Annotated in this window: 49 protein-coding genes, 1 tRNA gene and 1 pseudogene (1 of these 51 only partly in view); 26 read left to right on the forward strand and 25 right to left on the reverse strand. The window is 70.1% G+C overall.

What is annotated here, in order from left to right; genetic code table 11:
- Positions 1-233: pseudogene (locus ACFV6H_RS29430) on the reverse strand (hypothetical protein); the annotation flags it as partial.
- 128 nt (positions 234-361) lie between these two features.
- Positions 362-1432, reverse strand: coding sequence for a ParA family protein (locus ACFV6H_RS29435; RefSeq protein WP_385548104.1), 1071 nt, complete (start codon positions 1430-1432; stop codon positions 362-364).
- A 2048-nt stretch (positions 1433-3480) separates the two neighbouring features.
- Here ACFV6H_RS29435 and ACFV6H_RS29440 point away from each other — a divergent pair.
- The 3 genes from ACFV6H_RS29440 (at position 3481) to ACFV6H_RS29450 (ending at position 8310) form a co-directional block, all read left to right on the forward strand.
- On the forward strand, positions 3481-3855 hold the full coding sequence (locus ACFV6H_RS29440) for a hypothetical protein (protein ID WP_385548107.1): 375 nt from the start codon (positions 3481-3483) through the stop codon (positions 3853-3855).
- Positions 3856-6442: 2587 nt separating this feature from the next.
- Positions 6443-6808, forward strand: a complete 366-nt coding sequence (locus tag ACFV6H_RS29445; protein WP_385548110.1) for an SH3 domain-containing protein — start codon at positions 6443-6445, stop codon at positions 6806-6808.
- A 596-nt stretch (positions 6809-7404) separates the two neighbouring features.
- Positions 7405-8310, forward strand: a complete 906-nt coding sequence (locus ACFV6H_RS29450) for a hypothetical protein (protein ID WP_385548113.1) — start codon at positions 7405-7407, stop codon at positions 8308-8310.
- Positions 8311-8367: 57 nt separating this feature from the next.
- Here ACFV6H_RS29450 and ACFV6H_RS29455 read toward each other — a convergent pair whose 3' ends face one another.
- The 6 genes from ACFV6H_RS29455 to ACFV6H_RS29480 form a co-directional block, all read right to left on the reverse strand.
- Positions 8368-9387, reverse strand: a complete 1020-nt coding sequence (locus tag ACFV6H_RS29455) for a hypothetical protein (protein WP_385548116.1) — start codon at positions 9385-9387, stop codon at positions 8368-8370.
- Between the two features lie 38 nt (positions 9388-9425).
- The gene (locus ACFV6H_RS29460; RefSeq protein WP_385548119.1) at positions 9426-9962 is read right to left on the reverse strand and encodes a hypothetical protein; all 537 of its coding nucleotides are present in this window, start codon (positions 9960-9962) and stop codon (positions 9426-9428) included.
- Positions 9963-10026: 64 nt separating this feature from the next.
- A complete protein-coding gene (locus ACFV6H_RS29465; protein ID WP_385548122.1) occupies positions 10027-10683 on the reverse strand; it encodes a hypothetical protein in 657 nt (218 codons plus the stop codon).
- A 78-nt stretch (positions 10684-10761) separates the two neighbouring features.
- On the reverse strand, positions 10762-11205 hold the full coding sequence (locus tag ACFV6H_RS29470) for a hypothetical protein (RefSeq protein ID WP_385548124.1): 444 nt from the start codon (positions 11203-11205) through the stop codon (positions 10762-10764).
- Positions 11206-11246: 41 nt separating this feature from the next.
- Positions 11247-11672 carry a hypothetical protein gene (locus ACFV6H_RS29475; RefSeq protein WP_385548127.1) on the reverse strand — a complete coding sequence of 142 codons (426 nt, stop codon included), beginning with the start codon at positions 11670-11672 and terminating at the stop codon, positions 11247-11249.
- A gap of 176 nt (positions 11673-11848) precedes the next feature.
- On the reverse strand, positions 11849-12433 hold the full coding sequence (locus tag ACFV6H_RS29480; RefSeq protein ID WP_385548130.1) for a hypothetical protein: 585 nt from the start codon (positions 12431-12433) through the stop codon (positions 11849-11851).
- Positions 12434-12710: 277 nt separating this feature from the next.
- Between ACFV6H_RS29480 and ACFV6H_RS29485 the strand changes: the two genes are divergently transcribed.
- Positions 12711-13928 (forward strand): MFS transporter, encoded by a 1218-nt coding sequence (locus ACFV6H_RS29485; RefSeq protein WP_385548133.1) that lies wholly within the window; start codon positions 12711-12713, stop codon positions 13926-13928.
- A 91-nt stretch (positions 13929-14019) separates the two neighbouring features.
- Positions 14020-15246 (forward strand): ATP-grasp domain-containing protein, encoded by a 1227-nt coding sequence (locus ACFV6H_RS29490; protein WP_385548136.1) that lies wholly within the window; start codon positions 14020-14022, stop codon positions 15244-15246.
- Positions 15247-15365: 119 nt separating this feature from the next.
- Here the strand turns inward: ACFV6H_RS29490 and ACFV6H_RS29495 are convergent, their stop codons facing one another.
- The 4 genes from ACFV6H_RS29495 to ACFV6H_RS29510 all read right to left on the reverse strand — a co-directional run bounded on the left by ACFV6H_RS29495 (position 15366) and on the right by ACFV6H_RS29510 (position 17757).
- Positions 15366-15755, reverse strand: a complete 390-nt coding sequence (locus tag ACFV6H_RS29495) for a DUF6354 family protein (protein WP_385548139.1) — start codon at positions 15753-15755, stop codon at positions 15366-15368.
- A gap of 79 nt (positions 15756-15834) precedes the next feature.
- Entirely contained in the window at positions 15835-16491 is a 657-nt protein-coding gene (locus ACFV6H_RS29500; RefSeq protein ID WP_385548142.1) for a hypothetical protein, read from the reverse strand.
- A 62-nt stretch (positions 16492-16553) separates the two neighbouring features.
- Complete coding sequence (locus ACFV6H_RS29505) at positions 16554-17048, reverse strand: hypothetical protein (protein WP_385548145.1); 495 nt, start codon at positions 17046-17048, stop codon at positions 16554-16556.
- Positions 17049-17133: 85 nt separating this feature from the next.
- A complete protein-coding gene (locus ACFV6H_RS29510) occupies positions 17134-17757 on the reverse strand; it encodes a hypothetical protein (protein WP_385548148.1) in 624 nt (207 codons plus the stop codon).
- A gap of 173 nt (positions 17758-17930) precedes the next feature.
- Between ACFV6H_RS29510 and tap the strand changes: the two genes are divergently transcribed.
- The 6 genes from tap (at position 17931) to ACFV6H_RS29540 (ending at position 24541) form a co-directional block, all read left to right on the forward strand.
- Complete coding sequence (gene tap, locus ACFV6H_RS29515) at positions 17931-20429, forward strand: telomere-associated protein Tap (protein WP_385548151.1); 2499 nt, start codon at positions 17931-17933, stop codon at positions 20427-20429.
- An 18-nt stretch (positions 20430-20447) separates the two neighbouring features.
- Complete coding sequence (gene tpg, locus ACFV6H_RS29520; protein ID WP_385548154.1) at positions 20448-21023, forward strand: telomere-protecting terminal protein Tpg; 576 nt, start codon at positions 20448-20450, stop codon at positions 21021-21023.
- 32 nt (positions 21024-21055) lie between these two features.
- Entirely contained in the window at positions 21056-23452 is a 2397-nt protein-coding gene (locus tag ACFV6H_RS29525) for a Helicase associated domain protein (protein WP_385548157.1), read from the forward strand.
- Between the two features lie 285 nt (positions 23453-23737).
- Positions 23738-24019, forward strand: coding sequence for an HU family DNA-binding protein (locus ACFV6H_RS29530; protein WP_385548160.1), 282 nt, complete (start codon positions 23738-23740; stop codon positions 24017-24019).
- 186 nt (positions 24020-24205) lie between these two features.
- Positions 24206-24415: a cold-shock protein gene (locus tag ACFV6H_RS29535; RefSeq protein ID WP_385548163.1), complete on the forward strand. Its 210-nt coding sequence runs from the start codon at positions 24206-24208 to the stop codon at positions 24413-24415.
- A 52-nt stretch (positions 24416-24467) separates the two neighbouring features.
- A tRNA-Met gene (locus tag ACFV6H_RS29540) sits at positions 24468-24541 on the forward strand.
- A gap of 82 nt (positions 24542-24623) precedes the next feature.
- Here the strand turns inward: ACFV6H_RS29540 and ACFV6H_RS29545 are convergent.
- Positions 24624-25073 carry a hypothetical protein gene (locus ACFV6H_RS29545; protein WP_385548166.1) on the reverse strand — a complete coding sequence of 150 codons (450 nt, stop codon included), beginning with the start codon at positions 25071-25073 and terminating at the stop codon, positions 24624-24626.
- A gap of 308 nt (positions 25074-25381) precedes the next feature.
- Between ACFV6H_RS29545 and ACFV6H_RS29550 the strand changes: the two genes are divergently transcribed.
- Positions 25382-26908 carry a protein kinase gene (locus tag ACFV6H_RS29550; RefSeq protein ID WP_385548169.1) on the forward strand — a complete coding sequence of 509 codons (1527 nt, stop codon included), beginning with the start codon at positions 25382-25384 and terminating at the stop codon, positions 26906-26908.
- A gap of 55 nt (positions 26909-26963) precedes the next feature.
- On the opposite strand, the gene ACFV6H_RS29555 is transcribed toward ACFV6H_RS29550, so the two are convergent.
- Positions 26964-27698: a hypothetical protein gene (locus tag ACFV6H_RS29555; RefSeq protein WP_385548172.1), complete on the reverse strand. Its 735-nt coding sequence runs from the start codon at positions 27696-27698 to the stop codon at positions 26964-26966.
- Between the two features lie 232 nt (positions 27699-27930).
- On the opposite strand from ACFV6H_RS29555, the gene ACFV6H_RS29560 reads away from it, so the two are divergent.
- The 3 genes from ACFV6H_RS29560 to ACFV6H_RS29570 all read left to right on the forward strand — a co-directional run bounded on the left by ACFV6H_RS29560 (position 27931) and on the right by ACFV6H_RS29570 (position 31215).
- Positions 27931-28485 carry a hypothetical protein gene (locus tag ACFV6H_RS29560; RefSeq protein ID WP_385548175.1) on the forward strand — a complete coding sequence of 185 codons (555 nt, stop codon included), beginning with the start codon at positions 27931-27933 and terminating at the stop codon, positions 28483-28485.
- Between the two features lie 127 nt (positions 28486-28612).
- Complete coding sequence (locus ACFV6H_RS29565; RefSeq protein ID WP_385548178.1) at positions 28613-28888, forward strand: hypothetical protein; 276 nt, start codon at positions 28613-28615, stop codon at positions 28886-28888.
- 266 nt (positions 28889-29154) lie between these two features.
- Positions 29155-31215 (forward strand): hypothetical protein, encoded by a 2061-nt coding sequence (locus tag ACFV6H_RS29570; protein WP_385548180.1) that lies wholly within the window; start codon positions 29155-29157, stop codon positions 31213-31215.
- Positions 31216-31799: 584 nt separating this feature from the next.
- Here the strand turns inward: ACFV6H_RS29570 and ACFV6H_RS29575 are convergent.
- The 5 genes from ACFV6H_RS29575 to ACFV6H_RS29595 form a co-directional block, all read right to left on the reverse strand.
- Positions 31800-32210, reverse strand: a complete 411-nt coding sequence (locus ACFV6H_RS29575; protein WP_385548183.1) for a hypothetical protein — start codon at positions 32208-32210, stop codon at positions 31800-31802.
- Positions 32210-32335 (reverse strand): hypothetical protein, encoded by a 126-nt coding sequence (locus ACFV6H_RS29580; RefSeq protein WP_385548186.1) that lies wholly within the window; start codon positions 32333-32335, stop codon positions 32210-32212. Before ACFV6H_RS29580 ends, ACFV6H_RS29575 begins: the two co-directional genes overlap by 1 nt.
- 334 nt (positions 32336-32669) lie before the next feature.
- Positions 32670-33287: a hypothetical protein gene (locus ACFV6H_RS29585; RefSeq protein WP_359769113.1), complete on the reverse strand. Its 618-nt coding sequence runs from the start codon at positions 33285-33287 to the stop codon at positions 32670-32672.
- A gap of 108 nt (positions 33288-33395) precedes the next feature.
- Entirely contained in the window at positions 33396-34025 is a 630-nt protein-coding gene (locus tag ACFV6H_RS29590; protein WP_385548189.1) for a GNAT family N-acetyltransferase, read from the reverse strand.
- Between the two features lie 79 nt (positions 34026-34104).
- Complete coding sequence (locus ACFV6H_RS29595; protein ID WP_385548192.1) at positions 34105-34494, reverse strand: hypothetical protein; 390 nt, start codon at positions 34492-34494, stop codon at positions 34105-34107.
- Between the two features lie 337 nt (positions 34495-34831).
- On the opposite strand from ACFV6H_RS29595, the gene ACFV6H_RS29600 reads away from it, so the two are divergent.
- The 4 genes from ACFV6H_RS29600 to ACFV6H_RS29615 all read left to right on the forward strand — a co-directional run bounded on the left by ACFV6H_RS29600 (position 34832) and on the right by ACFV6H_RS29615 (position 41808).
- Positions 34832-36031, forward strand: coding sequence for a competence protein CoiA family protein (locus tag ACFV6H_RS29600; protein WP_385548195.1), 1200 nt, complete (start codon positions 34832-34834; stop codon positions 36029-36031).
- A 176-nt stretch (positions 36032-36207) separates the two neighbouring features.
- Positions 36208-40089 (forward strand): SNF2-related protein, encoded by a 3882-nt coding sequence (locus ACFV6H_RS29605; RefSeq protein WP_385548198.1) that lies wholly within the window; start codon positions 36208-36210, stop codon positions 40087-40089.
- Complete coding sequence (locus ACFV6H_RS29610) at positions 40086-41291, forward strand: hypothetical protein (RefSeq protein WP_385548201.1); 1206 nt, start codon at positions 40086-40088, stop codon at positions 41289-41291. Before ACFV6H_RS29605 ends, ACFV6H_RS29610 begins: the two co-directional genes overlap by 4 nt.
- Positions 41292-41514: 223 nt before the next feature.
- A complete protein-coding gene (locus tag ACFV6H_RS29615) occupies positions 41515-41808 on the forward strand; it encodes a hypothetical protein (RefSeq protein ID WP_385548204.1) in 294 nt (97 codons plus the stop codon).
- A 102-nt stretch (positions 41809-41910) separates the two neighbouring features.
- On the opposite strand, the gene ACFV6H_RS29620 is transcribed toward ACFV6H_RS29615, so the two are convergent.
- Entirely contained in the window at positions 41911-42609 is a 699-nt protein-coding gene (locus tag ACFV6H_RS29620; protein WP_385548207.1) for a hypothetical protein, read from the reverse strand.
- A gap of 328 nt (positions 42610-42937) precedes the next feature.
- Here ACFV6H_RS29620 and ACFV6H_RS29625 point away from each other — a divergent pair, with 328 nt between their 5' ends.
- Positions 42938-43999: a hypothetical protein gene (locus ACFV6H_RS29625; protein ID WP_385548210.1), complete on the forward strand. Its 1062-nt coding sequence runs from the start codon at positions 42938-42940 to the stop codon at positions 43997-43999.
- 34 nt (positions 44000-44033) lie between these two features.
- On the opposite strand, the gene ACFV6H_RS29630 is transcribed toward ACFV6H_RS29625, so the two are convergent.
- The gene (locus ACFV6H_RS29630; RefSeq protein ID WP_385548213.1) at positions 44034-44279 is read right to left on the reverse strand and encodes a hypothetical protein; all 246 of its coding nucleotides are present in this window, start codon (positions 44277-44279) and stop codon (positions 44034-44036) included.
- Complete coding sequence (locus ACFV6H_RS29635) at positions 44276-44566, reverse strand: hypothetical protein (RefSeq protein ID WP_385548216.1); 291 nt, start codon at positions 44564-44566, stop codon at positions 44276-44278. Before ACFV6H_RS29635 ends, ACFV6H_RS29630 begins: the two co-directional genes overlap by 4 nt.
- A 320-nt stretch (positions 44567-44886) precedes the next feature.
- Here ACFV6H_RS29635 and ACFV6H_RS29640 point away from each other — a divergent pair, with 320 nt between their 5' ends.
- Both ACFV6H_RS29640 and ACFV6H_RS29645 read left to right on the forward strand, forming a co-directional pair.
- Positions 44887-48345: a DNA polymerase III subunit alpha gene (locus tag ACFV6H_RS29640; protein ID WP_385548219.1), complete on the forward strand. Its 3459-nt coding sequence runs from the start codon at positions 44887-44889 to the stop codon at positions 48343-48345.
- Between the two features lie 11 nt (positions 48346-48356).
- Positions 48357-49370, forward strand: a complete 1014-nt coding sequence (locus tag ACFV6H_RS29645; protein WP_385548222.1) for a hypothetical protein — start codon at positions 48357-48359, stop codon at positions 49368-49370.
- 112 nt (positions 49371-49482) lie between these two features.
- Here ACFV6H_RS29645 and lexA read toward each other — a convergent pair whose 3' ends face one another.
- Complete coding sequence (gene lexA, locus ACFV6H_RS29650) at positions 49483-50157, reverse strand: transcriptional repressor LexA (RefSeq protein WP_385548224.1); 675 nt, start codon at positions 50155-50157, stop codon at positions 49483-49485.
- Positions 50158-50680: 523 nt separating this feature from the next.
- Between lexA and ACFV6H_RS29655 the strand changes: the two genes are divergently transcribed.
- From ACFV6H_RS29655 to ACFV6H_RS29665, 3 genes are all read left to right on the forward strand, one after another.
- The gene (locus tag ACFV6H_RS29655; RefSeq protein WP_385548227.1) at positions 50681-51688 is read left to right on the forward strand and encodes a hypothetical protein; all 1008 of its coding nucleotides are present in this window, start codon (positions 50681-50683) and stop codon (positions 51686-51688) included.
- Positions 51689-51827: 139 nt separating this feature from the next.
- The gene (locus tag ACFV6H_RS29660) at positions 51828-53660 is read left to right on the forward strand and encodes a hypothetical protein (protein ID WP_385548230.1); all 1833 of its coding nucleotides are present in this window, start codon (positions 51828-51830) and stop codon (positions 53658-53660) included.
- A gap of 169 nt (positions 53661-53829) precedes the next feature.
- Entirely contained in the window at positions 53830-54147 is a 318-nt protein-coding gene (locus ACFV6H_RS29665; protein ID WP_385548233.1) for a WhiB family transcriptional regulator, read from the forward strand.
- Between the two features lie 53 nt (positions 54148-54200).
- Here ACFV6H_RS29665 and ACFV6H_RS29670 read toward each other — a convergent pair whose 3' ends face one another.
- Positions 54201-54482, reverse strand: a complete 282-nt coding sequence (locus ACFV6H_RS29670) for a hypothetical protein (RefSeq protein ID WP_385548236.1) — start codon at positions 54480-54482, stop codon at positions 54201-54203.
- 132 nt (positions 54483-54614) lie between these two features.
- Positions 54615-56429: an RNA-binding domain-containing protein gene (locus ACFV6H_RS29675; protein ID WP_385548239.1), complete on the reverse strand. Its 1815-nt coding sequence runs from the start codon at positions 56427-56429 to the stop codon at positions 54615-54617.
- Between the two features lie 520 nt (positions 56430-56949).
- Here ACFV6H_RS29675 and ACFV6H_RS29680 point away from each other — a divergent pair.
- Positions 56950-57671: the 5' end (the start) of a hypothetical protein gene (locus ACFV6H_RS29680; RefSeq protein ID WP_385548242.1), read on the forward strand. Its footprint extends 919 nt past the window's final position; the window shows 722 of its 1641 coding nt (coding positions 1-722); it begins with the start codon at positions 56950-56952; its stop codon lies off the right edge, out of view.

Raw genomic sequence — 57671 nt, forward strand, 5'->3', positions numbered from 1 at the left:
TCGGCGGCGAGACGCTCCTCCTCCGCCTTCTTCCGATCAGCTTCCTCGGCGGCGAGACGCTCCTCCTCCGCCTTCTTCCGATCAGCTTCCTCGGCGGCGAGACGCTCCTCCTCCGCCTTCTTCCGATCAGCTTCCTCGGCGGCGAGACGCTCCTCCTCCGCCTTCTTCCGATCAGCTTCCTCGGCGGCGAGACGCTCCTCCTGCCCACCAGAGCCGACGAACGTGGCTGGCACCGGGCCCGTCGGCGCGGCGGAGGGAGCTCCGGCTGCGGCAACGCGGCTACCGCGGCGGCGCCTGCCCAACCCACTTACGTCTGGCTGCGGCGGAGCCACCGGGCTACCAGGCTGTGGGACAGTCTCCGTCATGCTGTGAGAGCCTCCTCCGCCTCAACCTGGAGAATGCGCTCCACGACCTCTACGACGAGGTCTTCGTAGTCGCGACCAACCTCTTCGGCCCGCTCGGTCGGGAGGACCTTGCCCGTCTCCCCCTTCTTCTTCTGCCACCACTTGATGCCGTCAGTTGATTCAGCAATCTCGTACGCCAACTGCCCGCGGTCGCGACAGTTGACAGCCACGTTTTCGGCATCTCGAATAACCGAGTTGAATACCGGGGCGTCAGATTCAGCGTCCGCCAGAAGCTTTTGAAGGCGTTCACGCGTCTGGACCCAAAGGCCGACAGGTCGACGATCCTTAGTCTTCCTGTCGGTGTAGTACCGGTGTGCGAAGCCGAACAGGACGGCGCCAAGAAGCTCCAGGTCAGGGTTCAGGTGAGCGGTGTCGTCAAAGCGATGCGATACCCCACCCAAGCCGTTGATCGAGGACACATCGCCGGTGGACACTGGGCTCAGCACCCACCTCGCAGCGGTCAGAGCAAGGATCTGCGGCTCCTTCGTAACAGGGGGGCAGTCAATGATGATCCAGCGATACTCGGGTGCCATCTTGGCGAGCATGACCGCGAGGCTGAGGTTCGCGGACTGCCCGTGCTTGCTCTGCATCGTCACCATCTGGAAGGGAATCTGCTCCAGCTGCCTCCCGCTCGGAACAACGTCGAGCCGGGGACGGACATCTCGGATCACCTTAGGTAGGTCACCGAACTGAAGAGCGATGGCAAGCGACTTGCCCTCATCCATCTCTTCACGACCCTTGATCCCCAGGTCCTCATGGCTGTTGCCTTGAGCATCGACCTCCACCAGGAGCACGCGGCCGGCATCGCCGCCCTCCTCAGCCTTGGCCGCCTCACCTTCGGCCAAGAGACCAGCCATGTGAGAGGCGATGCTCGTCTTCCCCTGACCGCCCTTGCCGTTGAAGACCGCAATCACGCGGGACAGGTACGGCCGGAGGGACCGCACGAACTCGTCCAAGACGTGTTGCGGGGTGGCGGGGGTGAACGGCTCCAGAGAGAGATTTGGGACCTTGAGCTCTGCCGTAGTCATCAGTTGCGGTTCCCCTCCGAACGGTAGGTAGGTGCCGGTAGACACCCGCTGACGGACTCTCACCCGGCCCGACGAGCGGTCCGTCTCACCGGTGCGGAGACGGGACCGGAGCATACCCCAGCGCGCCATGCCTTGTCGGGCGCCTCGCCGGGTCGAGTGGTGAAGCCCTACCCGCACCCAGGGTTACCTCGCTCCCCCGTTCCGAAGACTCACCGGCACTTTGGGCTTTTGTCGGACCCGTGGTCAGAGCTGCCGATGAATCCACAGTGAGCCCCGTAGCGAGGCATTACATTTCACTTCTCGCTAGTTCGCTCTTTAGACCCGCAGCTTGAACAACTGTCGATCTCGCAGGGAGGTCTAAAAGTTGTTCATTCACTGGTTCGCCAGTATGCCCTTGCCGCAGATCCCAAGCTAGACCCCGAGCGGGTTTGCTAGGTGGTCCGATAGCTAGCGCAGAGTTACGCACTATCCTGAGCCCTAAAACTAGACCCTTCATGCAGCCATGTCTAAGTGCTAAACATAGGGGAGTGTTGCAACCTTTAGCTAGATCCTTATCTAAGCCGCAACATAGACCGTACACGTGGCCCTGAAAAAGAGCTGAGCATAGACCGTAGCTACAGACTGGTTAGAAACTTTGCTTCGACTAGATTAACGACTTGGTATCAGCTCTCTTAGAGACCCAATACAGCCTGTATCAACGACAGCAGGTAAGACTGTCTTGCCACTCTGTTCCAGACTGCTCAAGAGCCTAGATTCAGACTAGGTCAGAGACTTGTTCAAGCCTGTGACCTGCACAGATGACCAATCCATCCGACCGGTAACTCAAGAATAATCAACCAGCCTAGTTTCCAAAATTTGACATCTTTTGCTCCCCAACAGATGAAAAAATGTATCAGCTTATTGCTATCAATTTTAGCTTTGGAGAGATGTGTTTGCTCGACACATCTCGTTCGTATTAGTCATTGAATTGCGTCGCTGATAGGAGAGTTCATACCCTCTAGTTCTAACGTCTTCTAACTCATCGCACACTTTTAGGCTAGAGCTTGCACAAACAAGTGCGCGGATACTTAGAAGTAAAAGGAAGCATTGGAACGCTGCCGCTCAAGTTATTGACAATATATTTTCCAACATAGTCCAGCTATATATGTAAAACATGGCAGACGTTTTCACCGGATGAAGCAATTGATTTCCTCATTTCTAGGTATCTTGGCCCACGTTTTAGGCATTTGATCAACTACTAGTGCAGATCAGCAAGCCTTCATTTGAACCATCATGAGGGTGTGTCTAATCCCGCTGAGGTGGTAGAAGCGCAACCGAACTGCCACTCAGTCTTGACTAACTTGGGCCGCCGCGCATTCATCAAATGCGTTGCCTGGAGATATTTCCAAGATGGACAAGTGGTGATCCTGCTCTAACGACCATCCTCCAGCTAGGGCATGACGGACTTGCGTTCCTCCAGCAGTCAGCACCGGGGACTTGCCGCGAAAATCGGTGCCGCTGCGGCCGACTAGCCCTCGAAGGTTGAGCAGGGTGGGAATGATCCAAGGGAATGCGTCGTACACGACGTGTACGTTTGGTCCGACCGGGTGCAAGGGGCCGATGCCGTTCTCGACTCCGCTTAGGGGCTGGCTTGCACACCTCAACGGGTGGAAGCACGGCGTTGTCGCATGTGGCTATTAGTCGACATAGCTGCCCAACGCGTGACGACCGTGCCCGCGTCTTCCCCCTGCTCAGGCCCCAAGGAGCGCGCCGCTCCCGCCGGCGCCGGCCAACGCCCCCTGATGAGTCCGTTGAGCAGCGATACGCATTCGTGATCGTGCGTCAGGTCCACTCAGACAGACACACCGTGTGTACGGCTTCGTCGAAGAGTAGCTAACACGTCGTGTATGTTCATGGCCAGGTAGGGCAGAGCCGCAGCACCGCCGGCTCTGAAATGCGCCTTCGGTGTGGCCGAAGCTAGGACCGTTGTGGGGGTTTAGATGAGTAGGCCCGCATCTCGCCGCCTCTTGTCGGGGACGCGTGTCAGTGAACTCACCGGACTACACGGGGTGACCCTCGGCAAGCTCGTCAGCGAGGGGTTTTTGCTGCGCGACCGCCGCTCGCTCAAGTACACCGGCACCGAGCTGGTCGTTGCACGAGCACTGGCCCAGCTTCAGACCCGAGCCTCCAAGCCCGAGGCCGACCGGGATCGGAAAGTTGTCCAGGAGATCCGGGACGCCTTGGGCGCCGGGAGGGTGGCTGACGCTACGGACGTCGTGGTGGCCGGCAACTTCATTCAACTCACCCACACACCAGGGGAGAGGCTCGATGCCACATCGGGCCTGCGCGATTTCCGCGTTCTAGGGATCGGCGCATGGGTCACCGAGTTCAGACAGCGTGAGCCTGATGCTTTCGATGCGGAGGCCCTGATAGCTGCGGCGTAGGACACCTGGATCTCGCACGGCCACTCCCGAGGCCGGAGCGGGATTGATCCATATGCAGTAGTTGATGCAGTTGGCTGGGGCGGGCCCTCCCAAGGCCCGCCCCTACACCCAGAGGGGTTACCCCCAGAAAGGAGCAACCGAGAGACGGCACCGATCTCACAACCGCCGGCCACCGAGACTCGCCAGTCCGGCCGCGCGGTCAGTTCAGTACGCCCTCATGCTCCAGGAGCTACCTTAACCGTGACAGCCACGATTTCACTAGCTGACGCCAGGAGCGTCACTCGTGCAGGACCCCCAAACGCAACGATCACGCCACCCGAAGGTCCCTTCCTCGGAAGCAACTGGATCGAGGCCTTCGCTCTCACGCTGTCCCGCACAGAGCGCGGATTCCGCATTAATCAGGACAATAGGTCCGGTGGATGGGCGCCGATCAAGGAGCTCGTCTCCCTCGGAGTTGCGTTCGCCGTCTACCCTGACCGCAGGTACCTAGTAGTCGACCTCGATGTCGAGGGCCTGCCCCCGGAAGCAGCACATCTCAGAACCGCAGCCTTCGAACGGCTCCGCTGGGCGGCCTCTGCCGCCGGGGTGGCTACCGCGGCCATGCTGTCAGGACGCCAGGGACACAAGCATCTGATCCTGGTGCTGGGTTCGGCCGCCCCGTCCGCACGAGAAGCTATCGAGCGCCAGTGCAGATCATTCGGACTTGACGTCCGAACTAAAGGCGTTCGACCACCGCTCTCGCCACACCGGCTCGGGGGCTCCTCGACCGTCGTTGGTGATCTGACGGAGGCTTACTCAGCACTCAACTCCCCAACTCCGCCCAGATCACACGTAGTCGACCTCGCCAAGCGGCTTGGCATCGCATCCCTATCCAGGCGTATGGACCGCGTATTGCGCGAAGGCCATGCGGTTGGAGGTTACGAGAGCGCCTCGAACGGTCGCATGGCCTTCGCCTTGGCTGCAGTAGCAACTGGCCATGGACGCGAGTACATCCGAGCAGCCCTTAAGAATCCCAATAATGCCCTCGGGGAAACCTTTAGAGCGAAGAGGCCCCATTGGCAAGATGCGGAAGTGGAGCGCCTCTGGTCGCTTGCCCTCACTCGCCAAGGTGGATGGGATGCGCCTCGCATCGGAAGTCGCGAGGAGGCACTTCGCCGGGTCACCGAATGGAACTCAAGCCTTGATCTTGACTCATGGGGCGGAACTTCCGGCGGAACCGACAGAGGGGTCTGCGAAGCACTGGCGAAACTGGCCCATCGACAGGGAGGTATCGATTTCTCCGCAGCACTGTCGGTCATCGCTGTAGGCTCCGGAGCTTGCGAAACAACGGTCCGAACGTCCCTAAAAAGGATTCATGAGCGCGGTTGGGTCAAGTTGATCGAGGCACACACCGCGACAACTGCCGCGCGCTACCGGCTTGTGATTCCGTCCCGGTTTCGCAACGAACACCTACCGAAACCTTCAGCCATCCAGCCGATTGACGCATCAACAGGATTGCCAGAAGGAGCTCCCGAACCACTTGACCTGGGAAGCGACGCATCTCGCTGGGGAGCAGTCGGTAAGTCGGCCATGCTCGCTTGGCGGTCGCTGGACGATGCAGGTCCGATGTCTGTCGATGCTGTCGCAACGAAGCTGCACATCTCGCAGACAGCCGCCCGCCTGCGACTACGCAAGCTGGAGAAGCACGGCCTGGCCGTTCGTCGCGATCGCTCGTGGATCCGCTGTCACATGGACCTCGACACCCTCGCAGCACGACTCGGAACATCCGGTAAGCGTGAAACTCAAGTAAGGAAGCTACTTGCACGGAGGGAAGCTCGTCGAAGTACTCGGCAGTTGTGGAGTTCAGCATTTAGATGCTTTTCCGACTGGGCGAAACAGGGTGATTCAGCCGGAGTCGACTTGCCCGATTGGATTCACGCAACGATCCCGGAAAGGATTCTTTCCTCCTGGCATAGGAGGTGCCAAAAGGTGTTCTAAAGTAGCTTAGACATCACTTGTTCCGTAGAAAGTCACTACATCCCCTTCAGTGCCATATACACGTGCATGTTCAGCCCGGCGCAGACTGCGATCGGGCTGAAAGTCATGCCTTTTACTGAGTGGTTTGCCTCTAGTTCCGTGATTTCCAGTAGCCGCAAAGCATCCAAGGGCCTGATGGGTAGACCCTCCTACAGTCCGAAGTGCATGAAGTGGGCGGTGATGAGCAACGAACTGTTCCAACCCGTACCCCACCAGTAGCCCCGCGGGGCGGGGGGAGTGAATGAGGGCTTCAAGTTGAAACGGGCTGGAGTTTTGACGGGGCTAGGGGGAGAGCCACGAAGAACCGGAAGCCGAACTGTCGGAAGTCGAGTTTCCGGAAAAAGCTGGGCCTGGCTGGACGACGTGGATGCTGGTGGGGTTCTGGTTGAGACCGATGCGTGTTGAGGGGGATTCCAGGGCCTGGCTGTTTCCCAGAGATGTGGTTGGTCTGAGCGGGGCGAGCTTGGGGACTGCCGTGGCGACTCGGTTCGTTCCTGTAGCCGCGCAGCCCATCGGCTGCGCCGGTGTGGCGTCGTCTCTCCGTACTGTCGAAGAGAACGGATAGAGAACCATGCCCATACGCATGAGATTTGGCCGGTTCGCGGCCGTTGGCGCGCTTGGTGCGTCTCTGGTGGCCTCCGGCGTGCTGCTGGCTCCTGGGGCGCAGGCCGCTGACACGGGGCACGGCAAGATCAGCTGCTCGGCGGTGAAGGTGCGCAAGTCGCCGGCAAACAACTCGACGGCCGTGGGGGTGGCGTACAAGGGTGACTCGATCGCGTACGACCAGTTCGCGTACAAACGTTCCGAGAAGACGTGGTACACGAGGGGCTCGATCGTGCGGAAGTCGGACGGCGCGAAGCTCCGGGGTTACGTGTTCTACAAGTGCGCGAACCCCTACGGGACGAACCCGGCGCCCACCCCGCCGATTCCCAAGTAGCAGCGGTCGTTGGCTTCCTTCTCAGGCGGTGTGCTGCGCTGGCCGGGTTATCCCCGGCCAGCGCAGCCAAGGGCGATAGGGGTTCGGCTTATGGAACAGGCTCGTCCTGGTGCGGCTCGTCGGGCTCGCTCGTGCGGCGGTTCAGACCGGGACTGTCCGGGGGCGGTGCCGGTGATGTTCCGGTCAGCTGAGAACACCACCGAGCCGCTCGACCGACGACCGGAGCCAACGGGCGACCAGAGGTGGCTGCTCCACCCGTTCTCCCACCTGACGTAGCTGAACTCGACCCGGCCGCCGCCCGCGACCGTCTCCTGGACGCTGGGCAGGCATCGGGAGCCTTCACCCCCTGCGACCGGGACTACCGCCTGGCGGTCTGACGCGGTCCAAGGAAGGGCCCGGCGGGTGGGACGGCGGCCTCTTACCCCTGAGACGGGGTTCTTCTCCCTACGGAGGCGAGGGCCGGCGACGTCGCCACGGGGGGCGCTTCGAAAAAGGCGGGCTGTGGGTGTCACACCGCAGCCGGGATCGGCACCTGTAGCAGGCGAAGGGGCCAACGCCGCTTCGCCTGCTACCAGATCTGACCCAGGAGCGTCTCGATGACCGTCGTTGTGCCGACCTCGCTCACCCTGCCCGGCGACGTCCTCGCCTTCGTCCGCCATCCGCCGGCGGCCCGTCCCGCCCGGCTCGCCCAGGCGCGCCGGCTGCTGAGCGAGCCGGGCGTACAGCCCTTGCTGGAAGAAGCCGTCCACCTTCGGCAGCTGCGTCCCGGCGTTCTGACGCTGGCCCAGGTCGACGTCTGCGATGCTCCCGACACCGTGTTCACGGCACGGGCCGAGCACTGGATGCGCGTCGCCCAGACCACCTGGCAGGAGTCGGCGGCGTTCCTCGCCGACGTGGCCTGGCAGGCGCGGCGAGACGGCCGCCGGCTGGCCGAGGAGATTCCCGGCGGTGCCGCCTTCACCAGCGATGCGCTGACCGCCCGCACCCGCATCCACCTTCTGGGGCTCGCGCTGCGCTACGACTTCCGCCGGGCCGCGCTGGAAGAGGTACTGCGCGCGCACCGGGGGCCGTGGGACGTCTTCACCCGCGCGCTGCTGGCGTTCGCGCTGCTCGGCCAGTCCAAGCCTCAGGGACTGCAGGTGATGGACGACGTCCTGGCCGACGCCGGCGACGACGTGAAGGTGCTCCACACGCTGCTGCACGGGCTGTGGCTCGGCGACGGCTTGCCCCAGCGCCACCAGCACATGCTCAGCGTGCTGTCGCGTCCGCCGTTTCGCGGGCGCACCGACGCCGTGGCGCTGTTCCGGGAGGCCGGCGTCCTGCGGGAGATGCGGTGCTTCGGTGAGGCCCTGGCCACCATCGACCGGGCGATGGAGCTGCTGCCGCCCGGTGACCCCGGCGTCCACGACGACCTCGTCCGGGAACGAGCGCTGGTCATCGTGGCCCGCGACGCTTACGCGATGGCGCGCTCGGCCTCCGCGGGCGCGCCGGCGGGCAGGTGACAGGGCACCGGCCGGCCGGCGGCCTCGCAGACTGCCGGCGGCCGGTTCCTCCGGGGCTCAGTCCGGCGATGCCGCGTAGGCGAGGTGGGCCAGCAGCAGCACCGCCGCGCGGTCCAGGAGATCGTCGGGGTCCCCGTGGGCACGGAAGAGGGCCAGCGCGGTGTCGGCGAGGGTGAGCAACTCGCCCCGGGTGAAGACGACATCGAGGTCCAGGGCGTGGGGACGGCCCTCGTCGAGGTCGTCCAGGACGAGCGCGAGGCGCTCGCGCAGCGGCCCCGCTTCCGGTGGCAGCGGCGTACGGGCGCGGGCCGGGTGGTGCTGGCGGCCGAGGGTGTCACAGGCGCGGGCCAGGCTCACCAGGTCCGCCCCGGTCAGGTCGTCGCGTGTGACGGGCCGGACGGCGGAGTCGGCCAGCCCGAGCACCTTCCACAACCCGGTTGGAGCGCGGCCGGCGGAGACGGGTCCGGCGGCACATCGCGTGCAGTGCCCGGAATCGGAGAGGAACTCCGCGCAGCCGGGCGCTTCGCACAGGTCGGTCTCGGCGACAGCGCCCGGCACGAAGCGCAGCCACAGTCGGCCGTCTGCGGTGCGGAGGTTCAGCGCCTCGGACGGCGTGCACCACACGCTGCCTGCGGGCTGGGCGCGCAGCACCCGCCGGGTGGCCAGCAGGCCGTCCAGGCCGGGCAGGTCGCGCTGGCCGGGATCGCCGGGTGCCGCCCAGCCGGTTGCGGTGCGCACGTGGACGACGTAGTCGGCGTCCGGATCGACCGCCTGGCGGGCGGCGGTGTAGGCGGGGGACAGGGGCATGCCGAAGCTCCATGGGGTCAGGGGGCGGGGGTGCTCGTGTTCGCCGCTGTTGTCCACTTCGACCAGCAGCAGGCCGGGCCCGTCGTTCTGGTCCTCGATATGGACGTACGGCACGTCGGTGGCGTCGCCCCAGCGGGCGCGCCGGCGGATGAGGACGCTGATGCCGAAGACGGCGAACTCGTAGACGTCGCTGGGGGTGTTGTCCTCGGGGCTGGCGTCGACGACGGTGATCGAGGCGTCGCGGACGCGGAAGAGGTGGGGGTCGGACACGTCGTGCTCCAGAAAGGGCGGGGAAGAGCGGGTCCCGGTCAGGAATGAGGGGCGGGAGGAAGGTCGTCCGGGCTGGCGATGCCGAGGTCGACGCGGACCTGCAGGCCCTCGACGAGGAGGTGGGCTTCGGCGCGCACGATCCGGCCGACCGCGTCGGGCTCGTCCAGGTCGTCGGCCAGGCGCAGCGTCCCGTCGCCGGCGGCGGTGAAGCCGACCTCGGTGAGGACGGCGTGCGCCCGCTGCCCGGCCGCGGTGGCGGACACCGTGCTGCCGCGCACCGTGATGTGCGCGTCGTCTGGGGCCTTTGCGGCCTGCGGCAGGCGGGCGGTCCAGGCGAGTTCGACGATGTCCAGGGTGTGGGGCAGGAGCTGGCCGATCGCGTCGCCGGTCCGCGCGGCCGTGCCGCGGATGCCTGGGGGCAGGAGGTAGACGGTGCGGCCCAGGTGTTCGCGGGGGCCGAAGCCGGCCGAGGTAAGGATGCCGGGGCCGGCGGCGACCGGCCGGTTCAGGAGGGCGAACGTCCAGCCGTTGTCGGTGGAGCCGAAGAAGACGTCGTTGTGGTCGGTGAGGGCCATCGGAAAGGGGGCCTTTCTGCCGGAGGACGGATGAGGAACGAGGAGGCGCAAAGGCGGGGGACGGCTACGCGCCCGCCCCGCCCAGGTAGGTGCGCAGCCGGCGCAGCGCGGTGAAGATGTGCCGTTCCCGCCCGTCCGGGTCCTGCTCGGCGAAGTCCCGCTCCTCGCTGGTCCAGCAGTAGGAGACGAGGTCGGTGAGGCTGGCGCGGATCACCGGCGGCAGCAGCGCGGCGGGAGCGCCGACCGCGTCCGCGTCGGTCGTGGCGTCGTCGACCGCCGTGTCGCCGATCTGGTCCAGGCGGACGGTGTCCGGCTCGATGGTCAACGCGCTGACGCGTACGCCGGCCGGGCGCGGACCGGCCGGGTCGATCTCCCCACCCGTGGCTGCCTCCACCCGGGCACGGGCCTCGGGCACGGTCGGGCCGGTGGCGCGCACCATCACCGTGGCCAGGGCGAGAAACGCCACGTCCTGCCCGGCACTGGGCGGCGGGGACGTGTAGGCGGCGGGGTCCAGCGCGGTCAGCGCCTCGGCGATCGCGTCGCACAGCCGGGAGGGAACGAGGTTGGAGTTCTGCAGCAGCGCCAGCTTGTCGCCGGGGCTCTCGGCCGCGTCAATCGCGTCGAGGACCTGCTGGTCCTCGACGTCGTCGCAGGCCCATTCGGATGCCTCGGCGAGCAGCGCCTCCAGGAGCGCGTCGGCCGCAGCCGTGCTGGTGGTCATGGGGACGTCCTTGTGTTCGGGGCGGGGCCGGGCCCGCGCGGGGCGGGCCCGGCCGGACGGGGGAGTGGGGAGAGGGCGTCAGGCCGGGCCGGGGATGGGGTGGGCCAGGCTCAGGCGGGTGTGGGGCTGGCTCTCGTTCCACCGGTCGATGCAGTCGGGACAGGTGGCCAGCCGGGGATCGGCGGCGACGGGCTGGGTGACGCTTCCGCACAGGGCCGGCGCGGGATCGGTGGGGGCCAGCGGGATGCTCAGCGGCCCCGGCCGCCAGCGCCGGGGGTCGGTCCGTTCCAGGATGCACGCGTCGGCGAAAGGCACCGGCGGGGCCTCGTGGACGGCGAGGGCGAGCTGGAGCAGCCGGTCGCGCAGCTGCTCTCTCGGGCCGTGGAGGGCGATGCCGTTGCTGCCGGTCCACACGGCCACAGCGATCTCGCCCGGCTCGACGACTGCTCCGTCGACGTCTTCGCCGGGGAAGAGGAGTTGGGCTCCGCTGGTGGCGTGTGCCCATTCGAGGCGGTCGCTCATGACAAGACGTCCTTTCCGAAGGAGGGGAGGAGAAGGGCGGGCTACGGGCGGTGGGCGGTCTCCCAGCGGACGGGCACGCGCTCATCCACGACCAGGCGGGAGCGCGCGCGGTCCTTGCGCCAGATCCGCTGTTTGATCCACTCGTGGGCCTTCAGCCGGCCGTCGAGGCTGCGGGTGGGCCCGTAGGCGATGGGGGAGTGGGCGGGGAGGTGGTCGCCGTCGATGCGCAGCCCAGCGGTGATGACGGCGGTCTTCATGTGGCCGCTGCGGCTGTCGGAGGAGCAGCGCACCCGGACTTCCGGGCTGCCCTCGCCCCGTTCGACCCGGATCAGGAGAACCGTCAGTTCGCGGATCTCCGGGTCGTCGCAGCCCCGTTCGGCTTCGGCCCGGATCAGCCAGGCGGCGTGGTGGGCGAGGACGCGGCTGCGGATGGCTTCGGGGGTGACAGGCATGTCGGTTCCGCGCATGCGAAAGCTCCCTGGGGCGGCGGTGATGAGGTGCCGGGGCCCGATGCGTGTGCAGCACCGCTGCGGGGCCCTGGATGCCGGGGGAGAGGCCCACCCGGCGAGAACTACACTACAACCTAATATCGAGATATGCAACGCAAGGTTGAGGGGTTCATCTCGCGCGGCGCGAACTCTGCCTAGTACGAGCGGACGACCGCGATACGGACGGTCCGGCCGCCGGGAAGCCGGCCCGTGCCGTCCACCCCGCTGTCCGAGCGCCACAGCCGGAGCCGCTCCAGCCCCCGGCCGACTGCCGCGCCCAGTTCGTCCAGGTCATCGCCCTCGGCGGCCGCGAGCAGGAGCCTGACCGTGAGGGCGCTGCCCTGGTCGTTCACCCACAACTCTGGTGCGCCCAAGTGCTGTTCGTCCAGATTGCGGAGCCACGGCAGCGCGGCGCGCAGCAGGTCCGCTGTCTGCTGGGTGGACGTCGCGCGATCCTCGCAGCCGCCCGGGGAAGCAGAAGCGCCGGCAACCAGGACGGGGCCCTCGGCGAGATCTGCCGTGAGCGAGCACATCGTCGCCGCGTCCGGCGGCGACTGAATCAGGTCCGCACCCGTTACGGCGGCGAGGCGGTCCAGGCTCTCCCGGGCGGCCGGGCCGGGCCCGCCCATCTCGACCTGCACGTCTTGCGCGCTCAGGCCCAACTGCAGCGGCACCAGGGGCCCGCATGCATCCAGCAGCCGGGCGGTGGCCTGCACGCAGCAGGCCAGGGAGAACGACATGGCGGCCATCGTCGCCCCCCGGCTCGTCCGCCCGGACCGGTCCGGGGAAACCTGCTCGGCGTCCCGCCGCCTGAACGGCATATTCAGGTAATTCCGGTGACGGAAAAATCCTCGCCTGGTGGCGCGGTCACGGGCACAGAGAAGATCTGTGTCTGCACCAACACCGTTGATCCCGAACTCGGGCACGTGCCCGGTTCCCGCGTCACGGCGTGCTGCTCACCAGCCCGGTGAGAAGTGCTGTGGCCGCCGCCCACCATCACCAGGCAGGCACCTCGACATGACGGTCACCGCCGCGCAACCCGCGGCCACACGTTCCCTTTCCTCCGCGCCGTCCGCCCGGACGATCATCACCGCGCTCCTGGCCACCACTCTCCTGATCAAGGCATGCGGGTTCGCCTACGACTTCCTGGGCTACTACATCGGTGACGCCCACGGCACGACGGCGGCCGGCGCCGCACTGACGGTGTTCGGCATCGGCTGGTGCGTCGGGCAGCTGGCCAGCGGCGCGGTCACCGACCGGCTGGGCGCCAGGACGGCCTGCTCGATCGGTCTGCTGCTCGCCGCGGCCGCCTGCGCCGGCCTGGCCGCCGCTGGCACCCTGCGAGCGCTGCTGCTGCTCGCGTTCTGCCTCGGCTGCACGATGGATGTATCGCGGCCCGCTCTGTCTGCGGAGATCAACGAACGGGTGACGAGCGAGGGCGCCCGTACCCGCGCCCAGGGCTGGATGTACTGGGTGTCGAACGTGGGCGTCTCCCTCAGCGGTGGCGTGGGCGGCTATCTGGCCCACGAGCACGGCTACCGGACGCTGTTCGTCGCCAACGCCGTCGCCTGCGTGGCGGCGGCCGTGTTCGCACGCCGCGTCCTGAGCGGCCGCCCCGCAGCCCGCGACGGACGAGAAGAGCGCTCCTACCGGAAGATGCTGGCCGACGCCCCCCTGCGGTGGATGGTCATCGCCTCGATCGCCACGATGGTGTGCGCCTACGGCCTGGTCAGCGTGCTCCCGCTGGTGATGAACGCGGATGGCCTCCCGCCGTCCGCATACGGCACCGCCATGATCGCCAACACCGTCGCCGTGCTGGTGATCAGCCCTCCTCTGACCCGCGTTCTCGTCGGCCGCGACGACCGCGTCCGCTTCGCCGTAGCCCCGGTTCTCGCGGCCGGGAGCCTGATCCTGGGGGCCGCCATGGGACTGGCAGCCCTCCAGCACACCACGCTGGGCTACGCCGCAGCGGCCGTGGCCACGGTGCCCGGAGAGGTCTGCTACTGCGTCGCGATCGGTGCCTACCTCGCGACAGCTGCCCCGCCCGGCGCGATCGGCCGCTACCAGGCGGCACTGAGCGGAGCGGCCGCCATCGCCTCGCTCACCCCACTCGGGATCGCCGTCGCACTCAACACCGGCGGCCGACCCCTGGTCGCGGGCCTGCTCGCAGCCAGCGCAGCCCTCGCCGCCCTCGCATGCGTGCCGCTGTCCCGCTCCCTGCGCACCTCCGCCTGATCCCGCCTCACCGCGAACCCGCCGATCCCGAGCACCCACCACGCGGGGACGCATCGCCGCGCCGCCCCCAATCTGCGAGAGGAACAACCCCATGCAGGTCATGATCGTCGACGGGTACTCCACCGGTGCCGCCCTTGCCCGCCGCCTTGCCGGAGCAGGCGTCGAATGCGTCCACGTGCGAAGCCGCCCGGACGTACGGCCCTTCCTCCTGCGGACGTTCCGCGGCCAGGACTACGTGTGCGATCTGGGCTTCACCGAGGACGTGACCACGCTGGCGAACCAGCTCAGCGGCCATCACCTCACGCGGGTTCTGGCCGGCACGGAGTCCGGCGTCCTCCTGGCGGAGACGCTCTCGCGCACCCTGGGCCTGCCCACGAACGTGCCCCACCTGCTGCCGGCGCGCCGGGACAAGGCCCTGATGGCCGAGGCCGTGAGCGCCGCGGGCCTGGCGACCCCGCACAGCACCGTGGTGACAACTGCCCGCGCAGCGGCCGACTGGTTCGAAGCGTCCGGCCTGACCGAAGCCGTCGTCAAACCCCTCGCCAGCGCGGGCACCGACGGAGTCACCTTCTGCACCTCGCCGGAACAAGCCGCCCGGGCCGGCCACGCGATCCTCAGCGCACCCAACGCCTTCGGCGACCCCAACCGTGCCGTGCTCGTCCAAGAACGCGTGCACGGCACCGAGTACTACATCAACACGGTCTCGGCGGCCGGCGTCCACCACACGGCGGAGATCTGGCGCTACACCAAGCGGGTGGGCCCGGCGGCCACGCCCGTCTACGACTTCGAGGAGCCCGTCGCCCCCGCGAGTGCCGAAGGGCGGCTGCTCACCGCCTTCGTGGGGAAGGTGCTCGACGCCCTCGGCATCACCGAGACGCCGGCGCACACCGAGGTCATGCTCACCTCCGAGGGACCGGTGCTGATCGAGACGGGCGCCCGCCTGGGCGGCGCCACGGCGCCGGATGTGGTGGACGCCCACCTGGGCCTGTCCCAGACCACGCTGGCGGTCACTGCCTTGACCGATCCGCAGTCGCTGCACAGCCACGCCGCCGTCACCGGCGGCCGGCCGCTGCGCTGCGTCCAGTTCGTCAACCACCACCGGGGACGTGCCAGCGCCGAGGCCCTCACCAAGATCACGGAACTGCCGAGCGTCGTTTTCGCCGCCCGGGCCGCCGACCCCGGCACGGTTCTGGAGCCAACCACCGACCTGCTGACCTCACCGGGCTACGCCTACCTCGCCGCCCCCAGCCTCACGGAACTGACCCGGGACTACGAAACCCTGCGCGCCTGGGAGCACGAGGGCATCCACACCAGGTGAACCGGGCCGTCCGCGCCCGGCAGCGCGCCCGAAAAGGACACGGGCCCGGCTCCTTCCCGGAGCCGGGCCCGTGGCGGCGCGGCATGTCCGCCCGGCGGGCGGCGCGGCGGCGAGCGTCGTCAGCTCGGGCCTCCGTTGGCTTCGCGAAGCAGATCCTTGTGCACCTTCAGGGCCGCGGCGGCGTAGGCGGCGGGCAAGGGATTCGCGCCCTGCACCTCGGCCATCGCCTTCAGGAATTGCGCGTGGGCGATCTGGTCCGTGTCGTCGACGGCCTCCTCGACGAGGCGGAAGGCGCTGCCGGCGAAGCGGCGCAGCGCGATGCGGGCCGTGCGGCCGGCGGTGCCCTGGGTGTCGTGCTCGACCACGCAGTCGGCGTGCGTGTCGCCGATCTCAGCCACGCGCAGCATCCGCTCGCGGGCGACCATGTCCGGTGCCATGTCCTGCCAGAGCTGCCGCACCCGGACCGCGGCGGTCCCCGTCGAACCGGCGGGAGACGAGCTGTCGCTCACTGATGACTCCTTCTTCCTTCAGGAATGGGCGGCGGCCTCGCGGCCGCCGCCGCGGTGGATGAGCATGCCGCCCCGGGCGTCAGGACGCGACGGCCGGGTCGGTAGTAGCGCGGCCGGGACCAGTATGGGCGTGCGTCTCCGCGCAGAAGCGGCAGATGAGAACCCACAACGGCATTGACAGCCCGGGCAGTTCGTCCCGGAGGAGCCGGGCCGCCTCATGGATCGCGTGCTGGCTCCGGGCGACGTCCATCTCGTCGAATCCGCGCCGTGACCGCTCCAGCAGCCGCGCGGCTGTGAGGATGCCGGTGTGCGCGCCGTAGCTGATCTTCTCCAGCCGCATCGGGCTGACCGGGGTGAACAGGGACGGCGCGGGCGGAGCTGGGTCGAACACCGACAGGCGGTCCGCGCTGTACCGCGTGGCCAGCAGTTCGACGATGTAGGTCACCGCGACCTGCCAGGCGGCCACGTCTCGTTCGCCGGTGCGGATCTGGAAGGCGGTGATGGCCCGGTCGGCGTTCTCCTCAGCCCTGGCCAGAGCGCCGGGGCCGCCGCCGAGCCGGAAGTCCTCCAGCGCCTGGGCGGCCTCCAGCACGTTCACCTGGGCCGAGGGGGCGTAGTCCTCCAGGCTGCGTCTCATGAGGATGTCGGTGCCGTCCTCCACGGTGATCGCCGAACCGGGCGCGGCGGGTTCACCGGGTTCGGAGGGAAGGTGGAGACGTGGCGTGCGGGAAGTCATGATCGTCGTTCTCCTTGGGACGGTGGCACGCAAGGGTTCAAGGGGTGGTCGGGGCCCTGCCCTCAGCCGGGCAGGGCGTACGTCTCCACATCGGAGATGGGAGGCCCCTCGGGAAGGGGGTCGTACTCCCAGTAGCGAAAGCGGTAGTTCCTCGGCGGATCGGCGGGGTGCTCCGGTGCCGTCGTGATGACGGCGGAGCAGCGCCGGAACCGGCGCCCGTCGGCGTAGCCGTAGCCGTGGTGCTCTTCGCCGTGGACGGAGAAGACCTGGGGATCGACCGTGCCGGGTGCCAGAAGCCGGAAGAACAAGGGAGTGCGCTTGCGGAACCTGCTGTGGCCGGCCTCGCGGGACCAGTGCTCACTGAACCAGTCCAGGGTGCGCAGTTCGACATGTTCGGGGGTGATGACGAGGAAGACCGGGTCCGTCTCGTCATCGCGCCGCAGTGCCGGGCGCGGTGCGGAGGCCGTCTGGTCGGGGCGCGGAGTGCGGGCCGGCGCGGGTGCGCTGTGCCCGTCGGGCGACGCGGAGGACGGGGGGTGCGGGTGAGGTGAGGCCATGAGTTGCTCCCGACGGTGCGCGGTGGGGGAGGGAGGAACGGGGGCGCCGCGCCATCGTGCGGCGGCCCCGTCCGTGCTGGGGCGGTCAGCAGCCGTACTCGCATCCCTCGTCGAGGAGGAGGGCGGGGATGTGGCTGTGGGGGCAGTCGTTCTCGCCACGGATCTCGGACGGCAGGTCGTCGAAGCCGAGCCCACACGCTGCGAGCGTGCTCACGACCTCGTCCAGGCCGTTCACTCCTTCGAGCGCACCGGCAGGCCAGCGGTCCCGGAAGCGGGCGGGCATCGGAGGAAGCGGTGAGGTGTCCGCGACGAGATCGCGAACGGTGCGGCCGCCGGCCGAGATCAGCCGCGCGGTCCTGAGGGTGCCGCTGTCGTCCTCGGCCATAACCAGGGCGTAGGCCGCCGGGTACATCGCGCGCAGCGCCTCAGCCAGGTCCGAGGCCACCCGGACCGCGGTCTCGCGCTGGCGCCGGTGCAGCTCATTCAGGCGGGACCACGCGGTTCCCGCTCCTTCCTCGGCCCGGTCCTGCTCCAGAGCGTCGGCGATGCGCACGGCGCAGCGTCGCGCCTCGGGCTCCTCCGGCAGATGCCCGTCATCCTCAGCGGCCAGAGCCAGGAAGCGTGCGAGCTCGGCGCGGGCCCGTACACCGACAGGAGCGTCGGCGCCGACTGCGCGGCCCGCCGAGGTGATGAAGTCCTTCGTGGACACGGGAGATCCTTCCTCGTCGCGGACCGCCAACCAGCCCGCTAGGCATGACATTACGATCATTTATCGAGATACGCAACGACTACAGTACACGTGATTGCCGAGTTAAGGATTGACGCGGGCGCCGGTCGGCTGTACGTTAGATTCGCGTTAGATTCAGCGAGTGGAGGACGATCGTGGACAAGGCTGTGGAGTCCCTGCTCACGCAGCTCCCCGACGAGGGCCCGGTTCCGCCGCTTCCGCCCGTGCCGGAACGGGCGCGGCTGCGCGAGGAGTGGGGCTGGACCAAGAGCCAACTCGGCGAGGCCCTGGGGGTCGCCCGGGAAACGGTGTGGACATGGGAGAAAGAGCCTCCCCGCTCCCCGCGCGGCAAGACCGGACAGCTCTACGCCCGGCTGCTGGCCCACTTCGCTGCCCAACTCGCCGGGCGGGCGGCCCTGGCCGCCTCTTCGCCCGCGCTGTCCGGTGTCGTCTCCGTGGAAGTGAACGCCGCTCCCCAGGAGGAGAATGCCCAGGGCGCCGCGCTCGCGCTCTCCGCAGCGCTGCCGTTGGCGGCCGACGAGACGGAATTCGACGCACCCGGCTCATGGGACGAACTGCCCGAGGGAGTCGTCGGGCCGTGCGTCCGCTGCGGAGGCAGCACTTCGTACCTTGTCGACGGACTGCCCCGCCATCTCTATCTGGAAGCCGCGGCACGTGCGGGCGCGCCGCGCTGCGACGCCCGCTCCGTCCCGCAGCCTGCCCCCGTCTCCGAAATGCCCGCGACCGTCCCGTCCGCGCCCTCGCAGCCGGACGACCGTGAGGCTGCACGGTCCGAGCCGACATCGGCGCCCGAACAGCCGGAGCCGGACAGCGCTCCCGGGCCGGTCGCCGCCGAGCCGCAGGCACCGGCCACCCCGGCGCCCCGGGCGGAAGCACCCGCGCGCCGGCCGGCGGCACGCCCGGCTCCGGCGTCGCGCCGCAGGCCGGCCAAGAAGCCGGCCGTCAAGACGGTGGCGCCCGAGCACGCTGACGGCCCGATCGCCGTCCTGGACATCCAGGACGCCGCTCTGACCGCCTACCTGGTCGACGGCCGCGCCGTCCCGTGCCCCGCCAGGACGATCCAGGCCCTGGCCGCGTGGGCCCTGGACAAGAACCGGATCCGGCTCGGCGCCGGCAAACTCCACGACAACGGCTTCGACCAGGACCCGCTGCTCATCCTCACCGCCTCAGCGGTGGCCTACTTCGACCTGCCCGCCCACCTGGAGGACCAGGAAGGGCTCCGCCTCCCCGCCGACCACAAGATCGTCAAACAGCTCACGCGCGGCGGGTGGGAACTGACCAAGAGCGGATTCGGCCCCTGGCCGCGGATCTTCAAGCGCCTCGATGGCCGCCGCCACTGCGTCCAGCTCGCCGTCGTTCCCTGGCGCGCCCTGGAGACCCGCGCCTGGGGAGACACCGACCACCTGTCCGCCCAACAGCTCGCCCGGCTCCTCGGCTCCTACGCCGACCTGGTCATCACCCCGCGCGGCACCGTCGCCGTCAGCGGCGAAGAACTCATGACCGCCCTACGCCCGCCCACCAAGGCCGTGTGGAACGCGCAGGAGAACAGGTACGTCTCCGGGAAGGTCCCCGGCACCCTCCACACCGTCGTCGAACCCGCCCCGTGCGAGGCCCCCGACGAGCACCCGCTGGTAGCCGCCGACTACCCCGACGAAGGCACCCGCCCCGCCAGCGAGGCGCTGGACGAGGAGGCGTGCATCTGGGTCCGGCCCGTCGACCTGGTCACCGGCGAGGAGCGGGCCCGGTCCCACGTCGTCGCCCTGGACGTGACCATGGCCTTCCTCGCGGCCTGCCGCCGCCTACACGTCGGCACCGGGCCAGCCGTCCACCGCCCCCGCAACCCCGACTTCGACCCCGATCTCCCCGGCTCGTGGTACCTGGACCTCTCGCACGTCGAGATCGACCCCCGGATGCCCAACCCCTTCACCTCCAGCGGCCTCAGGCCCGAAGGCCCCTCCTGGTACGCCACCCCCACCGTCGAGTACGCCGTCGAACTCGGCGCTCATGTCCGTCCGCTGGAAGCCTGGGTCCGCGAGGTGCACAGCCCCTACCTCCAGCCCTGGTACGAACGGCTGCGGACCGCCTACCTGACGACGATGGCCGACCTCGGCGTCACCGCCGACCTCGGCGACGAGGAGTTCCTCGCCGCCATGGCCGCCCACAAGGACGGCGACCCCGCCCTGGTGACCTTGCTCAACGCGATCAAGTCCACCGCCAAGTCCGGCATCGGCAAGCTGCGCCAGCGCCCCAACCTCGGCCTCGACTACAACTTCGGCGAGCCGTGGCCGGCCCTGTCCCGCAAGACCTGGCGCCCCGACATCCGCGCGATGATCCTCTCCAAGGCCCGCACCAACATGCACCGCAAGATGTGGCACCTCGCCACCACCGCCAACCTCTGGCCGCTCGCCGTCAACACCGACTGCGTCGTCTACCCCTGCGACGGCCTCTCCCCGATCCCGGTGCTGCTCGGCCCCGACGGACAGCCCGTACGCGGAGGCTTCCGGATCGGCATCAACCCGGGCTCCGTCAAGCACCAGGGCTCCCAGACCATGGAGTGGGCCGTGGACCTGCTCACCGACGGCGTGAACATCGCCAACGAGATCAAGGACGCCAGCCTCGTGCGGGCGGCCTGAGAACGAAGGACCTGACCTGTGGGACTGATCGAAGACCGCCTGGAAGAGGCGGCCGACACCGCCTTCTCCCAGCCGATCCCCAAAACCCTCGGCGCGCGGGTCCGTTTCCTCCTCAAGCAGGAGAAGGGCACCCGCGCCGAAGCGGCCCGCGCGGTCGCCGAGAAGATCGGCAAGAGCCAGCGCACCGTCGAGCGCTACCGCGACAACGAGATCAAGAGCGCCAAGCCGGAGACCGCCGCCCTCATCGAAAATGAGGTGAAGAACCTCTGGCAGCCCCTCGTCCGGGCCCGGCGCCTTCAAGACGCCGTCAGCCACAAGGGCATCAAGGTCGACGTCCGCGGCAAGTTCGGCTTCAAGTCACCCAAGGGCACCACGAACGACCCGCGCTACCGGCGCCTGTCCCGCCGCCTGGACGCCGCCACCGCGGCCGCGCTGTACGAGGCCAAGGAAGCCGGAGCCAGCGATGACGAGCTCGCCCAGATCGTCGCCGACGGGCTGCGCGACGACTACTTCACCGACGGCGGCACCCGTGCCCAGAGCCTCCAGAGCGTCGAGCTCACCGACGTCGACCACATCCGCTTCAGCCTCGGCTGATCCCCGCCCCATCTGAAAGGCTGACCGTCACCGTGGCCGCACCCGCCACCACCGCTCCGCCTCCGCGGGTGCGGCTGCGCAAGCACCAGTCCCAGGCAGTCCACGCCGCCCACACCGCCCTGCGGCACTCGGCCCGGACCAGCATCGTGATGGCCTGCGGCACCGGCAAGACGTACGTCGCCGCGCGCACCGCCGCCCGCGTCGCCCCCCAGGGCACCCGCCTGGTGCTGCTGCCCACCCTGGAACTGCTCGCTCAGACCATCGACGACTGGCGCACCGCCGGCATGACCGGACCGGTGCTCGCCCTGTGCTCCAAACGCCCCCACACCGCCACCGAGCCCGTCGCTTTCACCACGAACCCGTACACCCTGACCACAGCGGTCCGCCAGAATCCGGGCCTCACGGTGTTCGCCACCTACCACTCACTAGTCCGCGTCCAACAGGCCCACCGGGACTACGACTTGCCGCCGTGGTCGCTCATCGCCGTCGACGAAGCCCACCGAACCAGCGGTGACCTGGGCAAACGATGGGCAGCCGTACACGACGACGCTCTCGTGCCCGCCCACAAGCGGATGTACCTCACCGCCACCCCGCGGATCTGGTCGGCGGGCGAACCCGACGAGGACGAAGACCCCAGCCTCGTCGCGTCGATGGACGATCCCGCCCTGTACGGCGAGACCTGCTACCGCCTCCCGCTCGCCGAAGCGATCGACCTCGGCCTCCTTGCCGACTACCGCGTCGTCGTCATGGAAGTCCACGAGGAAACCATCCGCACCCGCCTGGGAATCTCCGACCGGGCCACCGAAGCCGAACTACGCCAGGCCGCCCTCCAGATCGCCGTCCTGCGCGCCATGGCCGAGCTCGACCTGCGCCGCGTCGTGAGCTTCCACCACCGGGTTGCCGACGCCCACGACTTCGCCGCCACCCTCCCCGAGGCAGCCGCCCGCCTCTACGCTCTCGACCCCACCGGTACCGGATGTCCCGACCCCGGCGAGCTCTGGTCGGCCGCCATCGACGGCACCCAGGACCCCGAATACCGCCAGCATCTCCTGCACCGGTTCGACGGCCGGCCCTTCGGCGACCTCGCTCCGGCCCTCCGCACGGTGATCGCGAACGCCCGCCTGCTCGGCGAGGGCGTCAACATCCCCAGCATCGACACCGTCGTCTTCGCCGACCCCAAAGAGAGCATCGTCGACACGGTGCAGGCCGTCGGCCGCGCGCTGCGTCAGCACCCGGGCCAGGGCAAAAAGGCCACCTTGATCATTCCGGTTTACGTCGCTCCCGGTGAGGACGCCGACGATCTGCTCGGCTCCAACCTGTACAAGCCGCTCTGGCGCGTCCTGCAGGCCCTGCGCGCACACGACGACCGCATCGCCGACCGTCTCGCCGTCCCGCAGCAGCCCGCGGCCCTCACACCCGAGGACGAAGAGGAAGACAACGCGCCCCCGGTCGACGTCGTCTTCGACCGGCCCTTCCCCGCCGACACCATCGCCCAGGCGTTCCGGCTGCGCGTCCTCTACCCGCGCGATGCCTCCTTCCGCCGCGGCCTGGAAGCGGCCACCGCCTACTACGAGACCGTCGGGCACCTCGATGTCCCCCAACTCCACGACGACGAGAACGGGTTCGCCCTTGGCCGCTGGGTCAACCGCATGCGCAAGGCATACGCGGCCGGGACCCTCAAGCCACGCCAGGTCAAGGTGCTCCAGCAGATCGGCATGATCTGGAACCTGAGATCCCAGGCGGCAGAACGCGGCCTGCTCCACGCCCGCGGCTACGCCGACCGCCACGGCCATCTCGCCGCACCCACCGAAGCGATGATCGGCGACTTCGCCTTCGGGCGGTGGCTGACCAACCGCCGGCGCACCGCCCGGGCCCGTGCCGACGAAGGGCTCGAACCGGACCCGACCGATGCCGCTCTCGCAGAGATCGACCCCTGGTGGAACCCGCCCTGGCCGATCAGCTGGCAGCGCCTCTACTACGCCGCCCGCATCTACGCCGAGGCCAGCATCGCCCTCGACGACCTGCCCGCCGACTTCCTCGACGACAACGACGAACCCATCGGCGAATGGGTGCGCACCCAGAGCCAGACCTTCCACACCCTCCCTCCTGAGCAGGCCCGCCTCGTCGCCGAACTCGGCATCACGCCCTTCGATCCGGCCGAACCTGCCACACCGCAGCCCACCGGCCGTGCCGCTCGCCAGCAGCGGCAGCTCGACCACGGCCTTGCCGCCGTTGAGGTCTTCCGTGCCCGCGAAGGTCACATCCACATCCGCCAGCGCGACACCGTCACCGTCGACGGCGAGGAGTTCAAGATCGGCCAGTGGCTCAACAACCTCCGCAAACGGTGGGACGACCTGCCCGAGGAACACCTCGACGCTGTCCTCACCGCCGGACTGACCCGTCACGCCCAGCCCAACGCCAGTCAGTGAGCGCCCCGCAGCCCGGGCGGCCGCGCCGGAGTGACGCCGCGCCGGCCGGCCGTACTCTGCGCCGCGAATACATCCTCCCGGATCGTCGAGAGCCGGCCTCGACACCAGGCCCAGCTGGCCGAGGCGTGACCCCTTCGTAGGCCGGCAGCACCCTGCGGCCACCCGGCCGTGCACCTGGTCCCACGGCCCATGTCGAGCACTGTCAGTGCTCGATGACAGGATTGACCGACCTGTCCCGGAACGCAACGCGGATCGGGACGATCGAAAGATACGGAGAGAAACCGCATGAACCGCACTGAACTGGTCACTGCGCTGGCGGACCGCACCGAAGTGACCCGCAAGGACGCCGACGCCGTCCTGACCGCCCTCGCGGAGACGGTCGGCGAGATCGTCGCCAAGGGCGACGAGAAGGTGACCATCCCCGGCTTCCTCAGCTTCGAGCGCACACACCGCGCCGCCCGTACGGCGCGCAACCCGCAGACCGGCGAGCCGCTCGAGATCCCCGCCGGCTACAGCGTCAAGGTCTCCGCCGGCTCGAAGCTGAAGGAAGCCGCCAAGGGTCAGTAGCGGCCCGCACCGCTCGCAGCAGACGCCGCGCCCCGGACTCCGGCACGCCGCGGCACGCTGCGGCGCCGCAAAAGTCGGATAACTGCGCTGCCGGCAGGGTAGAACGGACGCCATGCGCCGTCCCGCAACGGATGGCACTGCCTACAGACCAGCCGGGGCGTCCCGGCGATATCGAAGGACAGCAGCATGGCCAGCGGCACCGTGAAGTGGTTCAACGCCGAAAAGGGCTTCGGATTCATCGCCCAGGACGGCGGCGGACCGGACGTCTTCGCCCACTACTCCAACATCTCCGGCAACGGATACCGGGAGCTGAACGAGGGCGAGCAGGTCACCTTCGACGTCACCCAGGGCCAGAAGGGCCCCCAGGCCGAGAACATCGTCCGCGTTCGCGGCTGACATCCGCATGGCGCACCGCCCCGCGGGCCACTGTGTAGAGTGGCACCACCGACGCGGGGTGGAGCAGCTCGGTAGCTCGCTGGGCTCATAACCCAGAGGTCGCAGGTTCAAATCCTGTCCCCGCTACGAGAAGGATGGGGCCCGGCAGCAGCCGGGCCCCATCCGCATTTCTCGTGGTCTGATCGCCGTTCTCCGGCGCTGCGGGAAGTCACTCCAGCGGTACGGCGACGGCGGGAGTGCCGTGCCGCAGCTGAATGGTGACGGCAGTCGCCAGCGCCGGGCTCACCAGTCGGGCATGACCCCCAATGACGATCCGTGCAGCGTCCAGCGTGACGAGCTCGGCATCGATCACAGCACGGCGGCCGACGACCTCCACCTCGTAGCGGCCTTCACCACGCTGGCGCACCAGGTAGATGTCCGGGCCGAGTCCGCACTGCCAGGTCCCCGGCTCGGACTCGGCCAGGTCGACGAGGCTGCGGATCTGATCCAGCGGGCTGTCCACGGCCGGGTGCACGTCATCGGCATGCTCCTCGAACGCCCGCCTCGCGAGCAGCACGAAGCGATGCCGGCCCAGCTCGCCGCACTCCGGGCACTCAAGGGCGAACCTGTCCGGGCCGGCTGTCCCATCGTCGGTGATCTTCGCCTGCAGCCCGTTCACCACCGGCTCTTGTGCTGCGCCCTTGCGTGGTCGTCGGCTCACCGGACCCGTCCCTCGTGCTTGGTGCTACTGGCATCCGCATTGTCCCGTGCCGGTTCCGTGAGGGAAACCAAGCACGTCCGGGCCACGATGCCGGCGCCTCGATGAAGCTCAGGATCCCGTGGAGGGGCCAACAGGACGGCCGGCGCGACCGGGCGGCTGTGCAGCGTTTACGTATGCTCCGCGACACCGCTTGGCGCGCCCGCGCCCCTGCGGTGTCGCGGGCGCTCGTCCGGGGCGCGGAATTGAGAACGCAGACAGGAGGAGCGATGCGCGGCACGACCATCGCCGGTCGCTACCGGCTGGAGGAAGCCCTCGGCAGCGGAGGCATGGGCGAGGTGTGGCGCGCCGAGGACCTCCACCACGGCCACGACGTCGCTCTCAAGATCATCACTCTGGGAGAAGGCGACACCGTCCGCGAATCTGCCTTCCGCCGGGAGGCAGGTGTCGCCGCGCACCTCTCCCACCCGCACGTCGTCTCCGTGCGGGACCACGGCGCCGCCGACTTCGGCGGCCGGCGGGCCCTTTTCCTCGCCATGGACCTCGTCGAAGGCCCGCCCCTGAACGCGCTCATCACCGGCCCGCTTCCCCTCACGGACACCCTGACCTGGACCGCGCAGATCAGCCGCGCCCTGCACGCCGCCCACCAGGCCGGAATCGTCCACCGCGACGTCAAGCCGTCCAACATCCTCATCAATCACGGCTCCGCGATGCTGTGCGATTTCGGCATCGCCCGTCTCACCCGCATCACCAGCCATCACACCCTGACCGTCACCGGCGCCGCCATCGGCACGCCCGCGTACATGTCCCCCGAGCAGGCCCGCGGCGACACCGACCTGGGCGCACCCAGTGACATGTACTCGTTGGGCTGCCTGATCCACGAACTCCTCACCGGCGCAGCTCCCTTCACCGGCTCCGGCTGGCAACTCCTCCACCAGCACGTCCACGACACCCCCGTGCGCCCGTCCGCGCTGCGCCCCGAGGTTCCCCACGAACTTGACCGCCTGGTCCTGGAACTCCTCGACAAGGACCCGACCGCCCGCCCGACCGCCGCCGAGACGTTGAAGCGGCTCTCCCGACTGCGCACCGAGCTCGCCGCCCTGCCGACCGTCGCTGCGCATCGCGTGCTGCCAGCGCCCACCGCTCTGGACAGGCCCGCGGGTCCCTGTCGCAGCGCGCGCCCACGCGTCTCCGCCCTGTGGGCAGGCACGGTGACCGGCGCGGCCATCGCCGGCGAGCTCGCCTGGACCACCCCGATGCCCGGCCCATGGCCCCTCGCGCTCGGCGCGCTCGCAGGTCTGCTCCTTACTGCCTTTCGCCCGTACAACGACCTCCAGGAGGCCCGCGCGGGAGAACTCCGCATCACGACGGCCGGCCTGTTCTCCATGCTCCTGATCGCCTTCGGCGCATCCGTCGGCCTCTTCGCCGCGCATCCGTCGATGTGGTGGGCCGCACTGCTCACCGCCGTCCTGGGCGGCCCCACGCTCGTCATCTGCTCCACGGCCGTACGCCGGATCGTCCAGCACGTCCTGGGCCGCTCCGTCCCCCATGCCGACCTCGCCGCCACCGCCGGCGCCCTCCACACCGCCGCCCTGCTGCTCGCCGCCAACCACGCCGGCTTCGCCGTTCCCGCGACGCTGACCGTCTGCCTCGCGCTCTGGCCGGCCACAGCTCTGATTACCGCGGTCCTCACCTCCAGCAAGGTCCGCGAGAGCATCGCCGAACAGCCCTCCGCGGCGGCTGGCAGCGTGAGCCGGCGTGTCGTCCGGGCCACGACGGCCGTCGGCCGGTCATGAAAGGTGCCACCACCGAAGAGCCACCTTCGACCGCCCGGCAACCCTGCGGCACCCGTCACCCGCGCCGCCCCGGCCTCCGGTTGACAGCCGCACCTGGCGACTCGGGCCCTTCATGCTGCGGTGGCGCGTTCGGCGTAACTTCGACCCACCGGGGCACGGCGGGGATGGCGAGCGCGGCAGCTCCGAGGCCCGTCAGGTTCCACCGCCAACCGCAGTCGCCCTGCGGGGAATCGGTTGCTCCAGCGTCGTTCTCGACCCAGCCTCGGGCATGCAGCCGTTTCATCACGGCGGTCACCTTCCGGCCTTGGTCCCCGCCGGGGCTCCGGCTCCGCTTGCTGGTGTCCCGGATCTCGAACCCCTGGACGTGCTCGAAGGTGAACACGGCTCCAGCCTCGACTCTCTCGAGCGCTTGGCGCTCCTTCGTAGTCGGCGGTTCGGGCCCGTCGGCGGGCCGGGCCACCGCTGCGGCGTGGACGCAGCGGTGGCACGTCGCGTGGGCTTCGACGGGTTCGCTCAGGACCATGAGGTTCGTGTGGGTGATGCCTTCGCAGAGTGCCCGCCCGGCCGGGTGCTGCCGGCGGGCGCCGGTCAGCAGGTCGATGGCTGCTGCGGCGTGCCGTAGAGGGTCGTCCAGCATGGAGTGGGCGTCCGTCCGAACGGTCAGGTCGAACGGCGTCGCGGCGGTGATCCGCTCCCACAGCTCCCGTTCCCTCTCCTTCCGCCGGCGCTGCTCCTCGGCGAGTTCCTGCTCGTAGCGTGCGCGCGCTTCACGCTGGTCGATCTGCAGCACTGTTGCCTCCCCGGCAATGTGGTTGCCGACGAGCATGCAGGTGCGGCCGCCGGGCGGCCAGCGCGTAGCGGATTCCCGGAACAATAGGTCCGGAGCGCCAGTGCCGTTGGACATCGCGGGGAAGGCCGACCGCGGCGAGTACCTTCTCGACCCGTTCTTCCCAGAGCATCACCCAGCCGCGGCCGACCCGAGTAAGGCACTCGGTCCCCAAGCAGACGCATACGCTGGTGCGATGACCCGCCCCGACATCGTCCCAGCTCTGTTCCAGGACGCCGAGACCGACCTTCCGGCCATCGAGCAGTGGTGCTCCACCGTCCTGTCCGGTGCACCTGCCCGGCTCCTGCTACTCGGTCCGCACTGGTCGGGTAAGACCCACACCGCCTACGCCGCACTGCGCCGTCTGCTCGCGGCCGGCTACAGCAGCCAGCAGATCACGGTCCACGGCGCCAGCGAGCTGAAGCGGACGTACGACCCGCGTGTCATAGCGGACACCACCGCGGTGACGATGGTCGACGACGTGACCGTGTCGGTCGACCTGGTCCGTGAGGCCAAGGGACCGCTCGCCCCCGATTCCGTCGACGTACAGGCGATGATGGCCCTGGAAGCCGGCGCGCTCGCCGAGGCGATCGCCTCACTCGTCGTTCTGCCCAACCGGTCGTGGATACTGATCGCCTCCACTCCGGAGATCCTTGCCGAGGCGGTCGGCGAGCAGACGGCAGCACGCATCCTCGCCGTCGCCGACACCGTAGAGCTGGCCCAGCGACCGCTCCCCAAGCTGTCCTGGTGACCGCCGCGTCGGGTGCCGCCGGCCCCGTGGGGAAGCCGGAACAGGTCAGGCGCACCGTCGCGGACGCGCCACGGGCCGCGGGCACCGAGCCGATGCTGGCCGCGACCAACATCTGAGAGGCGACGGCATGGAGGGGCCCTACATCGATCCGGATGGGGACCACCGTTGCTGCGGCATCTGTCCGGCGCTACGGCTTCCCCGAACCGACTTTGTGGTCTTCGACCGGCCCAGCAAAGACTGCCCGTTCGACACGCAGGACGGCCACCGCTACACCCCGGACCGAATGCCGGCCTGTGTGCACCCGGACAAGGTGGGCCTGGAACCGGATTGCATCGCTCCGCTGTACGCGCCGGAGCAGCCCGAACCGCTCCGCCCGGACCGCCGCTGGTGGCGGCGCCGGTAAGGCCCTGTGCGGCAGATGCCTCGATCCCTCCGGCGCGGTCTGCGCCGATACGGCCGGTCCCGTCCGGTCGCCAGGCGCTCGGTGCCGGCGATCCGCGCTTACGGCGGGATCGACGTCAGCCCCCGCTACTCGCGGCAGACCCTCGCCGGTGGCCGCTGGAATCCTCCCGCTTCACCACCCGGAAACTCGTGCACTCCCGCTGTCACACCACGTGCTCCTCGCACACCTGTAGCAGGTGACAGACGGAAACCACCCCGGGAGCTGCCGTGACCCTCACCCTGACGCCGTACACGCCTCGCCAGCAGTGGGGCCTGCGTTCCACCGATGCGGCCCTCCCGCCGACCGCGTTGCGCCAGATGGCCACAGGCGAGACCGAGGAGACGGCGCGGACCGAGCTGGCCGAACTCTCCGACCCTCAACGCCTCGTCCCCGCGGCAACGGCGGAACAGGCCCGCGGCGAAGCCCAGATCCTCAACGCCCTCATGCACGCCTACGGCCGTCATCGCTCCACGCTCACCGGCGGCCCGCTCGGCATCCGCAGCCTTACCCCGCGCCCCACGGAACTGGTCGTACGCATCGCCCCCTCGCAGCTGCCCCGCTGGATCGACGCGCTCGCGTACCGGCCGGAAGGCCCAGGCGTCGCCGGCCTGCGCTGGGCCTCGCACCGTGACGGCATCATCCTGACCCTGGCTGGGATGACGCTTTCCCTGATGGGCATCGACGACACGACCTGGCGGGAGGCCCTCGCTCAACGGCCCGCCGACCACGCCAGCCTGATGCCGCACTGGATCCCCGTGATCGTCGACGAAGCCGACCGGGCAGCAGCTCAGGAAGCAGACCTCGCCGGGATCGCCGACCACCTCTCCGCCACGCTGCGCCGCATCCGCCTGGTCGACGCGCTCGCCCGAAGCGGCCACGTCAACCTGTTCACCACCCGGCACCTCGGCAACCTCCACCTGATCGAGGCATGCGAGGGCACTCCCACCGTTCTGCCGCTGTGGACCTCCCGCTCCCTGCCCCTGGCCCTGTGGCCCACCGGCCGGATCCCCGTCCAGGGCCCGGCCGACCCCCGCGCCGCCGTGCTCGACCTCGTCACCGCGGTGGAACCCTCCGTCGCGGCACACGATCACCCCGCCCTGGCCCTGTGCCACCTGGCCGGCAACCGCCCCGACCCCGTCCTCGTAGAGGCCGCCGAACACGCCCTGGCCGTCGCCGCCCGAATCCTCGCCGACCCCGCGCACGCCAGCCTGTACGACGCCGGCGGCTGGGCGGGCAGCTGCCGCACCTATCCGGAGGGCTCCGTCCACGGCGCCGATCCGTGCATCCCGCCCGGGGCCGAAGAGGTCACCGACCTTCCCGACGCCGACCTCGCGCGTATCGGCGCTCACACCCTCGGCGGTTCACCGGACGACTCCCGCCTGCTGTGCGCCGGCCAGGACGAACTCGTCCACCTGCTCGACTGGGCCCTCGCCGCCGCCACCCGCCCCAGCACCCGGCCCTCCTGGACCAGCGACGAGTTCCTCGGCGCCCGCTCCACCTGGCCGCTGCCCGGCCGGGACGGCACACTGGAGCTCACCGCCAGCAGCACCGGCGTCTACCGCGTACACCTGGAAAGCCTCGGCCTGCCCGAACTCGTCGGCGAGGACGACACGGTGGAGTGGGAGCGTGAGGCGGCACCGTCACAGGCCGCTGCGGTTCTGCTGGCCGAGCATGCCGCGATCGAGGCATCTGTCTGCCTGCCCTTCCAGCGCGAGCACCGCAAGCAGCGCCTGTTGCTGCCCGCTCCCGTTCCCGCCGAGCCCACCATCCGTACCGTCCTCGCCGGAGCCGACTACGTCCTTGGCTTCACCGCCTTCGCCAGTGTCCTTGCGCAGCTGGGCCATCGGGTGGATTGCGCCGATGGAGCGGCCGACGGGCACTGGCAGATCGACCCGGCCTCTTCCGACGACCCGCACGACTACCCCCGCTCCCTGACCGCTCACGTCAGCGACTGGTTCGAGCTGCCCTCGCCCCACCCCGCGGAGGAGGCCAACGGAGCCCCAGTGGACAGCAGCGCCTACCTCCGTCATCTGACCGTCCACCGGGCGGCCTTCGACCCGTTCGTCACCCGCTACCTCGCCGCGGCCGACCGACTCACCGGTCCCCACACCTTCGAAGAACGACACCTCGCCGGCGTCGCCGCCCTGCGCTCCACCGATCTGGCCGCCCTGGCCTGCCAGGATCTGCGTCCCGTGCGCGCTTCGCTACGCCGCCTGGTGAGGTCCATCCCGCAGGATCCCGCCCACCTCGCACAGTGGTACGAGGGCCACCTCAACGCGTCGTCCTGAACGAGTCCGGCCCGATCTGGCGGTCCGCGCTACTCCCTCGCGCGCGCGTCCTGTGGTTTCTGTTCAGACATCAGGTGGGTCCTCAGCCACGATGGTGGGCAACCACAGGTATCCAGGAGGCACTGATCAATGGAAGGCCCCCAGGGCCTGGAATGGTGCGCGCAGCGCAGATCGGTGACTGGGGGATGGTCCAGCGCATCCAAGGCGCTGGCGCGGGGTGGCCGGGGGCGGCGTTAGCCCCCGGCAGTTGATGAGGGTGCGCAGCACACGGATGGTTCGTGACGTGGCTCAAGGACTGTGGTTCTCGACTGTCCTCTTCTTGATCTGACTCTGGATGTACTACCTCACCGGTGAGGTCACCTTCACTTCACCCGTGAAGCTACCTCTCACCTCGCGGGTGAAGTGACCCTCACATCACGGGTGCCGCCACCCTAGCTTCACCGGTGAGGTGAGGTCCTGCGACCTCCCTCCCAGGGGGTGGCCTCACCCGTGAAGCCAGGGGTGGCCTCACCCGTGAGGCTAGGGCAGAAGCTAGGCAAAGGGCCCGGTAGCGCGCGGCTCCGGGCCCTTGACCTGCTGTTTTGCTACGCCCCTTGCTGTGCGGCCTCCAGGCGCTCCAGGACGCGGCGCGCCCACCATCCTCCGTCGAGAAGGATGTAGTGCGACGCCTTCAGGAGCTTCGGGTTCTCGTCGTCGTACTGGTTGACGATCTTGAGGAGCTTGTACTCCTTCAGTTCGACCAGGCTCCGTTCCACCGTCGAGACCGACCTGCCGATGTTGGAGGCCAGCTCCCGGCGGTACGGCGGCCGGTAGTCCGAGGCGCGGGTGTCGATGTCCACGTACGTCGCCAACGCCATGTACAGGGCCTTGGAGTTCGGGGACAGCGACCCGTCGCGCGCTACCCGGTAGTCGATCTTGACCCAGTCAAGGCCAGGTCCCTCGCCGCGGGTCACGCTGACGGCATGGGTTTCCTCCTGGTCCTTCTTCTTCGCCACTACCTGCTGCCGTCCGTCTGCGCCCGGGTGCCGACCACGCGGGCCCGCTCTCCGGGGACCCGCGTCGATCCGAAGGGCTGCACCGGCCGGAAACCCAGTTCGGCGCCGTTGCTCTGTTCGTCCATAGGGGGAGTGCTCCTGACTGCTCCTCGGCAACCAGGCGGGCTCGCACGATGGCGCCCGCGCGGGTTACTCTCGGAACCAGCGAGTATCGAAGAACGACCCCCACGCGGCCAAGCTCGGGGGTCGTTCTATTTGGTTGGGGCTGATCCTACGACTTTGGATTGCCCGTCAGGCGCCGCTGCCGTCCCTCCAGTCGAACAGGTCGAATGGGCGGCTGCGTCCCACGGCCGGGCGCTGCCGGGATGCCGTTGAGCACGCCGCAGGCGGGAGCACGCGGTCCGTCACCCTCCGGTTTGGCCCGGTCGGCCACCTGATCGATGTCACGAGGATGGCCCCTTATCCGGCGTGCCACCGTCGGCGGTCCTCGTCCCACTGCTCACGAGCCCGGGCGCGTTCTGCCCCGGCGTCCAGCCGTTCGATCAGGGCGTCGCTGTCGACGAGCACCTCGGCGTGCGGCGCTCCGCCGGGATTGAAGCGGTGCCACTGGTCGACGATCACCACCGTTCGGGCAATGCCCTCCTGATCCGGCATGGCCATGGAAGCCTCGGCGAACGGCCCCGGGGGACCGCCGGGCACCGAGACCCAGTCGCCGGCGGCTGCCTGCCAGGGATGGATCAGATCGCCGCCGAGCGGGCCGGTGGCGGCGGGGCGCCCTGCGGGGGCCGGCTCCAGGGACTCCGCCTCCAGCGAGACCAGCTCCAGGCCGCTCACACTCAGCCGGAACTCACGGGCGTTCGCCATCTGCCAGAGCAGGGCAAGCTGCCGCGTCACCCGCCTCCAGTCCTCCGCCCGGTCGCCGGTCACGGTCCCACCGGTGCTCAGTACCTTCAGCGTGCGGGTGAGGAAGCGGTGCCGGGCGAGTTCGCGGCCGTCGTTGCCCTTCATGTCTTCCGGCAGGGGAGGGAGTTGCTCGGCGAGACGCTGGGCGTGAAAGAGCGTGGAGGGCGAAGACATCGGGATCCTTGGGACAGGGGACGGTGCCGCGCGGGACACGGCCAGTGCGGCACCGGGAGATATGGATCAGCTGCGACCGCAGAGACGGCTGCGCCCCCGCGGATTTGGTCAGGTGGGCAGAACGCCGGTGATGGTGGGAAGCCCCTGGACGGTGATGACGGAGGCGTCAGCGGACAGGACCTTGAACGCGTGCTTCCAGGGCCTGTCGTTGAGCGTGAACAGCTCCTGCGGCGGCAGCATCAGCGACAGGCGGTTGACGCTGGTGTATCCGAGCTGCCGGTAGAACGCGGTCAGTTCACGGTCGTGCCGCAGCGTCAGCGCGGCGTATCCGGCGCCCCGGAACGTCTCCTCGGCCTGCTGGAGGAGATCCCGCGCGACGCCGCGCCGCCGGTGCTCGGGCCGGACAGCCAGAATGTGGACGGTCGAAATGCGCCGCAGGAGCCGACGCCGAACCAGGCCGGAGGCGCGGCCAGGCCTGGCGATCCAGTTCGGCGGTCCACAGACAATGGATCCCACCGGGAAGTCGTCGTTGTCCTCGGCGATCAGAAAGTGATTGTCCTGGTGGGACAGCGGACCGTCGTCGGTGGCGGTGAGGGCGAACCGCATCGGCGCGAGGGCGGTGGGCACCGCCTCGGTGGGCAGATGAAGATCAACCAGTGAGGCCAGTTCGACGACTGTGTCGCCGTCGTCGGGAGTGGCGGTACGGATGCGGATCCCGGATCGGGTGGTCGTGTGCATCGGGGATAGGTCCTTCTGTGACGCTGGTCGGGTACGCGGTGTGCGGGGAGGGGCGCTATGCGTCGGGCCGGGCGCGGTGTCAGTCCGCCTGGACGCTCCAGCCGAAGAAGAGCCAGCTCGGTTCGGCTCCCGGGACGTCCAGCAGCAGTGCTCCTGCTGCGCCGTCCCTGATGCGGCGGTCGTCGTCCTCGATGAGGCGGTCGGCCAGCCATTCGGCGTCGTCCTCGCACAAAGGGCCGCCGTCGGCGCCTTCGAAGGAGGCGTAGGAGTCGTTGACGTAGCCCGCCGCGACGGCGCGGAGCGGCGCCCGGTCCGGGACGACGACGACCCGCCTCACCGTCGTGAGGTCCGCACGGCGGACGAAGGGGTCATGGTGCCTGGCGGTGTCCTCGGCGGTGGCGGCAGCGAGGGCGCGTTCGGGCGTGGGACCGCTCGCGGTGAAGCGGTACAGCATGGGGATGGGGTGCATGGCAGTCCTCGGGCATGGTTCGTCGGCGCCGGGCGGAAAGCGGCGACCGCGAGGTGGGTGGAATGGCCCCGCCGAAGAACTCGGCGGTGGGAATCGAGGCGGGCTGTCGGCCGACCTGATGTAATTACAGTACACGCAATTATCGAGTTAAGCAACGATTGGGTCGGGTCTCTTGCTCCGCACCGCCGTAGGGCGCCGCACCGGATCAGCCGGTGTCCCGGTGTGCGGGCCGGCTCCTGGACTCGCATCCCGCCGGGCGGCGTGCGAGAGGCACCGCTGCCCGCCTGGTGGGCGGCACCCTGGCGGGAGCGGCTGGCACTCGTCGATGATCGCCCTCATGAGTACGAGCGCCTGGGACACACAGCACCGGAAAGTTCTCTGGATCACGGACGGCGTCCAAGGGCTGCCCACGGGGTTGGCCGCTGGCCGCTACGAGTGCCGCGCCTGCGGGGAGTCACTGATCCTGCGAGGCGCCCGCGCCGGTTCGAAGGTGGCACCGCACTTCGCGCACCGCAGTGGCGAGGGCTGCAGCAAGCCCGAGCGCGAGGCACAGATCGACGCCGATGACGAGGTCGTCATCCGCCTGCGGGAGACCATCCGTGCCCTGCCGGGCGTCACCGACTGCACCATCACGTCACCGGGCGAGGCGGCCGATCATCCTTCCGGCTTCCCGCCGGCGCTCCTCGCTCGCTGCGGAGCCGAGACCGTGATCATCGAAGCGCCGACCGCCGCGCCCGACGTAGAGGCCGTCCGCCGCCGGATCCGCGCTGTGCGCGAACACCACGGCGGCGCCATGCACGTCTGGTTTCTCAGGCAGGACCCGGCACAGTTCGGACAGCTCAGGCCGCGCTTCGTCCGGTTGCACGGCGAAACTCAGCAGCACGAGCAGGTGGCCCCCACCGCACAGCAGCTCACCATCATCGAAGCCGGCGGCCACGTGTACTGGCTCGACGGCAAGAAGGTCCTCGTCCCCTACGGAGTCCACGAGTTCCTGCACCCGGTCAAACCCGAACAGGACTGGCAGAACTGGGAGGGGCGGCAGTGGAAGCGCGCCGATCCGCGCGCGGACTGGCGGATCAGCAAACCGTTGCCGGCGCCGACGGCCGACAGCTGGGGGCTCGTCCCCATCTCCCTGTCGTCGCTCACCCGTACCCGCGCTGCGTTCCGGCCGGCCGACGCGTACGCCGTGATGGACGACTTGTACGCCACTCAGCAGGGCCGCTTCCGCTGGCGCAACCAGCACGCCGGTGACACCTACGCCCAGCGGCACACACCGCCCGCTCGGCCCGCCACCGAACCCCCGCCGCCCAGAAGCGTCGAGGAGCCCCGCCCCGAGCCGCCCGTCGACGAGCCGCCCGTCCACCCGTCGCCCTCAGCCCTCGAACTGCCCGCGGCGACCGAGCAGACGGCGCCCGGCTCCGCCCAGCAATTCCCCCCGCCCCCCTCGTACCAGCCCGGAGTCCTCCCGCAGTCGGCGCCCGAGAAGAACCCCGGCCTCCTGGAACGGCTGCTCCGCCGCTCCCGGCGGCGGCAGTGACGACACCGCGCAAGGCGACCGAGAAGCGCGCCCGAGGGAGGTCACACCCTCGGCGGGCCCTTGGCGAACGGACGCCGCGCGCGCCCCGGATCTGCGTGGTTGCACGAACGGGCATGCTCACAGGCCACAATGGCAAGCGGTACCGACGGCATCCGGGTGTCTGGGGGAGTGTCCTTTTGTCCATCGACCGTCTTCAGCCTGTCGTCACGCCAGCCGTGTTCACCGCCCGCTCCGCGGCCACCGGCATCCCGCCCTCCCGGGCCGGCTCGGCCGCCGGCCCCCTGGAGAAACTGAGCGACGACGCCTTCCACCTCGCTCTGCAGAAGGCCACCGCCGACGCGGCGGGGGCCGCGGCCGCCCAGGTCGCGACCGAAGCCGTGCGCCGCCTCGGCCGGCTGCAGGTGCGCGATCTGCGCCTCCTGCTGCTCGACGCCCCGGATACGCCGGTGTGGGCACAGGCCCGGCGTAGGTCACTCACGGCCGTTGCCGCCACTGCGGCGCTGGCGCCCAGCATCATCTCCATGCACGCCCAGTTGCTGCGCCTGCCCTCGGCGACGGTCCGTGAAGGTCAGGAGTCCGGGAACGAGCCCTCCTTCGTGGCGCAGGCGACGCTCGACGTCGGCGGCCGGGAGACCACCGGCAGCATCCAGCGCGCCCGGACCCGAAAGGGCGCCCGTCAGCAGGCCATGGCCAGCCTCGTCGCCTCGCTCGCCGGCCTGGACGATCCGTTCGCGCAGCACAGCGTCGCGTCGTGGACGGGGCAGTCCGCCGAGCCGGTGTCCCAGGATCCGGCCACCCGGACCGGCCCAGGTCCAGGCGGTGGCCGCAGTCCGATCTCGGTCCTCAACGAGTACGCGCAGGCGGGCCACATCACCCGGCCGGACTTCCGCGTCACCCTGCACTCGCCCACCCGCTTCACCGCGACCGTCACCGCCACCCTCGGGGAGCAGCAGCTCACCGGCAACGGGGCCGGTTCGAGTAAGCAAGCCGCCCGAGCCGGGGCCGCCGACGATCTCCTGGACGTTGTGCAGCGTGCCGTGGCCGCCGACCTTCCCGAGGTCCCCGCAACAGAGCCCGAACCGGAGCCCGCCCCCGTCGCCGGGCCGGCTCCCGCTGCTTCGCCGCTCCCGCCGGCCGCCCTCCAGGACCCCCCGCCGGTACCCGCGGCGAGCGCGCAGGAGCTGTTCCAGGCCCGCGTCGTCGTTGACCACCTCCTCGCCGGCGGCACGGCGCTCACCCTTTTGCCCTCCCGGCACCCCGCCCGCACCGCGTGGATGCTCTTCTCGCCCGACGGCACCCCGCCCGCCCGGGCGGCGACCCTGCCGGCGCCGCTGCAGTACGTCACCCGCGAACTCGTCCTGGCCGGACCCGGCGGCATCATGCCGCGCCGCGCGACGGTGACCGGCGTCGCCGCGCCGCTCAGCCTCGTCCTGCCTGCCCTGCTGGCCTCCCGGGACGCGGAGCATCCCTCGGCGACCGGCTGGCGGCACGCCGTCCGGCTAGGCCTTCGTTGCGTGGCCCAGCAGCGGGTCCACCCGGCCCTCACCGTCGAAGGCCACGACTGCTGGCGCGTCGGCCCGAGCAGCGACGCGCTGCGCCGTGCGGTGGCCGCCGCCGCCGCACAGCTTGCCCCCGAAGGGCACTGCCTGTTGGCCGGCACGACGCCGGTGCGCATGCCCGCCCCGGAACCGGCCGTCTGGGCGGCGCTGGACGCCGTCGCCGACGCCATGCTCCGCACGCCCGGCGCCACCACCGTCCTGGGCCCCGGCCCCTACAGCGGCCCGGCGCACGACATCCGTCCGACGCCCCAGTTGTGGACGTGGGCGGACGGGATCGAGGACGGCCTCGATCCCCGCCCCGCGCCCGGCCTGGTGCTGCGCATCAAGCAGCCCGAGAACGAGGGCCCGGTCCCGGCCGCACCGCTCACGCTGTACCTGGACGCCGGCGACGGGCGGGACCCCGTTTCGGCAGCCGGCGTCTGGGCCGGACAGTCTCATCCCGGCCTCACCACCGCGGCGCTGCCCGCGGTACGCCGCGTGCTGCGCCGGGCCACCCGCCTCTTCCCGCCGCTGGCGGACCTCGCCGCGCAGGACCATCCCAGCAGCACCACCTTGTCCGCCCACGACCTCGCCCACCTCCACCAGGCCGCGGCCGGCCCGCTGGCCGAGCTCGGCGTGGGTGTCCACTGGCCCCCGCACCTCACCGACGTCCTCACCTCCACCGCCGTCGTCGGCGCAGCCCACGAGGACGATGAGGGCCACGACGCCCCGGCGAGCGGCGGCTACCTGTCCCTGGAACGCCTCGTGGACTGCCGCTGGCACATCAACCTCGACGGCGAGCCGCTCACCGACGCGGAGATGACCGCCCTCGCCGACGCCGCAGCCCCGCTGATCCAGCTGCGCGGACGCTGGCTCCTCATCGACCCCGAAACTACCCGCCGCGCCCGCGACCGCCGCCTGGCGCCCCTACCCTCCCTCGACGCGCTGGCCGCCGCCCTGGCCGGCACCCTCATCCTCGGCGGCGAAACTCTCCACGCCCGCCCCGCCGGCACCCTCGCCGCCCTCGTCGACGCGCTGCACCAGGCCCCCGAGAGCCCCCAGCCCGTCCCGGCACCGGCCGGCCTGACCGGGACCCTGCGCCACTACCAGGAACGCGCCCTGGCCTGGCTCGCGCACACGCTGGGTCTGGGGTTCGGCGCGCTGCTGGCCGACGACATGGGGCTCGGCAAGACCCTGACGACCATCGCCTTGCACCTCCACCGTGCCGAGAGCACCGAGCGAGCCGGGCCGACGCTGGTGGTGTGCCCGGCCTCCCTCATGACGAACTGGCAGCGCGAGATCGCCCGCTTCGCCCCCGGCACCACCGTCGTGCGCTACCACGGAGCCGACCGGACCCTGGGCGCCGACGCCCAGGGACGCAACAGCGTCGTCGTCACCACCTACGGAACCCTGCGCCGCGACACCCAAGCCCTCGCCGCCACAACGTGGGGCCTGGTCGTCGCGGACGAGGCCCAGCACATCAAGAACCCGGCCTCGGCCACGGCCAAGGCGCTGCGTGACCTGCCCGCTGCTGCCCGTCTCGCGGTTACCGGAACACCCGCGGAGAACAACCTCACGGAATTGTGGTCCATCCTCGACTGGACCAACCCCGGCCTGTTCGGCACCCGCGCCGCGTTCCGCGCCCGCTACGGAGCCGTCGAGAAAGACCCCGGCGTACCCGTCGCCGCACAACTCGCCCGGCTCATCGGCCCGTTCATGATGCGCCGCCGCAAGTCCGATCCGGGGATCGCCCCGGAGCTGCCCGACAAGGTCCACCACCACCGGATCGTGGCGCTCACCGACGAGCAGACCGGCCTGTACGAGGCGACCGTCCGCGACACCATGGAACGGATCGCCGCCAGCACCGGCATCGAACGCCGCGGCCAGGTCCTGAAGTTGCTCCAGGCCCTGCGCCAGATCTGCAACACCCCCGCCCTCTACCTCAAAGAACCCCTCGGCGAAGCCCACCCGGCCGCTCTCGCACAGCGCTCCGGGAAACTGGCAGCCCTCGACGATCTCCTGCCGTCCCTGACCGAACGCTCAGAAGCCGGCCTCATCTTCACCGGCTACGTGCAGATGGGCCGCATCCTCGAGCACCACCTGCGCGCCCGCGGCCACCGCGCCGTCTACTTCCTCCACGGCGGGACACCCCCCGCCCGCCGCCAAGACCTTGTCGACGCCTTCCAGAACGACTCCGAACCGGCCCCGCTGTTCATCCTGTCCGTCAAGGCGGCCGGCACCGGCCTCAACCTCACCCGGGCCGAGCACGTGATCCACTACGACCGGCCCTGGAACCCGGCCGTCGAGGACCAGGCCACCGACCGCGCCCACCGCATCGGCCAGCACCGCACCGTCCAGGTCCACCACCTGATCACCGAAGGCACCGTCGAGGACCACATCAACGAGCTCCTGGCCCGCAAGCGCGCCCTGACCGACGCCGTCCTCACCTCCGGCGAGAGCGCCCTCGCCGAACTCGACGACACCGAACTCGCCGCCCTCGTCACCCTGGGAAGCCGATGACCGCCCCCACGCGCACCATGGGACCCCTCGTCGCCGCCTGGAAACAGGGATTCCACCTGGCCACCGCCGGTTCCGGCTCCTACGCCAAGGGCCTCAACCTCCACCGCAACGGCGCCGTCGGCCAAGTCCACGCCGCCCCCGGCCGCCTGTCCGCCGCCGTCGCGGCGAAGAAGGCCACCCACAAAGCCGCCCTCCACTTCCCCGAACTCGCCGAAGACCGGTGGCACGCTCTGGCCGACCGGCTCGCGGGCGACCCCCAGGCGTCAGCCGACCTCCTGGCCGGCCGCGTTCCAGCTGCCGTCGCCGACCCCGGCCACGCCGGCGGCACGGCCGTCGTGCCCGCCGCCGACGAGATCACTTTCTCCTGCTCCTGTCTGCCGGGCAGCGCCGGCCGCGTATGCGACCACAGCGCAGCCCTCGGCCACGCCGTCGCCGAACGCCTCGCCAGCGCCGCGTCCCTGCTGCTCGCCGCCCGCGGCATGCCCACCCGCGCCCTCGCCGCAGTCCTGCGCGACCGGATGCCCGACGAGGGCCCCGGCGCGCTGCCCGCCGACCCGGCCGGAACCGTCCGCGCCGACCAGACCTACTCGCTGTGGGCCCACCACGGCCCGTCGACCGAGCCCGTCATCGAACTCGATTCCGCCGTCCCCGTGACCACCTCGATCACCGACCCACCCCCGCCCTGCCCCTCCGCCCAGGACCTTGCCTGGATGACCAAGGACGCCGCCACCCGCGCCCGCGCCCTCCTGGACGGAACCGCAGACCAGCCGCACGACACCCTCGCCGACACCGTGCGGATCCTCGCCACACCCGACGGAGTGAGCCGGCTCCCGCAAGCCGCACGATCCAGCGGCCACTCCGCGGGCACCCTGCGCACCATGATGATCGGCTACCGGCACGGCGGGCCGGCCGGCGCCCACGCCGCCCTCCGCGCCACCCCTACACCCCCGTCCGTGCTGGAGCGCGCCCGGGACGCCATCCGGGCATCCCGCGCCCTCGTCCTCGGAGACCTCGACACCGCCGACGGGGCGCTGACCGACACCACCGCCGGAATCCAGCTGCGCCCCGGGCCCGACGGCCGCTGGTATCCCTTCACCTTGGCCGGTGGCCAGTGGCGCCCGGCCCCGGGATGCTCCCACGACCCGGCCACCGCCTACCTGGCGGCCCGCCGAGCGCGGGCCGCCAGGCCCACCGCCCGATGACGACCGTCCGCGTGGCCGCGTACGGAGCTGGCGCCTCAGCTGAGGGAGAGGCACCACTTCCGGCGATCTCTCACAGACGCGAGGGTCCGCGATCGCCGTGTACCGCAGGCCGCTGGAATCGGCGGAGGCGGTCCGCTGACGGCCGACGGTGGCCGCGGGCGGTGTGAGGGTGAAAGGGAGAATGGGCGCGCTGCGGATCGCGCGGCACCGAGAAGGAGGCGACGTGGATCTGCAGACCGGCGTACGGATCTACCAGTTCGTCCGCGACCGACAGGACGATCTCCGGAACGCACAGCACCCCGGGGGGCACGACGCGTACGTCCAGTCGTGGCGCGACGCCCACGGACTCAGCCAGGACTACGCCACCGCAGTGCAGGCCGACGACGTCGGGGAGGCCGGCCGCTTCCTCTCCGCACTCGTTGCCATGGCCGACCAGTGGAAGAGCCACCCCGACTACCCGGTCCTCGCGGGGCAGGCGCCGGGCGGCACGCGCGCCGACCCGGAATCCCGATCGTGAAGCCTCGCTGGCGGCCCGCTTCCGACGATCGAGCTGCCGTTCACCGGGAGCTCGCGCACGTGGAGGGGCCGCAACTCACGGCCCCGGCAGCGATGCGCCGGCCTACGGCCGACTCGCGAGCAGAGCGTCGACCTCGCTGTGGTGGTCGATGTACGCGGCCAGCTGAGGGCTGAGCTGCTCGGCCACCCAGGCCAGCTCGTCGAGCCGGCGCTTGAGCGGAGCGGCGAGCAGCGGCTCCCAGTGGGCCGCGCGGTTGCGCAGCCCGTGGAGGTTGCCGATCGCCCGGTCGACCGCGCCCCGGTCGGTGCCCGGCGGGAAAGCGAAGTGCAGGTGGGGCACCCAGAGGGTCTTCTCGTGCGCGGACGACGAGAGGTACCGCCACAGCCCGAGGCTCAAGTCGGCGATGATCTTGCCCGGAGGGGCCTGCCGGCCGTACCGGGCCCGGGCGGAGTCGATCGCCTTGCGCGGCTTCTCGTTCACGTCGACGCGCCGGGGCCCGCGCGGTCCGCCCTTCTTGGTCCGCCACAGCGGAGCGCGCAGCGGGCTGGCGGGATCGTCCAGCCAGTGCTCCGTTCCGGACCAGGTGGCATCCAGCGCCGCTCCGTAGGCGTTGCGCAGAGCGACCTCCAGGTGACCGAGGTCGTGCAGCACGGCGCAGGACACGGTCGTGTTCCACTGGTACAGCTCCAGGGCCCGGTCGCGATCGCCGCCGGCCTCGCCCAGATAGACGCCGTAACGGGCCGGGCTGAGCCAGGTATCCACCCACGGCCCGGCACCGGGAGCCGGAGAGGTGTCGCTCACGTTGTTCCTCCTACAGGTTCGGGTATAGTCATGGATGACAAGCCCCGGTGGACCGCTGATCTGAGAAGATCATGTCGCCGGGGCTAAGACGTTTCCGGGCCCGGTTACGCCGTGCTGCGCGAGCCGGGTGGGGTGGCTTCCTCCGACTTCTCGGAGTGGCCGTGGCCGGTCCGGGCTCGCACTATCAATCAGACCCCACCGGGAACGGGCTACCGCTAGACTGGGACCACGGATTGATCCTCATGCGTCGCCAACGTTGAAAGTAGACGAAGAGGGACGAGAGCATCATGAGGATCAAAGCGTGGCGATCAAAAGGTAGGAAGTCGTAGTGCCGAGCCGCACAGCCGCCGCAGACAAGATCAAAGCGCGCCTTGACGCGCTCACCGCCCTACGCAGCGGCGGCGCTCTCAATGACGTCGCCTCCAACTACACACAGCTCCGCGCCTTCGGCCGGGCCGGCCGGAAGGTGAACGCCGTCCGGCTGCGCCGCACCTACGTGCGCCACGACGTCCCCCGCCCCGTCGACCGCGAACGCAACGGACTACCGCGCGACGAGCAACCCCCCGCCGCGCGCCTCATCGCCCCCCGAGGAGTCGCCGGCCGGCTCCACCTCATCCTGCTGTTCGCCGCGCACTGCCAGGCCGCCCCCGGCCGCCAGTGGCCCAACCGCATCCCGATCGAGCCGGACAGCACCCAGCGCCTGTCCTGGATGGGGCTTATCGGTGCGCACGCCCGTCACACCCCCGGCGGACGCCGCGTCGCCAGCCCCCGGGTCAACAAATCGCGCCAGATCACCGAAGCCCTCAAGAAGCTGCGCGACCAGCACCTTCTGGAGTTCCCTAACGCCGGCACCTCCCGTCCCTTCCAGGACTTCCGGCTGCTGTGCGACAGCGGCGCCAGCACCGACGCCGCCCCGATCCCCTACAAGGTGCCCCGCGCCGAAGCCCCCGGCATCGACGTCCCCGTGGAGTTCTTCACCTGCGGCTGGGTCAACCTGCTCACCCCCAGCGAGACCGTCGCCTATCTGATGTGGCTGGACGTGACCCAGAACCCCGAGCACGACGAGCCGTACGTCACGGGCATCGAGCGCGCCGGACATTTCGGCCTTGGCCGCGACGCCTACGAGACCCACGAGACCCTCGAGGCGTTCGGGCTCATTGATGTCGAGCCTGCTCTCCTGCGCCACGAAGACGGCAAGTACACCGACTACTCCGCCGAAGGCGGCAGCCCCATCTGCCACCGCGTCACGCTCACCGACGGCATCACCCGCAACGCCGCCGAGGCGATCGAACCGGTCCTGCGCCAGTACGCCGCGACAGGCCGCTGGGGGCGCCCCCTGAGCAGCTTGAGCGATCTGGCGGCCAGCCTGGGCATCCGTATCCCCAGCTGAGCCCCGGATCCCCAGCAGGCATGCACGGTCGGCGTCAGCCCGCGTAGGCGATCGCCAGCACGGTGATGGTGTTCGTCTGCTCGTTGATCAGGATGACGATGGCAGCGCGGCCTCGAGCGACCGTCCGCACGATCCCGTCGTCCTCCCCGTACGGCTCACTGGCCGCCAGCGGGTCCTGGACGGCGTCGACGAGACACACCGCGATGTCGCGGCGAGCCTCGTCGGACAATGCCTTGTAGATGTCGTACTGATCGGCCGGGATGTGGAGCCTGAAGGTCACGCGGCGCCCCGCCGCCCCTGAGCGTCGTCCACGACGGTTTCCGTCATGTCGGGGGCGGTCTCGTACTCGGCCGGCAGGGTGCCGTGTTCCTTGACGTGGGCGCGCGCGGCTTCGATGCGGGAGCGGGCCGCCTCAAGCGTCTCCGCAGCCGAGGCCCACCCCTCAAGTCGTGAGGGCAGATCCTCAAGAGGGGTCAAGTTGACGTCCGCCAACAGCTGCTGCCGGAGCGCGCTGTGGGGCAGGCGGACGTGGAGCCGGTCCACCGTCCACTCCTCATGCAACGCCATGTCTGTACTCCTCTTTCGGCGGCTGTCTGCCTGCTGCCAGCCTAGCGGCAGGAGCCAAGCCCGGGGAGATGACAGGGTCCGTCGCTGCGGCATCACCACACGACGGGATACGCCCGGCGGCACCCACGGACGTCAGCCGAACGGCGCTTAGGTCGAGTCGCCGGCTTCTCTGGGCGGGGCAGCGTTGCACGTGGCTACTGGGCGTGGAGTTCGTCGAGGGTGCGGCCAGATTCACTCATTCGCACGCTTGTGCGAATTGCGGTTATGGTGGATACCTAAAGAGGTCACAGGTCAGGGGAGGGCCGAGCGAGGTTCTGGAGGTGTTGGACGGTGGATTTACTCATCTGCATGTCGCCTCCGGCTACTCGGCCCGTTACGGCGCATCCCTCCCCCACGACCTTGTCCAGCGCGCCGCCGAGCGCGGGATGACCGCCCTGGCGCTGACCGATCGGGACACCGTTGCGGGCAGCGTCCGCTTCGCCAAGGCCGCCGCGGCCGCCGGGGTCCGCCCGATCTTCGGCGTCGACGTGGCCGTCGCCCCGCTCACCGCCTCCGTTTCCGCAGCCGCCCGTCCACGGACGCCGGCACGCGGTGGTGCGCACGTTCTCGAGCCGCCCCTGCGGATCCCGCTCCTCGCACAGAACCTCGCGGGGTGGGCGCGGCTGTGCCGGCTGGTGTCCGCAGCGCACGGGGATGCCGGGGACGGTCTGCCGGTCGTGTCGTGGACGACGCTGCGCGCGTACGCGAACGAGGACTTGGTCGTCATTCTCGGGCCGTCCGCTGAGCCGATGCGAGCGCTGTCCGCCGGGCGCCCTGACGTTGCCGAGCGGTTGCTGGTGCCGTGGCGTGAGCTCGCGGGTGACCGGCTGCGCTTGGAGGCCGTGTATCTGGGCTTGGAGGGCACTGGGGCGGGGTCGCTGCGGCTCGCGGCGCGCACGGTCGGCCTGGGGGACCAGCTCGGGGTGCGCACGGTGCTGTCCAGCGCGGTCCGCTACGCCGATCCTGGCCAGCACCGGCTGGCCGACGTCCTCGACGCCGCGCGCCTTCTTCGGCCCATCGACCGCCGGCACCTGGACAGCGGCGAGCGCTGGCTCAAGGGCCCCCAGGAGATGGCCGCGGCCGCGGAGCGGATCGCCCGAGCGGTGGGTCACGACCGGGGTCGGGCTACACGTCTCCTGGCGGAGACCGAGGCCACCGGTCAGTCCTGCACGCTCACCCCCGTAGACCTGGGGATGGGGTGGCCGCACTTCCCGGAGGCGTCCGTGGTTGGAGCGGGCCCGGAGGCGGGTTCGGCGATGCGGCTGCTGCGCCAGCGCTGCGATGCCGGGATGGTCGCCCGCGGCCTGGACGACGACAAGGCCGCCGTCCGGCAGATCGACTACGAACTGGACGTGATCGGGCGGCTCGGGTTCGAGGGCTACTTCCTCGCGGTCGCGCAGGTCGTCGCCGACACCCGGGCGCTGGGGATCCGGGTGGCCGCGCGAGGTTCCGGCGCCGGCTCCATGGTCAACCATTCGCTGTTCGTCGCGACGGCCAACCCACTGGAGCACCGGCTCCTGTTCGAACGCTTCCTCAGTGAGCGGCGGACCTCGCTGCCTGACATCGACCTGGACGTGGAGTCGGAGCGGCGGCTGGAGGTGTACGACGCGATCATTGACCGGTTCGGGCGGGAGCGGACCGCGGTTACCGGCATGCCCGAGACCTACCGGGCCCGGCACGCCCTGCGCGACACCGGCCTCGCCCTGGGGATTCCACCGCAGGTGATCGGCGAGGTCGCCAAGAGCTTCCCGCACATCCGCGCCCGCGACATCCGCAGTGCCCTCGCGGAATTGCCCGAGCTTCGCGAACTCGCCAGCCGATCCCAGCAGTTCGGGCCACTGTGGGAGCTCGCCGAGGGCCTCGACGCCCTGCCGCGCGGGTACGCGATGCACCCCTGCGGAGTGATCATCTCGAACGCCTCGCTACTGAACCGCGTTCCGGTACAGCCCACCCCGGGCGGCTACGCCATGCTGCAGGCCGATAAGGAAGATGTCGAAGATCTCGGCTTGCTCAAGCTCGATGTGTTGGGCGTGCGGATGCAGAGCTCGATGGCCCACGCGGTCGCCGAGATCCACCGGGCCACCGGCCGCGCGATCGACCTGGACAACCCTGACCACGTCGACCTGGACGACCCGCTGGCGTTCAAGCTCATCCAGGCATCCGACACCGTCGGACTCTTCCAGCTGGAATCTCCCGGCCAGCAGGACCTGGTCGGCAGGCTCCAGCCGCGGCACATGCAGGATGTCGTCGCGGACATCAGCCTGTTCCGCCCCGGCCCGGTGAAGGGCGGCATGCCGGCGCTGTTCATCGCTGCTCGGCACGGGGCGACACCGCGCTACCCGCACGCTGACCTGGAGCCGGTGCTGAACGACACGTACGGCGTGGTCATCTGGCATGAGCAGATCATCGCGATCCTCGCGCGGATGACCGGCTGCGACCGTGCGGCGGGCGACGTCGCACGCCGCGCCCTGGCCGATCCTGACCGGCTGCCGAAGGTCGAGGCCTGGTTCCGCCGCACGGCCGGCGAACGCGGCTACACCAAGGACGTCCTGGACGAAGTGTGGGAGACGATCTCCCAGTTCGGGGCGTACGGGTTCTGCCGCGCGCACGCGGTCGCCTTCGCTGTCCCGGCCCTGCAGTCCGCCTACCTGAAGGCGCACTACCCGGCCTTTCTGTACGCCGGGCTCCTTGAACACGACCCGGGCATGTGGCCGATGCGCGTCATCGTCTCTGATGCCCGCCGCCACGGCGTTCCCGTCCTGCCCGTCGACGTGAACGTCTCCGGCGCCCAGCACCGCGTCGAGCAGGCCGAGCAGGGGTGGGGGGTGCGGCTCGCGCTCTCGACGGTCAAGGGGATCAGCGACGCGGAGACCGAACGGCTGGTCGCCGGCCAGCCCTACAACGGTCTGCAGGACCTGTGGCAGCGGGCCCGCCCCTCCCTTGCGCTCGCCCAACGCCTGATCCGGATCGGCGCGCTCGGCCCGCTCGCCGGGGACCTGACCCGCCGGGATCTGCTGCTCCAGGCGACCGAGCTGCACCGTCAGTCCCGCCACCGGCGCGCGGGTGAGGGGCAGTTGCCGCTGGGCGGGGACCTGGTGACGGCGGAGCCGAGCGGACTGCCGGAGATGACCGGCCGCGACAAGCTCAGCGCCGAGCTGGAGACCTTGTCGATCGACGTCACGCATCACCTGATGGAGCACCACCACCGGCTGCTGCGCGAGCTCGGCGCGACCGACGCCGCCAACCTGAAGGGCACGGTGCCCGGCCAGACCGTGCTCGTCGCCGGAGTCCGGGCCTCGACACAAACGCCGCCGATCCCTTCCGGGAAGCGCGTCATCTTCGTGACGCTGGAGGACGGGTCCGGTCTCGTGGACATCGCGTTTTTCGAGGACTCCCACGAGGCGTGTGCGCACACGGTGTTCCACAGTGGGCTCTTGCTGGTGCGGGGAACGGTGGAGGCCCGGGGACCACGCAGGACGGTCGTGGGGCAGAGGGTGTGGGACCTGGACGAGGTGGCGGCCGCGCGCCGTGACCACGGCCCGCAGGCCGCCCTCGACCTCCTCGGCCGCCCCTCCCCCGCACCGACACCCGCCCAGCCCGGCACCCCGGTGCCGCAGCGGACCCTCACGGACGGCACGGCCGGAGCGAAGCTCCACCCCTACGCCGATCTCCAGCCCGCCGGCACCCGGTCTGCGGACCTGCGACGGCTCGGCCACCGCAGCCAGGGAAGCGCCGGGTGAACACCATGACCATGCGCAGCATCTTGCACCTGCGCTTTGTCCTGCCGCCGGGCTCCGACGCGGACCTTCCCGAGGAACTGCGCCGGCTGCTGGAGAACATCACGCCACAGGTGCAGATGATCGAACCGGACAGCGCCGTCCTCGACCTGACCGGCGCCCACTCCTATTTCCACCAGGACGCACGCGGCCTGACCGAACTGATCCAACTACGCGCCCTCGCCTACTTCGGAGTGAGCAGCGCGGCGGGTGCCGCGTCGACGCGGATGCTCGCGGCGATGGCCTGTGCCCTCACTCCGACCGGCCTGCGCCTCGTTATCGAGGACTCCCCGGAGGCGGTCCGCGGATTCCTGCGGCCGCGGCCAGTGCGGGAGTTGCCCGGGGTGGGCCCTCGCACGGCCGCGACGCTCACTGATTACGGGCTGCACACCGTCGGGGATGTCGCCGACGTTCCCCAGCTCACCGTGCAGCGCCTCCTCGGCGCCCGTCCGGGCCGCATCCTCCACGAACGCGCCCACGGCCACGACACCACCCCGGTCGACCCGGCTCCGACGCCGGCCAGCATCAGCAGCGAGCACCGCTTCGACCGCGACGAACTCGACCCCGCCCAGCACCGGCGGGCCCTGCTCGCCCTCGCCGACGTCCTCGGCGCCCGCCTCCGCAGCTCCGACCAGATCGCTGCCGGCATGACGTTGACCGTCCGCTACGCCGACGCGAGCTCCACCCGCCGCAGCCGCACCCTGTCCGAGGCGACCCAGCACACCGTGCTCCTGGCCCGCACCGCCTACACGCTGTACGACAGCCTCGGCCTTCAGCGCGCCCGGGTCCGCGACATCACGCTGCGCGCCGACGCCCTGCGCTCCGAGGACCGGGCCGCCCGGCAGCTCACCCTCGACAGCAGCGACGACAAGCCCCTCGCGATCGAAGCCGTCGCCGACCGGGCCCGGGCCCGATATGGGCGCGATCTGCTCTACCCCGCAGCCCTCGCCGTCGGTAGACGTGCCGCTACCGGCGCCGCCGGCCTCTGAGAAAGAGGGCGATCCCTCCCCGGACAGGGCAGCCAGTCCTGGGGGATCGCGAGGCAGGGAGACCAGGACGGTTCGTCGGGTTGGCCAGCCATACGATCGATGGTTGCTGGTGTTAGAGGACACGCAGGATGCCGACGACTTTGCCAAGGATCTGGACGTCGTCGGCGGGGATCGGCTCGTAGGCGGGGTTGCGGGGCATTAGCCAGACCTTGCCGTTCTGCCGGTGGAGGACCTTGACCGTGGCCTCCTCGCCCAGGAGGCCGGCCACGATGTCGCCGTGGTCGGCGCTGTCCTGGCGGCGGACGGTCAGGATGTCGCCGTCGCAGATCGCGGCGTCGATCATGCTGTCGCCGGACACGGTCAGGGCGAACAGGTCACCGTCGCCGACGACCTGGCGGGGCATGGAGTAGACGTCCTCGACCAGCTCGTCGGCGAGCAGCGGGGCGCCGGCGGCGATCCGTCCGACGAGCGGCACCTCGACCGGCTCCGTCTCGCGGCCATCGGCGAGTTCGGGTGCCCAGGAGGGGCGCACTCGGTAGGCGCGGGGCCGGTGCGGGTCGCGGTAGAGGACGCCTTTGGACTCCAAGGCCGTCAGCTGGTGCGCGACGGAACTTGTCGAGGAGAGGCTCACGGCCGCGCCGATTTCGCGCATCGACGGCGGGTAGCCCTGCTGTGCCACGGACTCGTTGATGTACCGGACGATGGCCGCCTGCCGGGTTGTCAGCCCGGCTTCATGCGTCCGTATGCCCGGCGGTCGGCCCGCGCGTCCCCGAGTGCTGTTCTCCATCCCCCGCACCTCCGTCAAGATCCTCTCGGAACGAGACCTTAACCCGCCATCTGGTGCAAATGGAACGCGTTTGAGCTGCAGTGCATGCTCGTTGATCCGGGACAACGCCGGCAGCGGGAGCCAGCGCTGCTCCGCCGCGCGAGAGCAGTCTTCTGATATGTGCGATAAGTGAGCTAAGTGCGCGGTACGTTGAGCACGTAGTTCCCGGACGCTGCTTCCCCCCGTGAGTGGCGTCCGGGAACGCCTGGCCGGGCGTCCGTATTCGAACGTAAGCACTCCGCTACCTCCTCGGAGTGACAGGCCCAGCGTGGCGCGGAGCGCGCGCCTGGCTCGCAGCTACAGTCGCTATCTGCGGCATCGGTCTGCTGCTCCTACCGCGAACCTTCGGCCCCCAAGAGGTTCCAGGCGGAGGCGAAGAAGCACGGTCTTCGACCAGTGCCACCCTGTAATCCACTGCCACCACGCAGTACCTCTTCCTCACGTTCCGCGGGCCGACGGGACCGAGTGAAAGGTGCTCCCGCCGATGTCGGTGACCCAGATCAGCCGTCGTGCCCGTACGTACGCCCTCTACACCGGGGCGCCCCGCCAGCTCGCCTGTGAAGTCGTTGCGGCCCTGCCCCCAGGGGCGCCGCTCATCCCCGCGCCGGCCGAACAGGCCCAGCTGCTCCTTGAGTCCGAGATCTTCTACTGGCTCCTCAACAGCATGCGGGACTACTTCGAGTACCCGTTCGGCATCCGGTACGTCCAGCCGACCCCGGACGGACTGCGCCTGCATCTGGAGAGCCCCGCGAGCCTCGACCGTCTCCTGGCCGGGCTCCTGCCCTGTCGCGTGTCGTTCGACCACCGCGAAGACGACGAGATCTACGGCCTGTACGGGGTGCGCATCTGCGCCCGTACCGAGACCGGCATCGAGCTGCGGCGCCTCGGACAACCGACCAGCCTGAAGCTGACCGGCCTCCCTCGCCGCGTCTTCGACAAGGCCGAAGCAGCGCTCGCGCAGCAGGTCGAGGAGAACGGCGCCGAGGCATGCTGGCGCACCCAGAACGCGTGGACCGACTACGAGATGCGGTGGGACGCTGAGCGCCAGCCGCTCATCTACGAGCCGACCTGGCGCAACGCCGCGTGGCTCCCCAGCGGGCTGCTGCGCCGACTCGGCCTCTTGCACACTGTCGCGATCCCCCAGGTCGTCACCGGCCACGAGTCGCGGCTGGGGGAGTGGTGGATCCTGGAACTGGACCACTTCCCCGACACCGGCCTGCGCCGGGCGGAACTCGTCAACGCGCTGACCGACCCAGAACACGGCCTGCCCCTGGAACTTCGCGGACACCGCGACCTGACGCCCGGCGAGAGCCTCGGCCTGGTGCTCCTCAAATCCGCGGACCAGAGCGCGGCACTCCAACTGCGTTACGACCGGGCGGACTACCCGGTCAAGGACCGCGCTGCGATGTTCGCCGCGATCCGCCGGCGCATCAGCCAGCTGACGGGTGAAGAGCAGCTCCCGCCGATGCCGGCCGGCCAGGCCACCGGGTGACACCGGATGAAGAGACGGCCCCTGCTGGCGGCCGGCCCCGGCTCAGACCGGGCCGCCAGCGGTACGGGGAGTGCGGAGACCCTTCGTCGAGACCGGCGAGCAGCAGCAGCCGCTCTCGCGGACCGATAGCGTTGCCCGCGTGACCGACCGGAACTCCGAACTCTCCCCGCCCCGGCCAGACGCGCGAGTGATCGGCCCGCGGGCGGCCGGCGACCAGACGGACAGCGCGGAGGACCGTCTACTGCGTGACCTTCGAACCGCCGCAGGACGCCCGTCCGGTCGACCGCCTCTGTTTCCCCTCGGCGGCCTGGGTACGTACGAGGGCGAGTTCGTCGTCGATCTCGCTGTCCCGATGTGCGGGCGGGATGTCCGCGACGCCCGCACGGTCTTGAAGCGGGCCGACCCGTGGGGCGTCGGCGTCCGCGAGCTGATGAGCTCCCTCAATCTCGCCGAGAGCGACACCGCCGACTATCTGGGCCGACTTGTGAGCGCCGGGTTGCTCAGCGGCCCGCACGGCGAGGACGAACCAGCTCAGGAGTGGGAGCACCACGACTACCGGCTCTGGAAGCCGACCCTCACCGGCAAAGTCCTCGCCCGCGCCTCGGGCCGCAGGCCCTCCAGCCGGCGACGCGCCGAATCCCTGGCGGCCGCGGTGGTCACTGCGGCCGAGCAGATCAACGCCAGCCCGGACGACGCCCTGTACTGGGTCGGGGAGATCCGCGCGCTGGGAGGGCTCGCGGAGCCAGCCGACGGTCCGCTGCTCCACGTCGACCTCGCCGTGACGCTGCGCCCGCGTCTGGCCGACCCGGTGGAGCAGGCCAAGGCAGAACGGCGTATGCAGGACGCGGCCCGGGACCGTGGCGAGCGCGGCCTGGTCCGGGACATGATCGGCTACGGGCACTGGAAGACCCGCCTCAAGCTCGCCGGCCACAGCAAGATCGTCCGACTGTTCAAGGCCGAAGAGGACGTCCGTGGGCGAGTGCTCTTCCGCGAGCCGCGCGACCTCACCCTGGACATCGAGCCGACCGCACCCTACGCCCGGCCGGCCGACCCCGGCCCGTTGTCGCACTGCTCGTGGTGCCGGCAGCCGGGGCCGGCCGAGCGCGTCGCCGCGCCCGGCCGCGAGTACAGCACCTCACCGATCGGCCTGTGCCAGGACTGCCTGGTCCTGGGCGGCGCCGCGACGTCCTCGGCGTACGACTTCGACGGCGGCCGCGGCACCGCCCGCCGGATCGTCGCCACCCTGACCGAACAGCCGCGCCACGCCGACGGATGCGCCCTGTGCGGCAGAACGGCCTCCACGCCGCTCGCCTGGTGGCCCGACCGGCACGGCAACGCCGCCGCCGACGAGCCGGCCGGCGTCCGGGCGCGTCTGTGCCAGATCTGCCCCGGCCTGCTTCACCTTCACGACGCTCCGACCCGGGAGCGCTGGTGGCGATCGCGCTTCGGTGCCGCCTGCACGGCCGGCATGCACGCAACCCTGCGGCAGGAAGCCGGCCTGCCCGAGCCCGAGGCCCGAACGGCCAAGCAACCGCGACCCGGCCGACTCACCCAGGCCCACCAGGAGATCCTGACCGAGATCCGGCGCTCGGGCGTCATGACCACCGTCGACTTCTCACGCGACGCCCACCGGGCCGGCAGCGACCCGCACCGTCGCTGGTCCTGGTGGGAGACCCGCATCGGACACCTCCTGGACCACGAACTCGTCGCGCTCGTCACCAACGACCGCGACACGCACCCGCAGACCGCTGTCCGGATCCTGGCCGACGACGAACGCGACCTGACCCGCAGGGTCTTCGCACTCCACATCCCCGGACCGGTGTGGGACGGCAGCCGGGTCACCGAGCCCGAGCCGCCGACGGGATGGACTGATCTCTACACCCAGCTGACGGTCCTGCGCCGGGAACGCGACGAGGAGGCACACCGCGTGCGGGCCCTGGCCCGGCCCGCCGACCTCCTCACGATGCCCTAGGACCTCCGTGGCGCCCACTGGCGGCCGCTGCCGTCAAAGGGAAGGTCACCCGAAGGGATTGCCGTGAGATGACGCTGTCCCATGCCCCCTGCGGTTGCCGTACCGTCTCCGGATCGCCCCTTCGTAGGGTGGAGGCGGTGAGCCGGCACGGGGAGAGGACGGCGCTGCGGTGATCGAGGACGGGTGGGAGGCGCGGGCGGCATGCCGGACCAGCGATCCGGATGAACTGTTCGTGGACGGCGCGGCCCAGAACCGGGCGAAATCCATATGCACCGGCTGCCATGTACGCACCGAGTGTCTCGCGTACGCCTTGGACAACCGTATCGAGCACGGCGTGTGGGGCGGGATGACGGACCGGGAGCGGCGCGCCCTGCTGCGCCGACGGCCGACCGTGACCTCCTGGCGCCAGTTGCTTGAGGCGGCCCGCACCGAGCACGCCCGGCTGGCGCGCTCAGGCGAAGGGGGACGGTGGGAAGTTGCCGGCTGATGGCGGCCCGGGGCTTTTGCGCGGGCTCATCCGGACTCGGAGACGATTGCTCGTCAGCTTTCCGCGTCGATGGGCAGCGACACCACAATGCCGAGGCTGAGCGACGGGACGCTGTGACCCGTTTTCGGCACCTGCCGGTGCCACCGCTGGCCGGTCTGCCCCGTGCCGACTCCTGCTTCGTCAAAGTCTTCCGGTTCGGCCCACTTCACGACGTCACCCGGAAACCGCTCCTCCGCGCGCTTGTCGCACCATTCCTGGGCGGCCTCGACGCTGCTGAACAGGGCGCGGCCCACACCGGGGAACGTGGCCAGGAAGAAGGTCGTCGGATCGCTCATGGCACCTGAGCGTAGTGGCGGCGACGAGATGGAGGCCCGGTCCTTCGCAGGTGACCGTGGATGCGTGGTCGGCTCCGGCGCAAGCCGGGACTGGCCCGTCTCCGAGGACCTCCGGAGCCGATCAGCGCACGCCTACAGGAGTTCCACCTCGGCGTCGACGTAGCCGAATTGCTGGGCCATGTGCACCAGCGCCTGCCGCATCAGGCTCTGTCGTTCCCCGCGGCCCATGGTGGGCGCGGTGGTGATCGTGACGGCCATCTTCGACCGCCCGCCGTCGGTGCTGGCGCCCAGCGGTTCCAGATCGACGAGTTCGTCCAAGGCTGGCAGGACGTTGTTCTCGGCGGGCTGTTCGCACGTCATCCGCAGCTCGGTTGTGGGCGGCGCGGCCCACCGTAGTGCTGCCGGGTCTCCGACCACGTCGGGCAGCAGTTCGGCGGCCGTCTCCCACGCGCCCAGCAAGAGGGCCTGAACCTCGTCGAAGCTGAGCTGGGTGCCCCAGTCGATGTCCAGGGCGCTTGCCCACGCCGCGGGGTTCTCGATCATGACGTCCGCGCAGGCGACCACGGTGGAGTCCGTCGTCGTGGGCAAGGCGAGCGTCGCGGCGGCCCTCAAGGCCGGGGCGCCGTCCGGGGCGCTGACCGTGCACGTGTAGCTGACGGAGCGGGCCGTATTACTGAACCGTCCTCGGCTCCACTCGGCCGCGGGGAGTTCCGCTCCCCGGCGCCTGGACAGCGTGGTCACCGCACCGGCCAGCGCACTGTACGGGAGCTGCTGTTCGAGCTGCTGGCGCCGCGGCCTGCTGATCTCCAACGTACCCGGGTCGGCCCAAGGCAGGTTCACCACAGCGCGCAAGCGAAGCGCCGGTGACTGGCCGGAGGTCCAGTTCTCGGCAGACCGCCCCTGGTTGAGGCTGAAGTGGGTAAGAGGTTCCCACCGCCACACACCGCGTCCCGAGCACGCCAGTCGGCCTGCGCCCCACGATCCGCCGTCGAGATCCACGCTTCGTTCATCGGCCCCGACCATCCATGATCCGTCTGTCCCCTCCGGCGGGACGGGATACCCCACGGCCGCGAGCGGGTCATGGCCGGGCGCGTGCCGACCGGCTTCGACGATCGCCTGCCAGACGGGCGCGGCGACCACGACCGGCGGCCGACCGGCCACCAGACACAGCACCCACCCCGGGCCGCTGTCGCGCTCGTGGTGCAAATCCTGAAGAGCGGTCGACCCGTGCGCCCAGGCCTCCCCGGCCGGCTCTCCCAACCCGGCGTAAGCCAAACGACGGTATGCCTCCTGCATCTCCCGCTCGCGGTCCGGGAGCCCCTGGCCGACTCGCAACCCTCCCCCCGGCCCGCTGTCGGAAACAGCCTGCCGAACGAGGTCGGCCAGAGCCTCGGCGGTCGGCATACCGGACGCCCGGACACCCGCAGAGAGCAGCGCCCCGATCTCGGCACGCGGTAGCCAGTACGTCTGGTCGCCGTCCCGCACCGGCACGGCGACGGTGTCCGTCCGCTGAGCGCCGGGCTTCCCGGTCGGCGCCGCCACGACGAAAAGCGTGGCCGCCGGCTGCGCCGGAACGTCGATGAACAGCACGCGCTCCTTGCCGCCGGACCAGCCGATGCGTACGCCGCGGGGTGCGGGGGTGATCCGGGCGCGGATCACCTTGCGGACCTGGTCGACGTTCACTGCATCCGGGGCGAGGCCGGTGACGCGGTCGAGGACTTCCTCGTCGTTGTCCATGCGGGTGGCGATGCCGATCACGATGACACCACCCCCTCCGTTGGCGAAGGCGGCGACGTCTTTGGCGAGTTCCTCGGGCGCGCGGGGGTCCACGTCGAGCTGGTACGCGGCGGCCTTCGCGTCGAGCCACTGCGTCTCGCGCAGTTCGAGCAGGGAGCCCGGCTCATGGGCGTCCAGCGCGGCCAACACGCTTTTCAGATCTTTCAGCACCCCGGCAGTATCCACCGGCCCGCCGTCCGCCCGCCGCTGCGTTTCACAAGTTCACCAGCGCAGGGGCGACCGCTCCCGTCCGCGATCGCGGGCCGGCTCGCTGGCACCTCTGGAGTGTGCAGGCCGGGCTTGCCCCCTGTGATGCCAACCCTGGCGCAACGACGGGCCGTTCGGCAGATGCATGCCCCCGACTGCTGCACGCCTTCGTATCGAACGCCACGGCGAACTCCGCGGGGAACACCTTTCGACATGATGCGCATGGAATGGGACATGATCGTTCACTTTCGGGAGATGGCCTTGCGCCGCCGTGCGGTAGCCCGCCACGATGGGTGCCTTACCGCGCCCACGGTGCGCGTTCCCGCCGGTCATCCCCACCGTTGACCGTCCGGGTGAACTGCAGCCCACGCTCGAACCGGCACGACCAGCATGATCGACATGATGACGGCGTCCTGACCTGATGGCTTGGCGTCGCACTGAGGTGGGGCGGTGCGCCACGCGAAGCCCGGTTCAAGGAGCCCCCGTGTCCACCACCACCCCTTCCGCCGAGCCCCGGCGCCGCGTCCAGCGCACTCAGCCGACCCGGCTCGCACGCCTCCTGGACGCCGAGACGCAGATCGGCTACCAGAAAGCGCTCCAGGAGGTCACCAGTGCCGGCGAGGCCGGCCGGCTTCCCGACCGTCTCGACCACCACGGCCTCGATCTGGCCCTGCGCATCCTGATGCAGCAGGACTACGCGATGTGGAGCCCCCTCGCGGTCGGCCACCCGTGGCCCGACGTCTACCACCCCCTGACGCACGCCCTGCCCGGCGCCCGGAGCAAGCAGGCCCGGGACGCCGCGGAGAAGGCGCACCGCGCCGGGGCCGGCGAAGCGGCCCAGGACGGCGACTTCCACCCCGACGAGGTCCTCCACGCCTACGACGAAGAGGACGACGACGGCGAGGACGAGGACGGCTTCGGCACGGAGCCCGAGGCCAATCAGGACGGCCAAGAGGAGCCGGACGGTGAAGACCTCGGCATCGCCCCGGGGCCGCAGAAGGACGCCGAGATCGCCGCGCGGTGGTGGCTGGAGCAACTGGCCGAGGACGGCGTCCTGCCCCGCTACCGGATGCCGGACCCCTACCCCGGCCGTGCCGAACTGCCCCTCGACGACGCGCTGGACACCATGCGGGCCACCGGCGACGTGGACGGCTACGAGGACGAGCTGCGCCGCATCGTCGTCGCCGAGCCCCGCGACGTCGACGC

Source organism: Streptomyces sp. NPDC059743 (genome assembly GCF_042732975.1).
Lineage (GTDB): Bacteria > Actinomycetota > Actinomycetes > Streptomycetales > Streptomycetaceae > Streptomyces.

What these genes read in the sequence shown, in the direction of transcription:
- ACFV6H_RS29635 (WP_385548216.1), bottom strand. Translation starts at nt 44,566, where the DNA reads ATGGCGTTGCATGAGGAGTGGACGGTGGACCGGCTCCACGTCCGCCTG.
- ACFV6H_RS29435 (WP_385548104.1), bottom strand. Translation starts at nt 1,432, where the DNA reads ATGACTACGGCAGAGCTCAAGGTCCCAAATCTCTCTCTGGAGCCGTTC.
- ACFV6H_RS29465 (WP_385548122.1), bottom strand. Translation starts at nt 10,683, where the DNA reads ATGACCACCAGCACGGCTGCGGCCGACGCGCTCCTGGAGGCGCTGCTC.
- ACFV6H_RS29480 (WP_385548130.1), bottom strand. Translation starts at nt 12,433, where the DNA reads ATGTCGTTCTCCCTGGCCTGCTGCGTGCAGGCCACCGCCCGGCTGCTG.
- ACFV6H_RS29645 (WP_385548222.1), top strand. Translation starts at nt 48,357, where the DNA reads ATGCGCAGCATCTTGCACCTGCGCTTTGTCCTGCCGCCGGGCTCCGAC.
- ACFV6H_RS29505 (WP_385548145.1), bottom strand. Translation starts at nt 17,048, where the DNA reads ATGGCCTCACCTCACCCGCACCCCCCGTCCTCCGCGTCGCCCGACGGG.
- ACFV6H_RS29585 (WP_359769113.1), bottom strand. Translation starts at nt 33,287, where the DNA reads ATGTCTTCGCCCTCCACGCTCTTTCACGCCCAGCGTCTCGCCGAGCAA.
- ACFV6H_RS29600 (WP_385548195.1), top strand. Translation starts at nt 34,832, where the DNA reads ATGAGTACGAGCGCCTGGGACACACAGCACCGGAAAGTTCTCTGGATC.
- ACFV6H_RS29550 (WP_385548169.1), top strand. Translation starts at nt 25,382, where the DNA reads ATGCGCGGCACGACCATCGCCGGTCGCTACCGGCTGGAGGAAGCCCTC.
- lexA (WP_385548224.1), bottom strand. Translation starts at nt 50,157, where the DNA reads ATGGAGAACAGCACTCGGGGACGCGCGGGCCGACCGCCGGGCATACGG.
- ACFV6H_RS29485 (WP_385548133.1), top strand. Translation starts at nt 12,711, where the DNA reads ATGACGGTCACCGCCGCGCAACCCGCGGCCACACGTTCCCTTTCCTCC.
- ACFV6H_RS29670 (WP_385548236.1), bottom strand. Translation starts at nt 54,482, where the DNA reads ATGAGCGATCCGACGACCTTCTTCCTGGCCACGTTCCCCGGTGTGGGC.
- ACFV6H_RS29530 (WP_385548160.1), top strand. Translation starts at nt 23,738, where the DNA reads ATGAACCGCACTGAACTGGTCACTGCGCTGGCGGACCGCACCGAAGTG.
- ACFV6H_RS29580 (WP_385548186.1), bottom strand. Translation starts at nt 32,335, where the DNA reads ATGGACGAACAGAGCAACGGCGCCGAACTGGGTTTCCGGCCGGTGCAG.
- ACFV6H_RS29500 (WP_385548142.1), bottom strand. Translation starts at nt 16,491, where the DNA reads ATGACTTCCCGCACGCCACGTCTCCACCTTCCCTCCGAACCCGGTGAA.
- ACFV6H_RS29565 (WP_385548178.1), top strand. Translation starts at nt 28,613, where the DNA reads ATGGAGGGGCCCTACATCGATCCGGATGGGGACCACCGTTGCTGCGGC.
- ACFV6H_RS29445 (WP_385548110.1), top strand. Translation starts at nt 6,443, where the DNA reads ATGCCCATACGCATGAGATTTGGCCGGTTCGCGGCCGTTGGCGCGCTT.
- ACFV6H_RS29460 (WP_385548119.1), bottom strand. Translation starts at nt 9,962, where the DNA reads ATGGCCCTCACCGACCACAACGACGTCTTCTTCGGCTCCACCGACAAC.
- ACFV6H_RS29450 (WP_385548113.1), top strand. Translation starts at nt 7,405, where the DNA reads ATGACCGTCGTTGTGCCGACCTCGCTCACCCTGCCCGGCGACGTCCTC.
- ACFV6H_RS29560 (WP_385548175.1), top strand. Translation starts at nt 27,931, where the DNA reads ATGACCCGCCCCGACATCGTCCCAGCTCTGTTCCAGGACGCCGAGACC.
- ACFV6H_RS29490 (WP_385548136.1), top strand. Translation starts at nt 14,020, where the DNA reads ATGCAGGTCATGATCGTCGACGGGTACTCCACCGGTGCCGCCCTTGCC.
- ACFV6H_RS29610 (WP_385548201.1), top strand. Translation starts at nt 40,086, where the DNA reads ATGACCGCCCCCACGCGCACCATGGGACCCCTCGTCGCCGCCTGGAAA.
- ACFV6H_RS29470 (WP_385548124.1), bottom strand. Translation starts at nt 11,205, where the DNA reads ATGAGCGACCGCCTCGAATGGGCACACGCCACCAGCGGAGCCCAACTC.
- ACFV6H_RS29590 (WP_385548189.1), bottom strand. Translation starts at nt 34,025, where the DNA reads ATGCACACGACCACCCGATCCGGGATCCGCATCCGTACCGCCACTCCC.
- ACFV6H_RS29475 (WP_385548127.1), bottom strand. Translation starts at nt 11,672, where the DNA reads ATGCGCGGAACCGACATGCCTGTCACCCCCGAAGCCATCCGCAGCCGC.
- ACFV6H_RS29595 (WP_385548192.1), bottom strand. Translation starts at nt 34,494, where the DNA reads ATGCACCCCATCCCCATGCTGTACCGCTTCACCGCGAGCGGTCCCACG.
- ACFV6H_RS29655 (WP_385548227.1), top strand. Translation starts at nt 50,681, where the DNA reads ATGTCGGTGACCCAGATCAGCCGTCGTGCCCGTACGTACGCCCTCTAC.
- ACFV6H_RS29535 (WP_385548163.1), top strand. Translation starts at nt 24,206, where the DNA reads ATGGCCAGCGGCACCGTGAAGTGGTTCAACGCCGAAAAGGGCTTCGGA.